The 57,671-nt window shown below is 55.3% G+C and carries 54 protein-coding genes and 2 tRNA genes (2 of these 56 only partly in view); 44 read left to right on the forward strand and 12 right to left on the reverse strand.

Going from position 1 to position 57,671, the window contains the following annotated elements; genetic code table 11:
- Window positions 1-991: the 5' portion of a selenocysteine-specific translation elongation factor gene (gene selB, locus C8P63_RS00815; RefSeq protein WP_108021426.1), read on the reverse strand. It extends 908 nt beyond the left edge of the window; the window shows 991 of its 1,899 coding nt (coding positions 1-991); it begins with the start codon at window positions 989-991; its stop codon lies off the left edge, out of view.
- Between the two features lie 200 nt (window positions 992-1,191).
- Here selB and C8P63_RS00820 point away from each other — a divergent pair.
- From C8P63_RS00820 to C8P63_RS00830, 3 genes are all read left to right on the forward strand, one after another.
- Window positions 1,192-1,265, forward strand: a tRNA-Gly gene (locus C8P63_RS00820).
- A 135-nt stretch (window positions 1,266-1,400) separates the two neighbouring features.
- The gene (locus C8P63_RS00825; RefSeq protein ID WP_170109416.1) at window positions 1,401-1,853 is read left to right on the forward strand and encodes a DinB family protein; all 453 of its coding nucleotides are present in this window, start codon (window positions 1,401-1,403) and stop codon (window positions 1,851-1,853) included.
- 18 nt (window positions 1,854-1,871) lie between these two features.
- Window positions 1,872-2,501 carry an O-methyltransferase gene (locus C8P63_RS00830; RefSeq protein WP_108021428.1) on the forward strand — a complete coding sequence of 210 codons (630 nt, stop codon included), beginning with the start codon at window positions 1,872-1,874 and terminating at the stop codon, window positions 2,499-2,501.
- A gap of 120 nt (window positions 2,502-2,621) precedes the next feature.
- On the opposite strand, the gene C8P63_RS00835 is transcribed toward C8P63_RS00830, so the two are convergent.
- Complete coding sequence (locus C8P63_RS00835) at window positions 2,622-2,873, reverse strand: PGPGW domain-containing protein (RefSeq protein ID WP_146172075.1); 252 nt, start codon at window positions 2,871-2,873, stop codon at window positions 2,622-2,624.
- Window positions 2,874-3,070: 197 nt separating this feature from the next.
- Between C8P63_RS00835 and C8P63_RS00840 the strand changes: the two genes are divergently transcribed.
- From C8P63_RS00840 to C8P63_RS00875, 8 genes are all read left to right on the forward strand, one after another.
- Complete coding sequence (locus tag C8P63_RS00840; protein WP_108021430.1) at window positions 3,071-3,856, forward strand: ParM/StbA family protein; 786 nt, start codon at window positions 3,071-3,073, stop codon at window positions 3,854-3,856.
- Entirely contained in the window at window positions 3,856-4,068 is a 213-nt protein-coding gene (locus tag C8P63_RS00845; RefSeq protein WP_108021431.1) for a hypothetical protein, read from the forward strand. Before C8P63_RS00840 ends, C8P63_RS00845 begins: the two co-directional genes overlap by 1 nt.
- A gap of 207 nt (window positions 4,069-4,275) precedes the next feature.
- The gene (locus C8P63_RS00850) at window positions 4,276-4,875 is read left to right on the forward strand and encodes a hypothetical protein (RefSeq protein ID WP_108021432.1); all 600 of its coding nucleotides are present in this window, start codon (window positions 4,276-4,278) and stop codon (window positions 4,873-4,875) included.
- Between the two features lie 213 nt (window positions 4,876-5,088).
- Window positions 5,089-5,916 carry a sugar phosphate isomerase/epimerase family protein gene (locus C8P63_RS00855; RefSeq protein WP_108021433.1) on the forward strand — a complete coding sequence of 276 codons (828 nt, stop codon included), beginning with the start codon at window positions 5,089-5,091 and terminating at the stop codon, window positions 5,914-5,916.
- Between the two features lie 22 nt (window positions 5,917-5,938).
- Window positions 5,939-7,006: a Gfo/Idh/MocA family protein gene (locus C8P63_RS00860; protein WP_211308216.1), complete on the forward strand. Its 1,068-nt coding sequence runs from the start codon at window positions 5,939-5,941 to the stop codon at window positions 7,004-7,006.
- A 13-nt stretch (window positions 7,007-7,019) separates the two neighbouring features.
- Window positions 7,020-7,958, forward strand: coding sequence for a helix-turn-helix transcriptional regulator (locus C8P63_RS00865; RefSeq protein ID WP_108021434.1), 939 nt, complete (start codon window positions 7,020-7,022; stop codon window positions 7,956-7,958).
- Entirely contained in the window at window positions 7,912-8,748 is an 837-nt protein-coding gene (locus tag C8P63_RS00870; RefSeq protein ID WP_108021435.1) for a sugar phosphate isomerase/epimerase family protein, read from the forward strand. The genes C8P63_RS00865 and C8P63_RS00870 overlap by 47 nt, the downstream gene beginning before the upstream one ends.
- Before the next feature lie 89 nt (window positions 8,749-8,837).
- Window positions 8,838-10,301 (forward strand): sulfatase family protein, encoded by a 1,464-nt coding sequence (locus C8P63_RS00875; RefSeq protein WP_108021436.1) that lies wholly within the window; start codon window positions 8,838-8,840, stop codon window positions 10,299-10,301.
- Window positions 10,302-10,546: 245 nt separating this feature from the next.
- On the opposite strand, the gene C8P63_RS00880 is transcribed toward C8P63_RS00875, so the two are convergent.
- Window positions 10,547-11,815, reverse strand: a complete 1,269-nt coding sequence (locus tag C8P63_RS00880; RefSeq protein ID WP_108021437.1) for an anaerobic sulfatase maturase — start codon at window positions 11,813-11,815, stop codon at window positions 10,547-10,549.
- 435 nt (window positions 11,816-12,250) lie between these two features.
- Here C8P63_RS00880 and bglX point away from each other — a divergent pair, with 435 nt between their 5' ends.
- The 16 genes from bglX to C8P63_RS00960 all read left to right on the forward strand — a co-directional run bounded on the left by bglX (window position 12,251) and on the right by C8P63_RS00960 (window position 34,087).
- Window positions 12,251-14,362, forward strand: a complete 2,112-nt coding sequence (gene bglX, locus C8P63_RS00885) for a beta-glucosidase BglX (RefSeq protein ID WP_211308217.1) — start codon at window positions 12,251-12,253, stop codon at window positions 14,360-14,362.
- A 412-nt stretch (window positions 14,363-14,774) separates the two neighbouring features.
- Window positions 14,775-15,761, forward strand: a complete 987-nt coding sequence (locus C8P63_RS00895; protein ID WP_108021440.1) for a LacI family DNA-binding transcriptional regulator — start codon at window positions 14,775-14,777, stop codon at window positions 15,759-15,761.
- A gap of 20 nt (window positions 15,762-15,781) precedes the next feature.
- On the forward strand, window positions 15,782-16,393 hold the full coding sequence (locus C8P63_RS00900) for a YesL family protein (RefSeq protein ID WP_108021441.1): 612 nt from the start codon (window positions 15,782-15,784) through the stop codon (window positions 16,391-16,393).
- 79 nt (window positions 16,394-16,472) lie between these two features.
- On the forward strand, window positions 16,473-17,765 hold the full coding sequence (locus tag C8P63_RS00905; RefSeq protein WP_108021442.1) for an ABC transporter substrate-binding protein: 1,293 nt from the start codon (window positions 16,473-16,475) through the stop codon (window positions 17,763-17,765).
- Between the two features lie 10 nt (window positions 17,766-17,775).
- The gene (locus C8P63_RS00910) at window positions 17,776-19,239 is read left to right on the forward strand and encodes a sulfatase family protein (protein ID WP_245920610.1); all 1,464 of its coding nucleotides are present in this window, start codon (window positions 17,776-17,778) and stop codon (window positions 19,237-19,239) included.
- Between the two features lie 45 nt (window positions 19,240-19,284).
- The gene (locus tag C8P63_RS00915) at window positions 19,285-20,217 is read left to right on the forward strand and encodes a carbohydrate ABC transporter permease (RefSeq protein ID WP_108021444.1); all 933 of its coding nucleotides are present in this window, start codon (window positions 19,285-19,287) and stop codon (window positions 20,215-20,217) included.
- Window positions 20,218-20,219: 2 nt separating this feature from the next.
- On the forward strand, window positions 20,220-21,077 hold the full coding sequence (locus C8P63_RS00920) for a carbohydrate ABC transporter permease (RefSeq protein WP_108021445.1): 858 nt from the start codon (window positions 20,220-20,222) through the stop codon (window positions 21,075-21,077).
- 28 nt (window positions 21,078-21,105) lie between these two features.
- A complete protein-coding gene (locus tag C8P63_RS00925; RefSeq protein WP_108021446.1) occupies window positions 21,106-23,463 on the forward strand; it encodes a beta-galactosidase in 2,358 nt (785 codons plus the stop codon).
- 109 nt (window positions 23,464-23,572) lie between these two features.
- On the forward strand, window positions 23,573-24,922 hold the full coding sequence (locus C8P63_RS00930) for a glucoamylase family protein (RefSeq protein ID WP_108021574.1): 1,350 nt from the start codon (window positions 23,573-23,575) through the stop codon (window positions 24,920-24,922).
- A 177-nt stretch (window positions 24,923-25,099) separates the two neighbouring features.
- The gene (locus tag C8P63_RS00935; RefSeq protein WP_211308218.1) at window positions 25,100-26,953 is read left to right on the forward strand and encodes a glucoamylase family protein; all 1,854 of its coding nucleotides are present in this window, start codon (window positions 25,100-25,102) and stop codon (window positions 26,951-26,953) included.
- 757 nt (window positions 26,954-27,710) lie between these two features.
- A complete protein-coding gene (locus C8P63_RS18700) occupies window positions 27,711-27,983 on the forward strand; it encodes a hypothetical protein (RefSeq protein WP_146172076.1) in 273 nt (90 codons plus the stop codon).
- A 63-nt stretch (window positions 27,984-28,046) separates the two neighbouring features.
- On the forward strand, window positions 28,047-28,475 hold the full coding sequence (locus C8P63_RS00940) for a GNAT family N-acetyltransferase (RefSeq protein WP_170109417.1): 429 nt from the start codon (window positions 28,047-28,049) through the stop codon (window positions 28,473-28,475).
- Window positions 28,476-28,878: 403 nt separating this feature from the next.
- Window positions 28,879-30,621: an acyl-CoA dehydrogenase family protein gene (locus C8P63_RS00945; protein ID WP_108021449.1), complete on the forward strand. Its 1,743-nt coding sequence runs from the start codon at window positions 28,879-28,881 to the stop codon at window positions 30,619-30,621.
- A gap of 61 nt (window positions 30,622-30,682) precedes the next feature.
- Complete coding sequence (fadH, locus tag C8P63_RS00950) at window positions 30,683-31,450, forward strand: 2,4-dienoyl-CoA reductase (RefSeq protein ID WP_108021450.1); 768 nt, start codon at window positions 30,683-30,685, stop codon at window positions 31,448-31,450.
- A gap of 361 nt (window positions 31,451-31,811) precedes the next feature.
- Window positions 31,812-32,705 (forward strand): AEC family transporter, encoded by an 894-nt coding sequence (locus tag C8P63_RS00955; protein ID WP_108021451.1) that lies wholly within the window; start codon window positions 31,812-31,814, stop codon window positions 32,703-32,705.
- Between the two features lie 128 nt (window positions 32,706-32,833).
- Complete coding sequence (locus C8P63_RS00960) at window positions 32,834-34,087, forward strand: L-lactate MFS transporter (RefSeq protein ID WP_108021452.1); 1,254 nt, start codon at window positions 32,834-32,836, stop codon at window positions 34,085-34,087.
- A gap of 128 nt (window positions 34,088-34,215) precedes the next feature.
- On the opposite strand, the gene C8P63_RS00965 is transcribed toward C8P63_RS00960, so the two are convergent.
- Together C8P63_RS00965 and helD are read right to left on the reverse strand one after the other, a co-directional pair.
- The gene (locus C8P63_RS00965; protein ID WP_108021453.1) at window positions 34,216-35,757 is read right to left on the reverse strand and encodes a BCCT family transporter; all 1,542 of its coding nucleotides are present in this window, start codon (window positions 35,755-35,757) and stop codon (window positions 34,216-34,218) included.
- A gap of 211 nt (window positions 35,758-35,968) precedes the next feature.
- A complete protein-coding gene (gene helD / locus C8P63_RS00970; protein WP_108021454.1) occupies window positions 35,969-38,308 on the reverse strand; it encodes an RNA polymerase recycling motor HelD in 2,340 nt (779 codons plus the stop codon).
- A 186-nt stretch (window positions 38,309-38,494) separates the two neighbouring features.
- On the opposite strand from helD, the gene C8P63_RS00975 reads away from it, so the two are divergent.
- Window positions 38,495-39,109, forward strand: a complete 615-nt coding sequence (locus tag C8P63_RS00975) for a CBO0543 family protein (RefSeq protein ID WP_146172077.1) — start codon at window positions 38,495-38,497, stop codon at window positions 39,107-39,109.
- A gap of 87 nt (window positions 39,110-39,196) precedes the next feature.
- Here the strand turns inward: C8P63_RS00975 and C8P63_RS00980 are convergent, their stop codons facing one another.
- Window positions 39,197-40,102, reverse strand: coding sequence for an alpha/beta fold hydrolase (locus tag C8P63_RS00980; protein WP_170109418.1), 906 nt, complete (start codon window positions 40,100-40,102; stop codon window positions 39,197-39,199).
- Window positions 40,103-40,281: 179 nt separating this feature from the next.
- Between C8P63_RS00980 and C8P63_RS19680 the strand changes: the two genes are divergently transcribed.
- The 5 genes from C8P63_RS19680 to C8P63_RS00995 all read left to right on the forward strand — a co-directional run bounded on the left by C8P63_RS19680 (window position 40,282) and on the right by C8P63_RS00995 (window position 41,867).
- On the forward strand, window positions 40,282-40,410 hold the full coding sequence (locus tag C8P63_RS19680; RefSeq protein WP_281258657.1) for a hypothetical protein: 129 nt from the start codon (window positions 40,282-40,284) through the stop codon (window positions 40,408-40,410).
- A 97-nt stretch (window positions 40,411-40,507) separates the two neighbouring features.
- Window positions 40,508-40,714 (forward strand): DUF1657 domain-containing protein, encoded by a 207-nt coding sequence (locus tag C8P63_RS00985; RefSeq protein WP_108021457.1) that lies wholly within the window; start codon window positions 40,508-40,510, stop codon window positions 40,712-40,714.
- 164 nt (window positions 40,715-40,878) lie between these two features.
- Window positions 40,879-41,037, forward strand: coding sequence for a capping complex subunit for YIEGIA (locus C8P63_RS19950; RefSeq protein WP_425437215.1), 159 nt, complete (start codon window positions 40,879-40,881; stop codon window positions 41,035-41,037).
- Between the two features lie 47 nt (window positions 41,038-41,084).
- A complete protein-coding gene (locus C8P63_RS00990; protein ID WP_108021458.1) occupies window positions 41,085-41,414 on the forward strand; it encodes a hypothetical protein in 330 nt (109 codons plus the stop codon).
- Window positions 41,415-41,417: 3 nt separating this feature from the next.
- Window positions 41,418-41,867, forward strand: coding sequence for a DUF3189 family protein (locus tag C8P63_RS00995; protein WP_108021459.1), 450 nt, complete (start codon window positions 41,418-41,420; stop codon window positions 41,865-41,867).
- A gap of 214 nt (window positions 41,868-42,081) precedes the next feature.
- On the opposite strand, the gene C8P63_RS01000 is transcribed toward C8P63_RS00995, so the two are convergent.
- Window positions 42,082-42,178: transfer RNA gene (locus C8P63_RS01000), tRNA-Sec, on the reverse strand.
- Window positions 42,179-42,344: 166 nt separating this feature from the next.
- On the opposite strand from C8P63_RS01000, the gene C8P63_RS01005 reads away from it, so the two are divergent.
- The 3 genes from C8P63_RS01005 to C8P63_RS01015 all read left to right on the forward strand — a co-directional run bounded on the left by C8P63_RS01005 (window position 42,345) and on the right by C8P63_RS01015 (window position 46,463).
- Window positions 42,345-43,919 (forward strand): hypothetical protein, encoded by a 1,575-nt coding sequence (locus C8P63_RS01005; protein ID WP_146172078.1) that lies wholly within the window; start codon window positions 42,345-42,347, stop codon window positions 43,917-43,919.
- Between the two features lie 190 nt (window positions 43,920-44,109).
- Complete coding sequence (locus tag C8P63_RS01010; RefSeq protein ID WP_146172079.1) at window positions 44,110-45,231, forward strand: MBL fold metallo-hydrolase; 1,122 nt, start codon at window positions 44,110-44,112, stop codon at window positions 45,229-45,231.
- Window positions 45,228-46,463: a zinc-dependent alcohol dehydrogenase gene (locus C8P63_RS01015; RefSeq protein WP_108021462.1), complete on the forward strand. Its 1,236-nt coding sequence runs from the start codon at window positions 45,228-45,230 to the stop codon at window positions 46,461-46,463. Before C8P63_RS01010 ends, C8P63_RS01015 begins: the two co-directional genes overlap by 4 nt.
- Before the next feature lie 390 nt (window positions 46,464-46,853).
- On the opposite strand, the gene C8P63_RS01020 is transcribed toward C8P63_RS01015, so the two are convergent.
- Entirely contained in the window at window positions 46,854-47,156 is a 303-nt protein-coding gene (locus C8P63_RS01020; protein ID WP_108021463.1) for a TIR domain-containing protein, read from the reverse strand.
- Between the two features lie 305 nt (window positions 47,157-47,461).
- Here C8P63_RS01020 and pruA point away from each other — a divergent pair, with 305 nt between their 5' ends.
- A complete protein-coding gene (gene pruA / locus C8P63_RS01030; protein ID WP_108021465.1) occupies window positions 47,462-49,006 on the forward strand; it encodes an L-glutamate gamma-semialdehyde dehydrogenase in 1,545 nt (514 codons plus the stop codon).
- Between the two features lie 54 nt (window positions 49,007-49,060).
- On the opposite strand, the gene C8P63_RS01035 is transcribed toward pruA, so the two are convergent.
- Window positions 49,061-49,522, reverse strand: coding sequence for a pyridoxamine 5'-phosphate oxidase family protein (locus tag C8P63_RS01035; protein WP_170109419.1), 462 nt, complete (start codon window positions 49,520-49,522; stop codon window positions 49,061-49,063).
- A gap of 317 nt (window positions 49,523-49,839) precedes the next feature.
- Between C8P63_RS01035 and C8P63_RS01040 the strand changes: the two genes are divergently transcribed.
- From C8P63_RS01040 to C8P63_RS01055, 4 genes are all read left to right on the forward strand, one after another.
- On the forward strand, window positions 49,840-50,517 hold the full coding sequence (locus C8P63_RS01040) for a queuosine precursor transporter (RefSeq protein ID WP_108021466.1): 678 nt from the start codon (window positions 49,840-49,842) through the stop codon (window positions 50,515-50,517).
- Window positions 50,505-50,936 (forward strand): preQ(1) synthase, encoded by a 432-nt coding sequence (queF, locus tag C8P63_RS01045; protein WP_108021467.1) that lies wholly within the window; start codon window positions 50,505-50,507, stop codon window positions 50,934-50,936. The genes C8P63_RS01040 and queF overlap by 13 nt, the downstream gene beginning before the upstream one ends.
- A 125-nt stretch (window positions 50,937-51,061) precedes the next feature.
- Window positions 51,062-52,309: a M15 family metallopeptidase gene (locus tag C8P63_RS19865; protein WP_342748037.1), complete on the forward strand. Its 1,248-nt coding sequence runs from the start codon at window positions 51,062-51,064 to the stop codon at window positions 52,307-52,309.
- 360 nt (window positions 52,310-52,669) lie between these two features.
- Window positions 52,670-53,851, forward strand: a complete 1,182-nt coding sequence (locus C8P63_RS01055) for an MFS transporter (protein ID WP_108021468.1) — start codon at window positions 52,670-52,672, stop codon at window positions 53,849-53,851.
- Window positions 53,852-53,976: 125 nt separating this feature from the next.
- On the opposite strand, the gene C8P63_RS01060 is transcribed toward C8P63_RS01055, so the two are convergent.
- From C8P63_RS01060 to C8P63_RS01070, 3 genes are all read right to left on the reverse strand, one after another.
- Complete coding sequence (locus C8P63_RS01060) at window positions 53,977-54,252, reverse strand: OsmC family protein (RefSeq protein ID WP_108021469.1); 276 nt, start codon at window positions 54,250-54,252, stop codon at window positions 53,977-53,979.
- On the reverse strand, window positions 54,253-54,447 hold the full coding sequence (locus tag C8P63_RS01065) for a hypothetical protein (protein ID WP_108021470.1): 195 nt from the start codon (window positions 54,445-54,447) through the stop codon (window positions 54,253-54,255).
- A 150-nt stretch (window positions 54,448-54,597) separates the two neighbouring features.
- On the reverse strand, window positions 54,598-54,792 hold the full coding sequence (locus C8P63_RS01070) for a hypothetical protein (protein ID WP_108021471.1): 195 nt from the start codon (window positions 54,790-54,792) through the stop codon (window positions 54,598-54,600).
- A 355-nt stretch (window positions 54,793-55,147) separates the two neighbouring features.
- Between C8P63_RS01070 and C8P63_RS01075 the strand changes: the two genes are divergently transcribed.
- The 3 genes in view from C8P63_RS01075 to C8P63_RS01085 are tightly spaced (at most 13 nt apart) and all read left to right on the forward strand, a layout consistent with a single transcriptional unit that may run on beyond the window.
- On the forward strand, window positions 55,148-56,446 hold the full coding sequence (locus C8P63_RS01075; RefSeq protein WP_108021472.1) for an ABC transporter permease: 1,299 nt from the start codon (window positions 55,148-55,150) through the stop codon (window positions 56,444-56,446).
- Between the two features lie 13 nt (window positions 56,447-56,459).
- Window positions 56,460-57,362 carry an ABC transporter ATP-binding protein gene (locus C8P63_RS01080; RefSeq protein WP_170109420.1) on the forward strand — a complete coding sequence of 301 codons (903 nt, stop codon included), beginning with the start codon at window positions 56,460-56,462 and terminating at the stop codon, window positions 57,360-57,362.
- Window positions 57,356-57,671, forward strand: the beginning of a protein-coding gene (locus C8P63_RS01085) for an ABC transporter ATP-binding protein (protein WP_108021474.1). Its footprint extends 446 nt past the window's final position; only the first 316 of its 762 coding nucleotides appear in the window; its start codon is at window positions 57,356-57,358; its stop codon lies off the right edge, out of view. Before C8P63_RS01080 ends, C8P63_RS01085 begins: the two co-directional genes overlap by 7 nt.

Here is a 57,671-nt window from a genome sequence, read left to right on the forward strand (position 1 = left end):
CGGGTTCTTCCAGAATCAGGCTGGCGTAGACTTCTTCCCCGGGTTTCCATTCCTTGCGGTCATAAAAAATCAGATCGGCGAAAACCTCGGCGGTTCCGATCAACACCTTTACCCGGCTCCGTTGCCGGACAGAGAAGGACAAGTCATGAAGCGAAATGGCCCGGATGTCCATCCGCCAGGTCGGATTCCAGGCTTCGGGTTTAATGATGGTCTGTCCCCTGGCCAGGTTCCGGTGATCGATTCCCGACAAGTTCAATGCGGCCCGCTGGCCGGCTTGTGCGATGGGAACCGTTTGACCGTGAACCTGGATTTGCCGGACTTTGACCGGGAATCCCTCCGGCTGGACCAGAAGATCCGTGCCGGGAGTGACGGAACCGGACTGAACCGTTCCCGTAACCACGGCTCCCGCTCCTTTCACGGTGAAAGCGCGGTCGACGGGAAGCCGGAAGGGGGCGTCGCTTTTTCGTTCTTCCAAGTGCGGGAGCTTCTGATCCAAGGTATCGAGGATCTCTTGGATTCCCTCACCGGTGACGGCCGAAGTCCGGATGAGGGGAGCGTTCTCCAAAAACGTGCCCTTGGCGGTGTCCCGCACATCTTCTTCAATGATCGGGAGGAGTTCCGGATCCGCCCGGTCGATCTTGCTGAGCACGATCAGGCCCTCCCGGATTCCCAAGAGATTCAGGATGGACAAGTGTTCCCGTGTCTGGGGCATCACCCCGTCATCTGCAGCAACCACCAGCAGGACGAAATCAATCCCCGTCACCCCCGAGACCATCTGACGGATAAACCGTTCATGGCCGGGGACGTCCACGATGGACAACCGACGGCCGGAAGGCAGCGTCAAAGGGGCAAACCCCGGTTCGATGGAGATGTTCCGCTCCTTCTCTTCCTGCAAACGGTCCGTGTCCACGCCGGTTAACGCCCGGGTCAACCGAGTTTTTCCATGGTCGATGTGGCCAGCGGTTCCGAGTACATAGTGTTTTTCATCCATTGCCGGTGCCACCTTTCCTGAGATTGCAATGATGAACCGAATGTGTTCTGAGGGAGGGCCGTTGTCCTAAGGCTTTGGTTCTCATTCTACCTTGTGCAGGGGGTCCGGACAACCAACCTTCGGCTTTGAAAAAGAGCTTGCCATCAGGGTCCGACCATGCTATAATATCAATTGTCACTGAAGGAAAGGACATGGAATGTGCGGATGTAGTTCAATGGTAGAACACCAGCTTCCCAAGCTGGTAACGCGGGTTCGATTCCCGTCATCCGCTCCACAGTGAACGGCCGCGGCAGCAAAAGTTGCCGCGGTCATTTTTTATGGATGGGCCTTCATTCGGGAGGAATCAAGGCGGCGGGGAACGAATGGTACTCTTGGGTATCCGGTGTACCCAAGAAAGGAAGTGACCCCTTTGACGAAAGAGGAATATCTGAACGACTGGAAGCGGTCCCGGGCCTACACCCGCAATGTCATGGAGGCGATGCCGGAGGACCGGGCGGATTTTCGGCCGGCGGATGGCATGATGAGCTTTCGGGAACAACTGTTGCACATTCTGTACGCAGAGGAGTGGTTTCTCCGGGGGATCCTGGAGAACGACTGGGAACAGCGGAGCGAATTTACCGCTGAAAACCATCCCGACCTTCCGTCGGTCAAAGCGGCGTATCCATCCGCCTCTGAACGCCACTGGAAATGGATCGAAGGGATGGAGGACCTGGAAGAGTTGGTAAAGACCCCGCTTTCGGATCAACCGATTCCGAAAAAGACTCTGCTTCGAAAGCTGGTGGGACACGAAATCCACCACCGGGGACAACTGATCGTCTATCTGCGGATGTGCGGCGCGGAACCGCCTGCCTACCAGGTCTGAAAAAGGAAGGAGGTTGCGATGAATCGGGAGGAATATGTAAGGGAGCGATTTGCACGGGAAGATGAAGTGCTCCGTTCCATCCCAAAGGGTTTGGAGGAACGGGGAATGCCCCGGATCGGCGTCCCCCCGGAAACGGGAAAAGCCCTTCAGATACTGGTCGGGATTTCCGGAGCCCGGCGCGTGCTGGAGATCGGCGGTCTGGGTGGTACCAGTGCCATCTGGATGGCCCGGGGCCTGCCCCCGGATGGAAGGGTTCTCTCTCTGGAGATTAACCCTGACCATGTGGCTTTTGCCGAAGAAAACGTCCGGAAAGCCGGTTTGTCGGACCGGGTGAGCTACCGGCTGGGAGATGCGCGAAAGAGCCTCGAAACGCTGGAGCGGGAAGGGCACCGCTTCGATTTCTTCTTTATTGACGCGGACAAAGAAGGATACCCCTTCTACCTGGAACAAGCGATCCGCCTGGGAGGTCCGGGTGCGGTCATCACGCTGGACAACCTGTTTTTCCATGACCGCATTTTCGAATCCGAAAACCGGGAGGCCCCGGTGGAAGCGATCCGGGAGACCCACCGCCTCCTGGAGGCGGACGACCGGCTGGATGTCACCATCCTGACCGTGGGTGACGGTCTGGCCGTCGCCCGGGTGAAGTGAAGGGAACCGTAAAGCCTCTTTCTTGCGGGAAGCCCCCGGGGAAGAGGCTTTTCTCATTGGAGGGCAGTCCTTTATTATCTGGGTGAAAAAAGGAAAACTCCCTTCCGGGAGCTTGGAGAGTCAGGGGATGATCCGTTTCAGTTTCGGATGTTCTCTCAATTTATCCATTTGCTTGGCCACTTTGGGAAAGCGCGATTCCAATTTTTGGAGGAGATTTTTTGCCCAGGGGGATGTCTTCGACAGAATCAAAAGGCCCGCCAGGAAGAAGATCACTCCGTGGAGGACGGGAAAGATCATACCGATGATCCCCAACAGGACGAGAAACCATCCGATCACACGGCCGACAAGCCGCTTCATTTGTTGCTTATTCACTGGGAAAAACCTCTCTCTCCTGGTCTGTCAGATGGGTACGGACGGTTCTTGGGCTGACACTCACCTTCGTATTATAACGTCATCCAAGGGAAGGATTCAAACGAAACTGGCGATTTTAAGTATGAGGTCCGGGATCCCCTCGTATGTCTTAATAAAGGATTAATCCTTTGCGTATATATGGTCTCGGAGGGATGCGGATGATCATCGCGGTGGATTGCGGACGGAGTTGCGTCAAAGTGATCACGGAAGGAAAGTCCTTTCTCTTTCCCAGCAAGGTGAGCAGTTGGCGAAAGCGGAATTACCGGCAGGAACTGGCAGGGGATATCGAGTTGGAATATCAGGGGCGGAAGTGGTTTGTGGGAAAACTGGCAGAGCGGGAAGGGGAATTTACCCGGCAGGCGATGCAGGATTCCAAAGCCGTGGAGGAGACGCTCGTTCTGACCATGACCGCCCTCCACTTGGCCGGGGCCCGGGGGAGCATCACCCTGATCACCGGTCTTCCCATCGACAACTTCACCGATGTGGAGCAGAAAGCGGTCAAGCGTCTGTTGGAAGGACCGCACCGGGTGAAGTTGAACGGGATGGAGCGTTCCTTTTACGTGGAAAAAGTGTTCACCACCATTGAAGGAGGCGGTGCCTTCTTTTCCGCGCCCCGGATGGGGCTGGTCCGCATTATCGATATCGGGGCCAAGACGACCAACTACGCCACCTTTCGGGACAAAGTGTTCATTGACCGGGAATCGGGGACGCTGCCCATCGGCTGGGAGACGGTGAAAGTATCCAACATCAAAGAAATGGCCGATCTGATCGCCGGTACTGTCTCCAAAACCTGGAGCAGCCGGGATGTGGTGATGCTGGTCGGAGGAATGGCCCGCAAGTTGGAACCCTTCCTCCAGGATCATTTCCACTATGCTTTCGCCGTGGAGGATCCCCAGATGGCCAATGTGAAGGGTTATTATGAAATTGGAAGGGCCATGACCTGATGGGGCTGAAAAAAATCCGGGGGGTCACCTTCGACATGGCCGACCCCGACGACCGGACCCTATTGGAACGAGTGGACCGGGAAGCCGACGACTTCAGTCAACTGGTCAAGAAACTTCTGTCCCGCTGGGCTTTTCCTGATACCCGGGCAAAAAAAGAAAATCCGGATGATCAACGGGAAGCGATCCGCAACAGCGGGCTTCCCTTCGGTTGAAACGGCCTGTGGGCCTCTTTTTTTTGGGATCGTCCTCTCAGTCATTCGTCACCCGCGGAGGTTCTCCTTTTTCCTTCCGGTGAGGTCACCTTCCCTTTTTCTCCCACATAAAGTAGAGGAGCTTTTTTTCACTGTCATACGGACCGGAAGACGACCCTGCAGCGCGGGACGGATCCCGGTCCGGACCATGAGGGAAGAGGGGAAGCGATGATGTTCAAAAAAACGGGGGTTTTTCTGTTTCTGTTGGCCGGGATTGCGGTCCTGAGCCTGACCGGTTGCAGCCTGTGGATCGAGGAAACGAAAGAAGTGCCCGCGGAAGCGGAAAAAGAACCGCCGCCCGCTCAGGAACCGGCGCCGAAATCGGAACCCCGGCCACGGGAAGAACCCTCCGATGCGATCACCTCCAGGTCGGAATACGGAAACCGGATTGCCGACTATTCCCTGGACATGTCGGATCACCTGTACCAATATTCCGATGGAATGTTGGCGGCGAGTGAAGGAAATTTTCAAAAAGGGGAACAATGGGTCCGGGACAGCGTCGAAGGAATGGAACAAACGGTGAAGGAGGTGAAAGCGCTCCAAGTGGGGGAGGGGGACCCGGAACTGAAGCGGCTTCATCGGGAACTGGCCGACATTTTTGAAGGTTATCTCCACGCTTCCGAAAAAGGGTTGGAAGGGCTGGAGAAAAAAGATCCCCGCCTTCTGAATGAAGGAAGCAGGGAGATGAATGAGCTCAATCTCCGCCTGGAAACATTGACCGAGGAAATGAGCCGATTGCTGGAAGGAAGTTTTACGGTCCGGAGATGAACAGATCCGGTCCGGTTTGAACAAGGATGTGGCTGCGGCCTCCAACCCGTGTTGGAGGCCGTTTTTCGGTACGGTGTCCGGTCAGGCCGGCTGAAGGGCAGGTGTTGAGCAACCAGAGTTAAATCTGCGAACCGATGGAGCAACCCGGGGCAAGATCCTTGCCCCGGGTTGGGGTATGATGTGGATAATTCACACAACGGGAGGGTTTACGCCATGGTTACTTTGTCTGCATTGGCAGACGAAATTTCCCCCGATCTGAAGACCCAGTTGGACGTGTTGGAGTCGGAAGGAATCCGACATATCGAGCTTCGCGGGGTTTGGAACAAAAATATACTGGATTTGGATGACGAAGAATTAACCTTCGTAAAGGAGACACTGATTCATCGCAAATTTCGGATATCTTCCATTGCCACTCCAATCGGCAAGTTGGGGATCAAAGACGACTTTGGGAGGCACCGGGCATTGTTCGAACGGGCGATCCATGTCGCCAAGGTGTTCGATACTCCCTGTATACGGATTTTTTCTTTTTTCATTCCGGCGGGAGAAAGTCCGGAGGATTACAGGGAGGAAGTCTTGGAAAGGATACGGATCCTGGTCGAGAAAGCCGGCCGGGCCGGAGTGGTTCTTCTTCATGAAAATGAGAAGGAGATCTACGGCGATACTGCCAAGCGGTGTCACGATCTTCTCCGTTCCTGTCGCTCTCCCCATCTGCGGGCCGTATTGGATCCGGCCAATTTCGTTCAGTGCGGTGTGCAACCCTTGAGTGAAGCTTACCCGCTGTTAAGGGATCATATTGAGTACGTCCATATCAAGGATGCCTTGTTCGATGAAGGAAGGGTGGTGCCCGCGGGACAGGGGGACGGTGAAGTGAAAGAACTGTTGAAATCGCTTATTTCCAACGGTTATCGGGGGTTTCTTTCCCTGGAACCCCACCTGTCATCGGGGGGGCCGTTTGACGGGTTCAGCGGTCCGGATCTTTTCCGGGTGGCCGCCCGTGAACTGAAAAGGCTCCTGGAAGAAACATCGACGGAATGGAAATGACGACCCTGAGGAGGAGGATCCGATGAAAGAAGAGATGGGAGTCGGGATCATCGGCGCCGGTATTATCTGTGACACACACGCCAGGGAAATTCGTGAAATAAAGGGTGTCCGTCTCGTGGCCGTAGCGGATATCGTGGAAGAAAAGGCCCGAACGTTCGGGGAAAAGTACGCTGTGGACTGGTATCGGGATTATCGTGATCTGCTGAAGAGAGAAGAGATCGATATCGTCAATATCTGCACCCCCAGCGGCTTACACGGGACGATGGCCATCGACGCGGCCCGTGCGGGGAAACACGTGATCGTGGAAAAACCGATGGATATCACCCTGAAGAAAGCGGATGCCATGCTCGAAGCTTTCAGGAAGTCCGGCAAGAAACTCTCGGTCATTTCACAACATCGATTCGATCTTGCCACACAACAGGTGAAACGGGAAATTGAGGCGGGTTCCTTGGGACGGTTGGTGTTGGCCGAAGCCGCGGTGAACTGGTACCGCCCCCAAGCCTATTACGACAAGGATGCCTGGAGGGGGACCTGGGAGTTGGACGGCGGAGGAGCCCTGATGAATCAATCGATCCACACGATTGATTTATTGCAGTATCTCATGGGGCCGGTGGAAAGCATTTATGCGAGAGGGTCCACTGTGGCCCACGAGAGGATCGAAGTGGAGGATGTTGCGGTTGCCACCGTGAAGTTTAAAAACGGCGGACTGGGAACGATGACGGGAACGACATCCGCTTATCCGGGGATGACCACGCGTCTGGAATTGTTCGGAACGGAAGGGAGCGCGGTTATTGAAAACGATCGACTGACTCACTTCTATCTTCGGGCGAAAGAGGAAGGGGGAAAACCCGTAAACCTGGCAGAGGCGGGTCAACCAGCGGATGAAACGGGGGTGTCAGATCCGGCAGCCATTCCGGGACGGTCTCACAGGGAACAATTCATCGACGTGGTACGGGCGATTCGGGAGGACAGGGAGCCGTCGGTCAACGGAGCAGAGGGGCGGAAACCCCTGGAAATCATCCTGGCCATCTACCAATCGGTAAAAACGGGCCGGGAGGTCCATTTGCCTTTGACCGAGGAAAGTGGATGAGGGGGGATGAGCAGTGATTGAACTGTTTTATATGAATCAATCCATGAAAGAGGAGGATTTCGATTTTCATTCCCATGATGCCTTTGAAATCTACTATTTTCACGAGGGACGCTGCACCTACTTGATCGCCGACCGAATTTACCATTTGTCGCCCGGGGATTTAATCATCATGCACGGAATGACGCTTCACCGTCCCAATCCGGATTCCTCCACCAAATACGTAAGGTCCATCATCCATTTCAACCCCCGCTATGTGGAAAGATTCATGAGCCAACCGGGCATGATTGATTTGTTGCTCCCCTTTCGCCATTTGAAAAATCACCGGTTCCGATTGAATGGAACGAAGAGGCGACAAAGGGTTGAAACCCTTTTCAAAGAGATGGCCCGATGCGATCCGGCATCGCACCATTTGGCCCGTCCGCGTTATTTTGTGTGGTTTCTTCAGCTTCTGATCGAAATCTTTGAAGAATACTCGATCCTGGAGGAAGGGGACAACCGTTTCACTGAAAAGGAATGCATCGCACAGCAGGTCATCTCTTTTATTGAAAAACATTATTCCGAGGATCTGAACCTTGACCGCATTGCCTGTGAACTCCATTTAAGCAAATTTTATCTCGCAAAGGTGTTCAAGGAAATGACGGGGGTGACCATTATGAATTATTTGATGAACAAGAGGGTCAACCATGCCAAGTTATCCTTTTTGCTGAACCCGGACCTTACGGTTACGGAAATCAGTTATCGTGCAGGATTCAAACATCCGGCCCACTTTAGCCGGGCATTCAAAGAGCAGGTGGGAATCCCCCCCGATCAGTATCGAAAGCGTCTCCGTAACCATGAAGATGGGGTGGCAGTTCAGGTGGGTGCGTCAGGGTACGAAGAAAAAAGCCATCACGGGGGGGAACCTGATGAAATTCTCCGTATTTACCGTCATGACACCGGATCTCACACCTGAGGAACTGGTGGCTGCCCTGGAGGAATACGGTTATGACGGGGTGGAATGGAGGATGAAAGATGTTCCGGAGAGCGCGACGAACGAGGCGCCTTCTTTTTGGGGAAACAATCGCTGTTCCATCGGGGAAAGCGCATCCGACGACGAGCTTGACCGGTTTCGTATATTGACCCATCACAGGGGTCTTTCGGTTGTGGGGGTCACCCCGTATCTGGCAACCGGCGATTTGGTAAAAACGGAGCGGGTGATGCAGGCGGCCAAAAAACTGGGAGCCGGACAGATCCGCATAGGTATTCCCCCGTACGGCCGCGGTGCGAAGTATGACGAACTGTTTTCACAAGCGGTGGATTATCTCCGCGGTGTGGAAGCCTTGTCCGGAAAATACAAGGTGAAAGGGTTGGTGGAAACCCATCACGGAACCATCGCTCCCAGTGTCGGTTTGGCTTTCCGGCTGGTCAACGGCTTGGATCCCGACCGTGTCGGGGTCTTGCTGGATCCCGGAAACATGGTGCATGAGGGGTATGAAGATTACCGGATGGGGATGGAATTACTCGGTCCCTATCTCGCCCATGTCCACGTCAAAAATGCGTGTTGGGTACGGGGGTGCGGCGGGAGCACTTGGCATGCGACTTGGTGTCCGCTCGACGGGGGGATTGTGGATTGGAAGCGGGTGGTGGCGGATTTGAAGTCCGTCGGATATGACGGCTATCTCGGTTTCGAAGATTTCAGCGGTGTTCAGCCGCCCCGAGTCTTGTTGAAGCAGAACATCGAATATCTCCGTTCTTTGTTGTGATTTTTCACGTGATTCTTGTAAGAAAATTGTTTTTTGAGTAGACTGTTATTTTGAAGTATTTATTATTTTGATTGAGAGGAAGTGTTCTTTTGAAAATACTTTATATTGATGTGGACTCTTTACGTCCCGATCATTTGGGATGCTATGGCTATCATCGCGAAACCTCGCCGCATATAGACAGTCTTGCGGAACGGGGGGTCCGTTTCACCAACTATTACGCTTCGGATGCACCATGTGCCCCTTCCCGAACCGCCCTGTTCAGTTCCCGGTTCGGCATCCATACGGGTGTTGTCAACCATGGCGGGTTGCAAGCGGATCCGCGTCCGGTCGGTGCCGATCGTCCGTTTAATTATCATCACACGGAGCATCAGGCATGGGTCGATACCTTGCGGTTTAAAGGTTTCCATACCGCGATGATCAGCCCGTTTGCGGGTCGTCATGCTGCCTGGCACATCCTGCAGGGGTTTCTTGAGGTTCATGATACCGGTAAACACGCCGGAGAAACGGCAGGCGACGTGTCAAAAGAAGCGTTACGCTGGATTAAAGAACGGGGAACCGAAAAAGAAAATTGGTTTTTATACTTGAATTTCTGGGATCCTCATACCCCTTACCGAACACCTGTTGAATACGGCAATCCGTTTGAAAATGACCCTGCGCCGGAGTGGCTGACAGAGGAGATCATCGCCCGACACCGGGACAGCTACGGGCCGATGAGCGCGCGGGATTTACCGAGGGGCGATCAATGGCCGGGACTTCCGGAAGAAATTGCGTGCCGTGAAGATTTCAAGAAGTGGATTGACGGCTACGACACCGCCATTCGTCATGTGGACGATCATATCGGAGAGATTCTCCATGCGCTGGAAGAACAGGGCATTCTGGATGATACGATCGTGATTGTATCGGCCGATCACGGTGAAAACCAGGGGGAGCTCAACGTTTACGGAGATCACCAAACGGCCGATCATATCACGAGTCGCATCCCATGCATCGTGGCCGGTCCCGGAATCAAGCAGGGACATGTCGATGACGACTTTCACTATCAAATCGATTTTGGGCCAACCTTTACAGAACTGGTTGGCGGTAAGCCAAGCAAAAAATGGGATGGAGAAAGCTTTTTACCTGCCTTGACCAACGGTGAATCATCCGGACGTCCGTATCTGGTCGTCAGCCAGTCGGCCTGGAGCTGTCAACGTGCCGTCCGTTTTGATAACTGGATTCTGATCCGCACGTACCATGACGGGTTGAAAGAGTTTCCGGACCTGATGTTGTTTGATGTGGAAAATGACCCGCACGAAACGAAGAACCTGGCGGACGAGCGGCCGGAAATCCTTGCAAAGGGTTTGCGTCTCCTGGACGAATGGGTAGCCGAGCAGTTGAAGACGTCAGATTCCCCGACGGATCCGATGTGGAGTGTCATCCATGAAGGCGGTCCATTCCATACAAGAGGAGATTTCGCTCTCGACAGTTATCTGGACAAACTGCGCAAACAGGATCGACATGCGGCGGCGGACAGACTGGAGCGCCGTTATCGTCCCGAAAAGTTTGACGAGTGACCCCTTAGCCAAGTCGGAATTGATGCGACAGAAAAGCTGGGGGATCGGCTTGGTTGAACGGTGCTCCGGCGTTGCAGGTGCAGCGGCTTTGATCACCGTAATGGTTGACTGGAAACATAAAAAAGCTGTACGGATTGAATCCGTTTCCGTACAGCTTGCCGGCCCGGAGTCAGGGTTTCTTTTGCAGAGCCGTCCTGAGGGTTGATTAAAGTACCCGTTCATATCAAGGGTGACCTGTCCCGAACTTATATCTGTTTTCCCGGTCGTTTCAGCGATTCGCAACATTTCTTGAACTTCTTTCCGCTGCCGCAGATACATGGATCATTCCGCTTTGGCAGCTTTAATCCGGTATCGATATACTCTTGCAACCAACGTTTTTTCACGTTTTGGGCAACAACTTCCATTCGTTCATGAGCATATGCGTAGATTTGTTGATAGCTTTGACAGAAATAATCCACATCGACCTGTGTTTCGTCTTCCCCAAAACTCCAAGTCCGGTTACGCGGGCATCCGCCGTGACAAAGATCAAGATAGCGGCAGTTTCGACACGGGTCGGGCAAAGTCGGTTTGAGACGAAGAAACTCCTTATAAACCGGGTTATTTAAAATATCCTCCAAAGGATCCGTTCCCACATTGCCAAGCTTATATTGGTCATGAATGAAAAAATCACAGGGATAAGCATCACCGTTTTGCTCAAGAATTAATGTTTTTGGACACGTTTTGCGGTGAATGCATAATTCCGCCTCCCGGTGTACGTAAACATTTAACATATTATCGAAAAAACGCACCGAAGTGATCGGGTCCCCATCGTTGTACCAAACATCGAATGCTTCACAGAGAAAATTTCCATATTCCTCCGGTGTGATCAGATAAGCTCCCTTCTTATCCGTCTCCTGTGCCAGAAAGTCCATACCGGGGATAAACTGAACAAACGCAAACCGCTCCTGTTGATAAAAATCCATCAACCGCTTGGCTTGGTTTACATTATTTTCATGGATGACCGTCAGGATGTTAAAATCCACATCATATTTTCGTAAATAGTGAATCCCGCGCATCACCCGATCAAAGCTTCCTGCACCTGAACCCGTTGTTCTTCTTGCATCATTGATCTCTTTCGGACCATCCAGGCTGACACCGACCAAGAAGTTGTATTTTTTGAAAAACCGCGCCCATTCGTCGTCAATTAACGTCCCGTTGGTTTGCAATGAATTGTTGATCATTGTATGGGGTGAAGCGTATTTTGCTTGGTATTGGACCACTTTTTCGAAAAAGTCCAATCCTGCAAGCAAGGGTTCGCCTCCCTGCCAGGCAAATTTCGCAACACCGTTTGTTAACGCCATATATTCCTTGATGAATTTTTCAAGGACTTCATCGTCGATTCGGTCGATTTTTCCCGGTTTTCCACCGCATCGGCTGTAATAACAGTAATCACACGCCAGATTGCACGCTTCTGAAACCGTCTTCCACATGACACCGATGTTTCCGTGATCCGATGTTAAGCAGGCTTCTCTCATCCGTTGTTCACTCCTTCTGAATCCATGTTTTAAGGATGTCGTATTAAGATAGGTTTTAAGAGAGTACACTCTTTCCCGTCCGACTTCTCGCTTTCATTCCGGTTTGATCGGGCTGGGTTTTCCGCTCGTATGATGGTATTATTGAAAAAATCAGATAAAGTGCAGTTTGTCGTTATACTATAACGAAGAGAACGAAACGTTTCAACACCTTCGTAAGCTGGAACCCGCCAAGGGGAACCGAAATCCTTTTTGAACCGGGATGTGCCAGGTCGGTCAGGATTGAGTTTCTTTTTAAATCGTTTGAATGGCAATATACAAAACCATCTTATTATTGAGTATCATAGATTAAATTTGTATCTGGCAGATGGGGCAATGACCCGGCGGTGAATCATTACGGAAGTAAATCCGAATGAAAAGGGGAGCGGAAGGACGATGATGAGACATACAAAAGATGACACCGAAAGAAAAATCGAGCAATATCTTTCGGAAATGACTCTGACGGAAAAAATCGGGCAGATGACGCAAAGGGGGAAAATCACGGAGAAAGAGAAGCAAATGCTGCGGGAGGGAAAGATCGGGTCATTCCTGAACCTGAGAGGTGCGGAAAACGTGTACGAGATTCAGAGGATCGCGGTGGAGGAATCCCGACTGGGAATCCCGCTGATCATCGGGGATGATGTGATCCACGGTTATAAGACCATCTTCCCGATCCCCCTGGCCGAGTCCTGCAGCTGGGATCCGGAACTGATCGAGGATACGGCTGCCATTGCTGCGAGAGAAGCGTCCGCGGCGGGAATCCACTGGATTTTCGCGCCCATGGTGGATATTGCCCGGGATCCCCGCTGGGGCAGAATCGCCGAAGGGGCAGGTGAAGATCCCTATCTCGGCGGGGTGATTGCCGGAGCCCGGGTGAGGGGTTTTCAGAGAAACCCTTCGAATCAGCCCCGAGTGGCGGCCTGTCCCAAACACTTCGCCGCATACGGGCTGTCCGAAGCCGGCAGGGATTACAATACGGTCGATGTATCCGACATCCGGTTGCGTCAGGTTTACTTTCCCCCTTTCCGGGCGGCGCTGGAGGCCGGAGCCGTCACATTGATGTCGGCATTCAACGACCTGAACGGCGTTCCCTGCACCGGAAACCGTCGGCTGCTGCGGGATGTGCTGCAGGAAGAATGGGGCTTTGCCGGGTTCGTAGTCAGCGATTGGTGCTCCGTCGACGAGCTGGTCCAACACGGCTATGCCGCCACCCGGGAAGAGGCGGCGATCCATGCGGTGAATGCGGGGACTCACATGGATATGCATTCCCGCGTTTACACGGAAAACCTTGAGCGACTCGTTCAGGAGGGAAAGGTCTCCGAAGCCACCGTCGACGATGCCGTCCGCCGGATTCTCCGCGTCAAATTCTGGTTGGGTCTCTTTGAAAACCCGTACCCGGAACGAAAGTCGAAACACCCAGTCTTCCTGTGTGGGGCACATCGGGAGAAGGCACGGGAAGCAGCCCGGAAATCCATCGTTCTGTTGAAGAACGAGGGGTCGCTGCTGCCCCTGGATAGACGCACTGGTTCCATCGCCGTCATCGGTCCGCTGGCGGAAGCCCGGCAGGACCTGATGGGATGCTGGGCTGGTCAGGGAGACGCGGAGGATGTGGTGTCGGTGTTGTCAGGAATCCGTCATAAGCTGGGAAGTCGGGCCACCCTTCTCCATGCCCGCGGATGCGGGACCGACGGCGATGACAGAAGCGGGATCGGGGAAGCGGTGAGAATCGCCCGGCGGTCGGACGTCGCGGTCCTGGTGGTGGGTGAAAGCGCCGGGATGAGCGGAGAAAACCGGAACCGCACCTCCCTGGAGTTACCGGGGGTTCAACGGGATCTGGTCCGGGCCGTCTTTGATACTGGGACGCCGGTGGTACTGATCCTGATCAACGGCCGTCCCCTGTCGATTTCCTGGGAAGACCGGCATATCCCGGCCATCCTGGAAGCCTGGCAGCCGGGTACCGAAGCCGGCCATGCGATCGCCGACATTTTGTTCGGTGATGCCAATCCGAGCGGGAAGCTGTCCGTCACTTTTCCCCGCACGGTGGGACAGGTGCCCATTTACTACAACCACAAACATACCGGGAGACCCCGGGAAAAAAGCTATGTCGACTGTCCGGAAACGCCGCTGTATCCCTTCGGTTACGGGTTGAGTTACACCCGGTTTGAATACCGGAACCTGAGGTTGAGCAAAAAGGCGACCACGCTTCAAACTCCGCTGTCGGTATCCGTGGAAGTCCTGAACGCAGGCAAGTTCGAAGGAGAAGAGACGGTCCAGCTGTACATCGGGGATATGGCGGCAAGTGTGACCCGACCGGTGAAAGAGTTGAAGGGTTTCCAAAAGATATCGCTCAAACCGGGTGAAAGAAGAGAAGTGACCTTCACCCTGACGCCGGATCATCTTGGATTTTACGATGAGGACGGGGAATTCAACCTGGAACCGGGCCGGTTCAAAATCTGGGTCGGGCCCCATTCCGCCGAAGGGTTGGAGGAAACCTTCGAATTGCTCCGATGAAACCTGCACCAAGGCAGGAGGTGTCCCGAAGCGTTTGAAGGGGAAGCGTTTACCCAAAATAGCGACTTTGCTGTCCTGCCCAGCGGAGAATCAGCCGGCAAGGGCGTTCAGGGGCAAAAGCTTCTCTGTGTTGCATCCGAAGGTGTTTTACCCCTGCCCACAGCAGGATTTGCGGTTGATCGTTTATCATAACGAGCAGCTTTTTGGCGGATCCGACCAAATACCAGTTACTGATTAAAATAACCAAAAACTCTTGCATTTCAGATTGGTCTTAAGTAATATAAACATAGAATTGAAACGTTTCGAATTGCTGTCTGGAAATGCGCTGAAGTCGATCGCTTAAAGCCTCGATATTTTTTACACAAAATGTTAAAAACGTTTCGATTTTATTTCTGTAAAGCGGTGATGAGGATTGGCCACGATCAAAGATGTCGCAAAATTGGCGGGGGTCTCGATATCGACGGTGTCCCTGACGCTGAACCAACATCCCAACGTGAGTCCCGAAACGAGAAAAAAAGTGTGGAAAGCGGCCAGGGAGTTGCAATATCAGCCCAACGGAATTGCCAAAGACCTGAAATCGGTCCGGACGAAAACGGTGGGGCTGGTTTTGTCGGATTTATCCGGCCCCTTCTATTCCGAACTGATCCGGGGAATCCAGGAGGTGACCACGGCCAACGGATATGATCTGGTGGCGATGAGCGCGATCGGCGGGAGCGGGTCCCCCGCCCGCTACATCCGGGAAAAAAGAACCGACGGGATGATTATTCTGGCCCATGATATCGATTCCCATCTCATATCACAGGCGGGGCGCGAGAAATTTCCCATCATGGTGCTGGACCGAAAACTGGAGTCCGATCATGTTTTCAGCGTGACGGTTGACAACCGGAAGGGGGCGTATGAGGCAGGCGAACACCTGATTCGCTCCGGATACAGAAAGATTGCCTACCTCGCGGGTCCAAACGATTCGACAGATAACGCAGAGCGGTTTGCCGGTTTCAAAGAGGCGATGGAATCCCACGGGTTGGAGGTTACACCTAAGTGGTACATCCAGGGAGGGTTTACCAAGCAGGGCGGTTATCGGGCGGTCAAACTGCTCGCCGCTCAGCACATCCTGCCGGAGGCATTTTTTGCAGGCAACGACGAAATGGCGATGGGTGCGATGGAAGCGCTTACGGAATTGGGTATCCGGGTTCCGGCCGATGTGGCCGTCGTCGGATTTGATGACATCGAGTTGGCCGCGTACATGAGACCGCCCCTTACCACGGTTCGGCAGCCGATGTTCGACATGGGTTATACCGCGGCCACCCTGCTGTTTCGGTTGCTCGACGGGGATCGGAGCGTCCGTTCCGTGGTTCTGGATACGGAGCTGATCGTACGCGAATCTTGCGGGAGTAAGTGAAGGCCAAAGGAGGTTCCGTGATGGAGTTTCAAGGTTTTCTCGGACCCGTCTACCGAATTTGCGAATGGATCATGCGCCTGGCCTGTGTCAATTTGCTTTGGATCTCATTTACTTTCCTCGGATTGGGGGCATTCGGCATTTTTCCGGCCACTCTGGCGATGTTCACCGTGGTACGGGGATGGTTGCAGGGGCGGGACGTCCCGGTCTTCCGCACGTTCTGGCGAACCTACCGAAAGCGCTGGAGCGATGCCAACGTGCTGGGGTACTTGCTCCTGGCGGCCGGTGTTCTCCTTTATGCGGACTTCCGGCTGATGCTGGGGATGAACCATCCGTTTTTCCATCTTCTTGCATTCGCCGTTCTCGGTGTGGGTCTCCTGTATACCGTGGTGCTGTTATATGCCTTTCCTCTGTTTGTCCATGTTCCCTTAACCAAATGGGAGACTTTCCGTCACGCTCTGTTCACCGGGGTGAGCCATCCGTTCCGGACCCTGGTGATGTTTGCGGGGGTAACGGTGATCACGCTGATCAACCTTTCCTTTCCGGGATTGCTTCCTTTTCTGAGCGGGAGTGTGGTTGGTTTGGTGTTGATGGCGTTGGTTCTCCCCACTTCGCCGGCTCCGGCCGAACATTAAAGGGGGTGTTGCCCATCGATCGGGGTGGTTCATCGGTGTTTTTGCTTGAATGACTCAAACCGAGAAGGGAGAGGGGAAAATGAAAAAAACCAAAATCCTGGTGAAGTTACCGGTACTGTGCTTGTTTGTGGTCACCGCCCTCGCCGGGTGCGCTGAACCCAACCAGGCGGAAGGGAAAAAAACGGTGAAGTTCTGGTACACTTGGCAGGGGCCGGAAACCAAAGAAATGGAGAAACTGATCGATGAGTTCAACGCGAGCCAGGACAAAATCAAGGTGGAGGGATTGAGTCAGGGAGATGTCCAGAAGCAGTTGACGGCAATCGTGGGAGGCAATCCGCCGGATCTGGCGGTGCATCCCGACGAAAACCGATTGGCTTCCTGGGCGCACAAGGGAGCGATGCAACCCTTGGATCCCTATATCAAAAAAAGCGGCTACGACCTGAACGATTTTGTCCCGGGCGCCCGGGAAGCGGTGCAATACAAGGGAAAGACTTACGGAATCCCGATGGGGATGAACACCTGGATGTTGTATTACAACAAAGATTTGCTGAAAGAAGCCGGCTTTGACGGGCCGCCGGAGACCATTCAGGAGCTTAAAAAGTACGCAAAGAAACTGGACCGGACGAAAGAGAACGGTCGCCTGGAAAGGCTGGGGCTGAACCCGGGAGCCAACTTCCAATACATCTGGATGTATTCCTTCGGAGGGAAGATGTGGGATCCCGAGTCCCAAGAAGTGACGCCGACCGATCCGGGATTCCGATCCGCCGTCGAGCTCATCGGGGAAAACTGGAAGCGCCACGGTGCCAAAAACATGGACCGGTTCCAATCCGGGCTGGGGAAATACAATTCGGCGCAGAACCCCTTCCTTGCGGGCAAACATGCCATGTCAATCGACGGGATCTGGTTGGCCTCGTTCATCGATAAATATGCTTCCGACATGAATTACGGTATCGCTCCCATCCCCTACGACGAAAACCATCCGGAAGCGAAAAAGACCGGCTATATGAACGTCAACCTGCTCTATATCCCCAAGGGAGCCGAAAACCCCGACGCCGCCTGGGAATTTCTCAAATGGGTGACCGCCAAGGAACAGATGGTCAAGTTTGATTCGGGCATCGGCAACCTGCCTCCCCGGAAGAGTGCGATCGGCGATCCGGCGTTTGACAAGGTTCCCGGTATTGATGCGTATACGAAATATGTCAAAGAACGCGATTTGCAACCGCTTCCGTCCCTTCCGTTCATGACTGAATATCTGGCCGAGATTCAGAAGCAGACGGACGCGATTTACCGCAAGAAAACCTCTCTCGACGATGGATTGAAGGAAATCGAAAAGAATGTACAGCCAAAGGCGGATAAAATCCTGAAAAAATAAGTTGAGGGGGATGTTTGTGCGGGTCCTTTACATCGATATCGACTCTCTCCGCCCCGATCACCTGGGATGCTACGGGTATCACCGTAAGACCTCGCCGGTGATGGACCAGCTGGCGGAAGAAGGAGCCCGTTTTACCGAAGTGTATGCGAGCGACGCACCTTGTCTTCCTTCCCGAACGGCTCTGTTCAGCGGCCGGTTCGGGATCAAGAACGGTGTCGTCGGTCACGGGGGAACCGCGGGGAACCCTTTCATCCAAGGAGTCGGGCGCGGCTTCCGCGACCGGTTCGGGGAGGAGAGCTGGCCGGCCCTCCTCCGCAGGGCCGGCATGCGGACCGTCACCGTGTCCACCTTTGCCGACCGTCACAGCGCCTGGCACTGGTACGCCGGATTCAACGAAGTGTACAACCACGGAACGTGCGGTGAAGAGGGAGCGCACGAAGTTGTTCCGTACGCTCTCCGGTGGATCGAGGACTACGGTACGGAAGAGAATTGGTTCCTTCACGTGAACCTGTGGGATCCCCATACTCCTTACCGGGTACCGGAAGATTACGGAAATCCGTTTCAACAGGAGCCGGCTCCGACGTGGTTGACGGAGGAGATCCTCGCAGAGCACCGCACCGGCTTTGGCCCGCACAGCGCGCGGGAACCGCACGGTTTCGGCGGCGAGCGGGTCGACCGCTGGCCGCGGGTTCCCCAAGAGATCGGGTCGTTGAACGATTACAAACAGTGGATGGACGGCTATGACACCGGCATCCGCTATGCGGACGAGCATATCGGGCAGTTGCTGGAGGCTCTCGAAAAACAGGGCGTTCTGGACGAAGTGTTGATCATCGTAAGTGCCGATCACGGTGAAAGCCAGGGGGAGATGAACGTTTACGGCGATCATCAGCTGGCCGACACGTTTACCTGCCGGGTCCCGCTGATCATCAAAGGACCGGGGGTCAAACGCGGGGTGGTGGACGAAGCGTTGCACTACCACCTCGACCTGGCCCCGACGGTCTGCGAATGGATGGGTGTGGAGATTCCGCAGGATTGGGACGGAAGAAGCTTCGCTTCCACCCTGCGGTCGGGGGAGCCGAAGGGTCGGGAGCATTTGGTCCTCAGCCAGGGGGCCTGGGCTTGCCAGCGGGGAGTGCGCTTTGGTGACTGGTTGTTTTTGCGAACCTACCATACCGGACTGAAAGATTTGAAACCGACGATGCTCTTCCACCTTCGGGAAGACCCGCACCAAACGAAGGACCGGGCCCCGGACCGCCCGGATATCGTCGGAGAAGGGAAGGCCCGTTTGGAATCCTGGTTAGCGGACACCATGGTGGATTCCGTGAAGAATATGGATCCGATGTGGACCGTCTTGCGCGAGGGAGGCCCGTTCCACACCCGAGGCATGCTTGAGTCGTATGGTCGTTGGTTAAGGGAGACAGGACGCGGGGAGCATGCTGAATATTTGGAAGCGCATCCAACGGGTCTCCCGTAAAAAAGTTTGGAATGTAGACAACAGTTATTGCATGGGGGGGTTGTGATGTTTACCCAATCGGCTGCTAACAGGAAAACATCGAACATCATGACGGTAAAAGAGCGTCGGGATCAGTGGTTGGGGTTGGCATTCGCCTCCCCATTTATACTCGGATTCCTGCTGTTGACGATGATTCCCTTCGGCCAATCTTTTTACTACAGCTTGACGGAATACGATCTGTTCGGTGAACCCCAGTGGGTGGGGTTGGGGAATTATCAGAAGATCCTGGAGGATCCCGCTTTTTACAAATCGTTGACCAATACCTTTTTTATGGCGTTCATCGCGGTGCCCATCCTTTTGACGGTCAGCTTGATGATCGCGTTGTTGCTCAATCTGAAAGTGAAAGGGATTGCCGTTTACCGTACTCTCTATTATCTGCCGGTGGCGATTCCGGTCGTCGCCAACTCCATCCTGTGGCTGTGGATTTTAAACCCGCAGTACGGCATCCTGAACACGATCCTCAGGGCTTTTAACTTACCGGATCCGGCCTGGCTCCTGGATCCGATGTTCACTAAACCGTCGCTGATCATTATGGGATTGTTGGGAACCGGCGGCGGGGCATTGATTTATCTGGCGGCGCTGCAGGGGATTCCGAAGGAAATGTATGAAGCCGCTGAGATCGATGGGGCCAATGCGTGGTCCCGGTTTCGACACATCACCCTTCCCGCCCTGTCTCCGGTTACCTTGTTCCAGTTGATCATGGGTCTGATCGGAGCATTTCAGATCTTTACGGAATCCTTCATTTTTGCAAACGGTGCGACGGGCGGGCCGGATCAGTCGCTCCTGTTCTATGCCGTCAACCTCTACCAGGAGGCATTTGTCAACCTGCATATGGGATATGCGTCGGCGTTGGCCTGGATCCTGTTCGTCATCGTGATGTTGATAACCCTCATCATTTTCAAATCGTCCCTTCGCTGGGTCTATTACGGGGGTGAATAAAGATGGAGAAACGGATCCACCCAAGACGCAGTTTTGCCTATCATCTCAAACATACCATCTTACCACATGCGGTCCTGTCTCTGGTGGGGTTGTTCTTTCTCTTTCCTTTTATCTGGCTTCTGTTGAACTCGGTGAAGACGCCTCAGGAAATTTTCACCATCCCGCCGAAGCTGTGGCCGGAGGAATTTCAATGGCAGAACTATGTAAAGGCTTTCCAGTCGATGCCCTTTTTCGGCTACGTGCTCAACACGCTGTTCCTTGTCTTTGCCAACATCGTCGGCCAGCTGTTTTCGGCCCCGTTGGTCGCCTATTCTCTGGCCAAGATCCGCTGGAAGGGAAGAGGGGTCGTTTTTGCTCTGGTTTTGGCGACTGTCATTCTCCCGCCGCAGGTAACGATGATTCCGATGTACATCATCTTTGCCAAGCTGGATTGGGTGAACACGTACCTTCCCCTGATCCTTCCCAGCTTTTTCGGAACGGCGTTCAATATTTTTCTCGTACGTCAGTTTTTGCTGGGGATTCCCAATGAACTGTCTGATGCGGCCCGGATCGACGGGGCTTCGGAATTCCGGATTTACTGGCAGATCATGCTTCCCCTTCTCATGCCTCCCTTGGCGACCATCGCCATCTTTACCTTTCAGGGGGTATGGCACGACTTCTTCGGTCCGTTGATTTATCTCAACGATGAACGGTTGTGGACCATCTCGGTGGGACTTCAAGGTTTCCTGCAGGAGCACGGGGCCCAGTGGGAACTCCTGATGGCGGCGGCGACCATGTTCACCCTCCCCTCTGTCATCGTCTACTTCATCGGACAACGATATTTCATCCAAGCAGGTACGCAACTGGTACAGTACAAGTGATATCTACCGTGAGTGAGGAGTGATCGGGTTGAAAACGGTCAAGGTGGAAAAGGGACGTTTCGTGATCGATGGGGAAGAAACTTTCCTCTACGGTGGGGAACTGCATTACTTCCGGGTCCCGCGGGCGGAGTGGGAACAACGGCTCGATCTCTTGAAGGAAGCGGGCTGCAACCTGGTGGGGACGTATGTACCGTGGTTGTGGCACGAAAAAGAAGAAGGAAGGGTGGACCTCACCGGTGACACCCGGGAAGAGCGGGACCTTCGGGCGTTTCTGGAACTGGTGGAAAAAAAGGGGCTCTATGCCTTTCTCCGTCCCGGGCCGTATGTGATGGCGGAGCTCCGGGAACAGGGGATCCCGGAGTGGCTCCTGGACCGCTATCCGGAGATCATCGCCCGGACGGCCGACGGGAAGGAGCACCCGACACGTGTGGTGGCGTATCAACATCCTGTTTTCCTTGAAAAAGTGCGCCGATGGTACCGGGAGGTGAACCGGATTGTTGCGCCGTTCCAATGGACGGAAGGCGGACCCGTGATCCTTTATCAGCTTTGCAACGAAGTCGGCATGTTGCATTGGGTGTCCAACACCTCCGACTTCAACAGTGCAACCCTTTCCCGGTTTGAAGCGTACCTGGAGGAAACCTTCGGCAGTGTCGATGCGCTGAATGAGCGGTTTGGGGTGGCGGCCTCTTCTTTTTCCAACGGGATCGAAACGTTTCAGAAAGGAGATCCGTCCCTCTCCATCGAGTGGAAACGGTTTTGGCGGATCTATATCCGGGATTACCTGGAAGAGCTGCGCCGGTTCGCCGAAGCGGACGGCATCCGGGTTCCCTTCGTGGTGAACGTTCACGGCTTCAAGGACTATTCCATTTACAGCCGGGGGACGGATTATCCCATCGGGTTGTCTCAGTTGTACGGGGCGGCCCGGATGGACCGGACCGTGTTGGCAGGGGATTTTTACCCCGGTCGGATCGGTTACGACAACTACCACGATCTCGTGCTGGCGTCGGCGTTTACCCGGGCGGTGTCTGACCAGGAGCAGCCGTTGTTCTCGGCGGAGTTTCAGTCGGGCCGGCTGGCGGACCGTCCCCGCCTCGTCCCTCAGGATCTGGATCTCAATACGCGAACCTGTGTCGCCCACGGGATGAATGCGTTGAACTACTACATGTTCATCGCCGGGGAAAATTACGAAGATATCGGCCTGTTCGGACGGCGTCATGAATGGCAGGCCCCCGTCGACTCAAAAGGCCGTCCCCGGGAACATTACGCCACCGCCCGGCATCTCGGCCGGGTGTTCCGGGCGCTGGGAAAACGGCTTCTGTCCGCGGAAAAAGTCGTCGATACCCACGTCGGTTTCCTCCCGGACGATTACATGACCGAGGTGATCAACGAGGGGGAGCGGGCACGTCTGGGGGAGCTGGCCGCCAAACGGGAACATTTCGCATTTGAGGGGATCCTGCGCCTCCTGGTGGCGGCCAATATTTCCTTTGATGCGGTGGATCTGTTGCGACCGGTCTCTCCCGATGAAGTTCCTTCTTTGTGGGTCTTTTCCACCGAATATATGGACCCAGCATTGCAGGAACGACTGGTACAGTATGTGCAGGATGGAGGAAAGCTCGTTCTGTACCCGGAGATCCCCACGAAGGATCTCAAGGGAAATCCCTGCCGTGTGTTGGCCGATCAGTTGGATCTCGGGGAGTGGGAGCGCGTTTCCGGGAACGATACGGTGGATGTGCCGGGGATGGATTCCGTGGCGGTCAAACAGCGGCTGCGGTTCACCCGGCACGACGGCGAGGAATTGGCTGTTCATACGCGTCACGGTAAGCGGGAGACGGCAGCCTACCACAAGAAGGCGGGTGCCGGTGAAGTGCTGGTCCTCGGCATCGCCATCGGCCAGGATTTTCAATACCAGCTGGACGTGATCCGGATCTTGGCCGAACGCATCGGCATCCGGAGCCGCCTGAAGGCGGAAGACCCGTATTTATCGCTGGTCGAACGGCGCAAGGAATCCGAATCCTTCCTCTTTGTCCACAATTACGACGAAGTCGAGCACGGTTCGGTGTTGTACGAGGGGGAGAAGGCTTTGTTCGACGGGGAGAAGATTGTGCTTCCCCCGCGGTCGGGGGCGATGTTCCTGCGGAACATCCCCGTCGCTCCGGGCCTCTCGATCCAATATTCCACGGCGGAAATCACCCGGCTGGAGGCCGTTCCGGATAAGGTGGAATTATCCCTTTGTCCCGTGGGGCCGAAGGGGGTATTGAAGCTGAAAATGGAGGCGGACTGGAAAACGGATGGGGATGCCCGGCCGACACCCGACGGTCTCCGGCTGGAGATCCGTGAACCGCTGACCATCACGCTTTCCCTGGACGGAGCCGTTCAGAGGACGTGATGAGGGATCTTCTGACAACGAAACAAGGTGCTTCCCGGCTTTCCGGGGTTCGAAGGAGCGCAGTTGCCGGGTGAGTTGGACCATCCTTAAATGAGGTGATCGGATGCGGATGCGAAAATGGGTTGTCTCCCTGTTGTCTCTCGTCCTCGTTGCCAGTCTCCACTTTGCATCGGCGTCGGCTGCGCCCGGTGTCGCCAACCCGGGTTCCGACGCCGAACTTCGAAGCGTCGCCCAGCGGACTTGGCAATACTTCGCCGACCACACGGATCCCCATACCCATTTGCCCCTGGACGAGGTCCGGATCCTGGACAGCGGGATCAAAAAAGCGGAGCACACGTCACCCACCAACATCGGGATGTACATGCTCAGCACCGTTTCCGCCCATGAGCTGGGGTTCATCAAAAGAGAAGAAGCCGTCCAGCGGATGCAGGGGACGCTGAACACCCTGGAAAAAATGGAGAAGTGGCGCGGGTTCCTCTACAACTGGTATTACACAAAGGATGCCACATTGAAGAAGGACTGGGGACAGTTTATCTCCTCGGTGGATAACGGATGGTACGCCTCCGGCCTGATCGTGATCCGGCAGGCTTACCCGGAATTGTCGGAGGAGGCCACCGCCCTGTTGGACGCGATGGACTTCGCCGACCTTTACAATCCGGAAGTGGGGCAGCTCTACGGGGGGTATGACGTCGCCAAAGGCTCGTATACCGGTCATACTTATGGCATGTTTAACACCGAACCCCGCGCCGCCAGCTATATCGGCATCGGCAAGGGCGATCTGCCGACAGAGCATTGGTGGAAGATGTACCGCACCTTCCCGCCGGAGTGGGAACAGCAGCAGACTCCGGAGGGCCACACGGAAAACTACGATGGGGTGGACGTCTATGAAGGTCATTACGAATACAAAGGGATCCAGTTTGTCCCCAGCTGGGGCGGCAGCATGTTTGAAACCCTGATGCCGACCATTGTCATCAAGGAAAAAGAGCTGGGCCAAAAAGGATTGGGCCTGAACGACAAACGACAGGCGCAGGTACAGATGGCCTTTGCCAAGGAGAAAGGGTATCCCGCCTGGGGCTTCTCCCCCTGTGCCATTCCCGACGGTTACACGGAGTACGGGGTGGCCGAAGCAGGAACCTGGAAGGACGGTTACAAAGATGACGGCACCGTCACTCCTCATGCCAGCATCCTTGCCTTGGACTTCCTGCCCGGCGAGGTGAAGAAGAATATGAAAGTCCTGAAAGAGCTGGGTGCCTATGGGAAGTATGGGTACTACGATTCCGTGAACGTCAAAACCGGCGAAATCACCCCGGCTTATCTGGCGCTGGACCAGGGGATGATCATGGTCTCCATCACCAATCACTTGAAGGGGAGCGTCATCCGGAATTATTTCCACCAAGACAAAGTGGGAAGAACGCCGGAACGCCTCCTGGAAATTGAGGAGTTTTCCATACAGGATTGATGGGTTTCCCGATGGTGCATGAATGGTGAAAAGTAAAGATTGGGATGGCGCATCGCGCCTTCCCTTTAAAAAGATTCGGAATAGTGTATCACCCTCAAAAAGGGGGTGGTTACATAAGGGAAAAAGAACTTTTGACCGGTTCGTAACTTGGGACGATTTTAAAAAGAGGTGAAAAGGATGCGAAAATGGTTGATTTTACTGTTAACGTTGGTCCTGGTTTTCAGTCTCAACGTTACGTCAGCTGCGCCCAGTGTCGTTGACACGGGTTCCGACGCCGAGCGTTCGATCACCTCGGAGTCTCCGATGGCTGAGGAGAGGCTGCTTCGGTACGCCGAGGACACCTGGGCCTCGTTTGTTGCGATGACCGACGAGGACAGCGGTTTGCCGGCCGATCGGTTGCATGTCGATGGCACCCGCAGTGTTCAAACCTCCGTTACCAATATCGGTGCATATATGTGGAGTGCGCTGGTGGCGGAGGAGCTCGGATTCATTTCCCACGACGAACTTGTCTACCGCCTATCCAAAACACTCAACACCCTCGAAGAGATCGAGCGCCACGAGGAGAGCGGGCAGTACTTCAACTGGTACGACCACCGCACGGGGGAGAAGCTGACCGAGTGGCCGTCGACGGGCGAACCCCTCACCCCCATCCTGTCGTCGGTGGACAACGGCTGGCTGGCCACCGGTTTGCACCTGGTGCGCCAGTCCGTCCCGGAGTTGTCGGACCAGGCCGGCGCGTTGTTCGACAGCATGGACTTCAGCCTCTTCTACAACTCCGACAACAACGGCCTCCTGCGGAGCTACGTTCCGAGCACCGGTGAGGAGCGGTGCTGCTACAACACGCTCGGCGAGGTTCGGATCGCCAGCTACATCGGCATCGCCAAGGGTGAGATGCCGCAGAAGCACTACTTCGGATCGTGGCGAACGTTCCCCGACAGCTGCGAGGATTGGGGCTGGCAGGAAATGCGCCCGGTCGGCTTCAACCGTCAGTACTTTGGTGTGGATGTGTTTGAGGGTGCTTACCGGTACAACGACACGCGCATCACACCGAACTGGGGGGGCAGTATGTTCGAAGCCTTTATGGCTCCGTTGTTCGTACCCGAGCAGAAATGGGCACCGGGCAGCTGGCGGGTGAATCACCCGCTGTACGTCCAGGCGCAGATTCATCATGGCATGGAGGAAGCCGGCTACGGATACTGGGGTTTCTCCCCCTCCGATGTTCCGGAAGGCGGCTATAAGGCCTATGGCGTGGACGCGATCGGCATGGGCGCCGACGGTTATCCGTCGAACAACGACAATACCTTCGTGGATTTCGGCTACGAGGGCTGCGAGGGAAGGGATCCCCAGCCTTCCCCGAAACCGGAGGAGTACACCAACGGCGTCGTGACGCCCCACGCCGCGTTCCTTGGCCTGCAGTGGGCGCCGGAGGAGACGGTGAAAAATTTAACGAACCTGGAGCGGGATTTCGACATCTATTCCAAGTGGGGGTTCCGCGACTCCGTTAACGTCGACACCGGTGCCGTGTCCGACTACTATCTGTCCCTGGACCAGGGCATGATCATGGCGGCACTCGGCAACTATCTGGCCGATGACATGCTGCAGCGCATCTTCGCTACACCGGAGTTCAAAGAGAGGTTACGGCCGCCGATGGCAGTGGAAGAGTTCAACGCCGACCCGCGTGCCTGTACGATCGAAGGCACCCCGGGCGACGATGTCCTTTACGGCACCCCGGGTGACGACGTGATCTGCGGACTGGACGGCGATGACGTCATTTATGGAGGCGGAGGAGACGATGTTATCTACGGCGATGCCGGCGACGATCGGATCCACGGGAAGGCCGGCGACGATGTCCTCTACGGCGGGGATGGCGATGATCGACTCTTCGGAGGCCCTGGTGAGGATGTCCTGTCGGCGGGCCCCGGCCGGGATGTGTTGACCGCCGGCGAGGGCAAGGACCACTTCGAGGGGGGAACCGGTTCCAATAAGTGCCGGGACGTCTCCGATGAGGATACCGCCAATGCCTGCGAATAGCACGCGGGTTGGTGTCACCGGCGAATCACCCGGGCTGATCCGTTGTGGGTCAGGGAACGTTCCCTATCCGTGATTACACTGTATGCATCCCTCTGTACATGATCTTCCCGACAAGATTTGGTATCAGTCTGACCGAAAGCGTACCGGACATGTGGGGGAAATAACTAAGAAAAACTACTCATCGAAACCCTGAACGGCCCCAGGGAACTTTGCTCTCTGGGGTTGTTTTTTGGGGCGGGGGTTGTAGTCCCCCTCTATATGGGGTCATACCAGCAAAGCTTTCGCCAAGGGCATAGTAGATTCCGCTTACGATCCCGATGGACCGATCCATCAGATTGATTGGGTAGGGGAGAAAAAACGGAATCAAAGAATACCTTTAAAAAGGTTGTAAGGGAGTATGACAAGCATAGACCGAATAAATTGTTTCCAGATATCCTTGAATAGAGTCTTATAAAGCCATCCGATTCCGGTATAGATCTTCGCTATTTTGGAAAAACCCAGCTTTCCCCGTTGGATTGACACATCGCATTTCAAACATATAGCCCTATGTCCGACGATTATCCACCTGTTTCAACCAGTAGCGAAACCCTTTTCATGCAAGGGGTTCGTCCCGGAAGTGTGGGATAACATGGAGGTGGATGAAGTAAGGACGTCGAATGCCCAACAGGAACATGTTGGAGAAGGAAAGATGGTACCTGTCCCCATGACAGAGGATTTTCCGGAACCAGCTGATCATGTTGGTATGAAGGACTGATTTATGACGATTGTTAAATTAACGAGCTCAAATCATAATGAGGTTATTAAACTCTTCAGCGAGGAAATAGAAAATTACCAATTTATCATCAATGATTTGTTAAGAAATAATTATCATGGTGACTCTTTTCATGTGTATGGAGAATATGAACATGGTGAGTTAGTCTCTATACTGCTTAATAATTTCAACAATGTTACATACTACTCTGAAATTGAAAGAGATGTAAAAGTGTATAAAGAGATATTAAAGGATTTATCTTTCACAAAATTATCATGACCGAGTAAATTAATGGGCAAATTTATTCCTTATGTGAAAGTTAAAAATGATGTCCTATCCCATATGGGTGTGGTGAAAAAAATAACGGCTAAAAGAAGATACCCTGATATGAAAGTAAAATGGATTCAAACTCAAGAAGAGATAGGAATGCACTATGATTTATTCTTATCAACCGATGAATTTGGCCATCTTCCCGAAAACAAAAATGAATATATTAAGAACGAAAGTAAAAGGTTGGAGAACACAAGTGACCGTATTGCTTTTTTAAGTATGGATAATGAAATGGTTGCATCGGCTTCTACTGTAAAGGAGGGCAAAAAAAGCGCTATTATTATCGGTGTTTGTACAAAGTCGAAATTTCGAAACAAAGGATACGGAACAGAAGTTTTGATCGGTTTATTTGATATGTTAAGAAGAGAAGGGAAATATCCTTATTTGTTTTATAACAATCCAGTGGCCCGGTTAAGCCTATTCTGTTACATTCAATCCTGAGATCTGTCTGATTTTGGCCTTTGTGGTCAGAGCGTTGCTAACCTCTAAAACCAAATAGAAGCGCACTTATTCAATATAGCGAGACCGGGAGCGGAAGCGACCCCAGGCGCGACTTGTGCTCGGTGAGTGCAGCCGGAGCGGCTTTGGGTAAATGCTGCCGCTCACTTTTTCACAACGCTTCTAGATTGCTGGCCTCAGGGTGAGGGTCAGCTTGTGCATCGGTAGCCTTTCGGAAACAGCGACCCATCTAAAAATTCCCTCCGACCTTATTGCCATTTTTCAAAATCCTCTGTTGACGGAAGGGGATCCGGTTCGTTAGCATTGAATTAGTATTCACTCACCGGCGGGGCCGGAACCGATCCGGGGCCGCCGGAATATCCCGGGTAAAAAGGAGCGGGAGTGGATGATCGATTACAGCCGCTATGAAGACGGGACCGGTTTGAACTGGTATGAGAGCGATTACACCATGCAGTATTACGCGCGTCGCTATCTTTCCCCCGCCATTCTGGAGTGGGGGGAAGAGAAACTGGTGCGGATGGGGGCGTACACGGCCGGTCCGATGGACGCCCGGGCCCGCCACACGGACCGGGAAGGGGCGCCCCGGCTGATCCGGTACAACCGGAAGGGGGAAGAGATCAACGAAATCCGGTACAACGAAGGATACCTCCAGACGGTCGGGGATGCTTTTGAGTCCGGCGTGGTGGGTTGGCGCTACCGGGATGACGTGCCGGAGAAAGTCCCCTTCTTCTTCACCCAGCTTCTCCACATGTTGATGTCCGGAGCGGAGACCGGGTTTACCTGTCCGGTCACCCTGACGATGTCCGTGGCTTTTGTACTGGAGAAATTCGGCACGGAGGAGCAGAAGGAAACCTACCTTCCGCTTTTGGCCAGTATGGATCGGGAGACGCTGGAGCAGGGTGCGACCTTTCTGACGGAAATCGCGGGCGGCTCCGATGTGGGGGCGACGGAAACCCGGGCCGTTCCGGAGGGGGATCACTACCTCCTGACCGGGGAAAAGTGGTTTGCCAGCAACTGTGACGCCGGAGTTGCCATTACCCTGGCACGGGTCAGCGACCAGCCGGGGACCAAAGGACTGGGACTGTTTCTTCTCCCCCGGAGGTTGCCCGACGGAACCCGAAACCGGATCACCATCCGGCGGCTCAAGGACAAGCTGGGGGTCCGGGCGGTGGCCAGCGGAGAACTGGAGCTGAAGGGAGCGGTGGGCTATTTGATCGGTGAACCCGAAGAAGGGTTCAAGTACATGGCCGAAGCTCTCAACATCTCCCGGATGTGCACCGCCACCGGGGCGCTGGCCATCTCCCGCCGGGCGTTCCTGGAGGCTGCGATCTACACCGCCAGGCGTTCCGCTTTCGGTCAGGTCCTCCACGAATATCCGATGGTTCGCGAAACGCTCCTGAATATGATGACGGACATCGAGGCCGGATGGGCTCTGACAGCCCGGATGATCGAGCTGATGGACCGCTGCCATACATACGGGGAGGCGTCGGAGGACCGCCTCACCCTGCTTCGTCTCCTGTTGGCGATGGCGAAGTACCGGCTCAGCGAAAAAGGGGTGGAACACGCCAAAAGCGCCCTGGAGCTTCACGGCGGCAACGGATACATCGAAGAATACGTCACCCCGCGCCTTCTCCGGGACGCCCAGGTGAACACCGTCTGGGAAGGCCCCTCCAACATCATGGCGCTGGAGATCCTGAAGACCCTGGGCCGGGAGGCGAAACGGACCGGAGGCCGGCACTCCGCCATCCTGGAAGAGATGAAAGAGACGCTGAACCGGGTGACGCTTCCGGAATTGAGCGATGCGGCCCAATGCGTCCGGGAACGGATCCCGGAACTGTACAAGGATGCCCGTTATCTTCTGTCGGCGGATCCGGTGGTGCAAAACGCCCACGCCCGACGGTTCGCCGACCGGCTGACCGACGTGTACAGCGCGGTCCGTCTGCTGGAAGAAGCCCGGCACGCACGCGTGACCGACGGCTCCTCCCGCCTGATGAAGGTGGCGGAGTATTTCGTGGACCGCACCTTCCGTCCCCGGGTTCACGATATCCGTTCCGGCTCCATTCCTTCGGTGGAACTGTTTGACGAAGTGGTTTGTTTCAAAGAGGAGACAGGGGTTCGGCCATCTTGATGCGATCGAAGGACACAACTGAAACAAGGATCGAACCATCAGGAAACGGAGTGTGGGAGAGATGAAAGGGAAAACCGTCATTATCACCGGGGGCACCAGCGGCATGGGGAAAGCGATGGCCACCCGGTTTTGCCGGGACGGGGCCAATGTGGTCGTCACGGGCCGCGATCCGGAGAAGTTGGAACAGACCCGGAAAGACCTCGCCGAACGGGAGGGAAACGTCCTTCCGGTTCGGATGGATGTGAGGAAGACGGAACAGGTGGCGGAGACGGTGGAGAAAGCCAGGGAAGCCTTCGGAGGGATCGACGCGCTGGTGAACAACGCCGCCGGAAACTTCGTGGTCCAGGCGGAAGACCTCTCCGAAAACGGCTGGAACGCCGTGATCGACATCGTGCTGAACGGCACCTGGCACTGCACCCAGGCTGTGGCCAAAGAGTGGATCCGGGAAGGGAGGAAAGGTTCCATCGTCAACATCGTGGCCGCTTACGCCTGGACGGGAGCCGCGGGGGTGGTCCATTCCGCTTCCGCCAAGGCCGGGGTGCTCGCCATGAGTAAATCCCTTGCCGTGGAATGGGGGAGCCGGTACGGGATCCGCATCAACTGCATCGCCCCCGGACCGGTGGAAAACACCGGCGGAGTCGACAAACTGATTCTGAGCGAAGAGATGCACAAGATGGTTCTGAAAGGCATTCCGCTCCACCGGTTCGGAACATGGGATGAGATCGCCGGAACGGCCGCCTTCCTCCTTTCTCCCGAGGCGGAATACATCAACGGGGACTGCATCACCATGGACGGGGGACAATGGATGAACGGGATGCGGTTTATTTAAAAAAGGGGGGTTACGGAGTGCGGTCATACACCGCAAACTTCTGGACGGACGCCCCCCAACTTCCCCCTCATGTTTGAAGACAGGGGTCTCCATCCGGAGGTATCGTGATGAACCTCCGCCTCAACCTCCCTCCCTATTCTGCGTTGAGCCGGTCTCAAAAGAGACCGGCTTTGTTTTGCGTGATTATGCTATCATTTAGATATGCGAAAGAAGGGGAGAGAGATCCATGCGGACCCGGTAGATACGGGGACGCGACGCGGAAGCTCTTTTAAAACGGAAGAAACCGTTGGACGAAGAGGGCATACACCGATAAAGCACACGGAACCACAATCTTTGAAATGAAACAGGTGAATGAGTATCCATGGTTTTCATCCAAGTCATCCTGCCGGTTTTCCTCATTTTGGGAGCCGGCTTCATCGGACAGAAACTGCTTCACTTGAATATCCGCTCCCTGTCCACTGCGGGGCTTTACCTGATGTCGCCCTGGCTGGCTTTTCGGACCTTCTACACCAACGAGGTGGGGTTTCAGCATCTGTCGATCCTGATTTACTCCGTCACCCTTTCCTTCCTCCTGATCGGCGTCGTCAAATTGGCGGCCAAGTTCGCCGGTTGGTCGGCTTCGGAGGAGAGCGGGCTGATCCTGGCTTCCGCCTTCATGAATAACGGCAATATGGGGGTTCCGGTGATTCTGTTCGCCTTCTCCCAAGAAGCCTTCGACTATGCAGTGATGATCATGGTGATCCACACCTTCCTGATGGGAACCGTCGGGATCTATGTGGCGGCCCGGGGCTCGATGCCGGCAAAAGAAGCGCTGAAACCGGCGGTTCGCATGCCGATTGCCTACGCCGCCGTCTTGGGTCTCCTCTGGCAACGCTTCGGCTGGCCGATGCCGGAAGAACTGTTCAAAGCAGTGGATCTCCTGGCTGACGCTGCGATCCCCACGATCATGCTGGCGTTGGGGATGCAGCTGTCCACCATCCGGCTTCACACCGCCGATCTGGGGAAAATCTCCTTTTCCCTGGCAGTCCGGTTGCTCCTTTCGCCTCTGATCGCTTGGGGGCTCGCTGTCCTCCTCGGAGCGGAGCCCCTGCTCCTGAAGGTGATGGTGGTCGCCGCTGCCATGCCCACCGCCGCCATCACCACCATGTACTCTCTCCAGTTTGACAGCCAACCCAAACTGGTCTCCAGCATCACCTTGACCAGCACCCTCCTCAGCGCCTTCACCGTGTCCGGGCTGCTGTGGGTGCTTTCCTGACCCCCCATCCGGGGTGTTTTTGTTTTCTCCCGGCTATTGTCGAAAAAGGGCCCCCGTGGTACTATCATTTTGACTTTTCATCCAACTTAAAATTCTGTCATGAAACATGACCTGAAGGAGGAGTTGACGTGCAAACCACCAAAAACCGCTGGCTCATCGCCGCCTGTGCTGTGGGGATTCACATTTCCATCGGCTCGGTTTACTCTTGGAGTGTTTTTACCAAACCCCTGAAGAACCAATTCGGCTGGGACGATGGCCAGGTGTCCCTCGCTTTCAGTCTTGCCATCCTTTTTTTGGGTTTGTCGGCGGCCTTTCTGGGTCCCTTCGTCGAAAGGAACGGACCCCGGAGAGCCGGTCTGCTGGCCGCTGTTTTCTTCGGGATTGGGATGATCGGGTCGGGCTTGGCGGTCCAGGCGGGATCCCTGACCCTTTTGTACCTGTTTTACGGGGGGCTGGGCGGCATCGGTCTCGGGGTGGGTTACATCGCTCCCGTTTCCAGCTTGGTGAAATGGTTCCCCGACCGGCGCGGCCTGGCGACGGGTTTGGCGATCATGGGCTTTGGTTTTGCCTCTTTGATCAGCGGACCGATTATGGCCCGGCTCATCGGTTCGACAGGCATCGCCCCCACCTTTTACATCCTGGGTACCGTTTACTTTCTTCTGATGGTGGGCTCTTCCCTCTACCTGGCTCCCCCTCCCCAGGGATGGATGCCGGAAGGGTTCCAAAAGCAAATCGAGGCAGGCACACGCCGACCGGTCCGGGACATGGCTCAACTGACGGCCAAGCAGGCTTTGAAAACCCGCCGCTTTTACTTTCTGTGGCTGATGCTGTTTATCAACGTGACCTGCGGGATCGCCATTATCTCCGTCGCCTCGCCGATGGCTCAGGAAATCGCGGGGTTGAGTGTGCTGGCTGCGGCCGCGATGGTGGGCCTGATGGGACTGTTCAACGGAATCGGGCGGATCGGTTGGGCTTCGCTCTCCGATTACATCGGCCGTCCCAATACCTATACCGCCTTTTTTACCATCCAGCTTGTCGCTTTCTTCCTCCTTCCGCATACGACCCAACCTCTGTTGTTCCAGGGACTCGTTTTCCTGATCCTGACCTGTTACGGGGGTGGTTTCGCCTCCATCCCCGCCTACATCGGTGACCTGTTCGGCACCCGGGAACTGGGGGCGATCCACGGAAACATCCTCACTGCGTGGGCCGCCGCCGGATTGGCCGGACCCGCCATCACCTCGTGGATCCGGGACACCACGGGCAGCTATGCCGGCAGCCTGTCCGTCTTCGCCGCTTTCTTCGCCGTGGCCCTGATCATTTCTCTCTGGATCCAGGTGGACATCCGACGGCTCCGCCAACACATCGCGGAACAAGGCACCTAGAAGTATTGTGAAGTGAGCGGCGGCATTCACCCAAAGCCGCTCCGTTGAGTTGATGATTTGATGGCCAGGGGTTTACATGGGAGTCGTCACAATAGAAAACCTCCCCCGCAGGGGAGGTGCCGCCTGGATCAGGCGGATTTTTTTTGGGGTTTGGGGGTTTCCATTTGGATTTTCTCGTCTCCCGCCAACCATTTCAAAAGGGAGAGGGTCATCAGGGTGAGGATGACCAACACCGGCACCGATGTGATGATCGTGAGGTTTTGCAAGGGCTCCAGTCCCCCTCCGGCCATCATGGCCACGGCGATGCCTCCCAGGATTAAAGCCCAGAAGATTCGCAGCCACCGGGCGGGTTCCTCGTCGGCTTCCATCTCCCGGCTCGTGACACGGGCCAGGGTGTAGGCAGAGGAATCCAAGGTGGTGGCGAGAAACACCATGGCCAAGGTCAGAAAGGCGATCAACAGGAGGCTTCCGCCCGGAAGAGCCTGCAAGATCGCGATGATGGCCGCCGGGGCTCCGGTTTCGTTCAGAATCCGGGTGACGGGAACCGTTTCCTTCAGTTCAAAGAACAGTCCTGTGTTGCCCAGCAGGGCGAAAGCGATCCAACAGCCGGAGCTCCCGGCGAGCACCATCGCCAGGATCAGTTCCCGGATGGTGCGCCCCCGGGAAATCCTCGCTGTGAACAAACCGATAAAGGGGGCGTAGGCCACCCACCAGGCCCAGTAAAAGACGGTCCAGGAACGGGTGAAATCGCCTCCCCCGACCGAATCCATGTAAAAACTCATCCGGAAAAAGTTCTGCACCAGAAGACCGAAGCTGTTGGTAAACGTATCGAGAATGAACAGGGTGGGCCCTGTCAGCAGGATAAAGATTCCCACCCCGATCCCCAGGTACAGGTTGAGATCGGAGAGCCGCTTGATCCCTTTTTTCAGCCCCAGATAAGCGCTGGCACCGAACAGAGCGGTCCACGCCAGGATAATCCCGGTGTTGAGGCCGAGGCCCGGGGAAATGCCGGTCAGGGTGGAAATCCCCTCGGCGATCATCGGAGTTCCCAGCCCCAACGTAGTTCCGACGCCGCCGACCATACCGAAGATGAAAAAGATATCGATCACTTTCCCCAGCCAACCGTCGGCCTGCTTACCGAGGACTCCCCGGCAGGCCCGGCTCAAATTCAGGATGCGATAGCCCTTTTGGTGGAAAGCGTAAGCGATGACGACAGCGGGCAGGCAGTAGATGGCCCAGGCGCTGAATCCCCAGTGAAACAGGCCGTAGGTGGCGGCCCACTGGCCGGCCTGCGGGCTTTCGGCCTTCAGTCCGAAGGGGGGAGAAGAATAATAATAGGCCCATTCGATCATCCCCCAGTACATCAGACTGGAACCGATTCCGGCCGTGAAAATCATGGCGATCCAACTCATCCTGGAAAACTCGGGTCGGGCGGATTCCCCGCCGAAGCGCACGTTTCCATACCGGCCCAGTGCCAGCCATGCCAACAACCCGAGCGCGGCGGCCGCAAACCAGAGGTAGAACCATCCGAGATCCCGGGTGATCCCTTCGCGGACCGTATTCAGAAGAGCGACGCCCCGGTCGGTTCCCAGAGTGAGGGGGGCGATCAAGAGACCCACCACCAGAAGGGAACCCCAAAACACTTTTCCGTCCAATTGGGTTGCATTCACAGTTCCACATCACACTCCTCTTGGTCGTTTTTCGTGTCTCGAATTTAAGGTTAACAATAAAGGGAGAGGGGTTCAAAAGGGATGGGGACCCATGACCGGCAGGATCCGGCCGCATACGGCAGAAGCCGGCAGACGGTTTCGGAGAGGGGGAAAGTACGGTGTCAGAAGAACGATGAGCCGCTATAATTCAAAAACCCGCCATCAGGGCGGGTCATTCTTCCAAAATATAGTGCTCGGGAGGGATATCCGACAGAAAGGGAGACTTTTCACCGGTGTAATAAACATGAAGTTCGTGCATCGCCCGGGTGCAGGCGGTGTAAAAAAGCTTTCGTTCCCTTTCTTTGCCGTACTGTTCCCTTGAGGCATTGTAGAGAATCACCGCGTCGAACTCGACCCCCTTGGCAAGATAAGAGGGAAGGACCAGGATTCCTTCTTCAAAGGAAGCCGTCTCTTTTCCGATGAGGCGGTGGGGCAGACGGTCTTTCAAGGCTTCATGGGCCTCCCGGCTTTCCCGGTCGGTTTTGCAGATCACCGCGATGGTTCGGTGTCCGTCGCCTTGGAGTGCTCGGGCACGGTCGGCCACCCTGAGGGCGAGATCCTTTGAATCAGCCGCTTTCGTCACCGTGGGCTTGGCTCCTTCCCGGTTGAAGGGCTCGATGGTTTCACCCCCACGGATCATCGGGCGGGTGAACTCCACGATCGGACGGGTGGAGCGGTAGCTGCGCGTCAGCCGGAATACCCGGGTTTCCGCTTCCCCGTACAGGACGGCGAGGGGGTTGAAACCGTCACCGGTCAAAGCATGGGCGAAGATCGACTGGTTCAGGTCCCCGAGGGCAGTCATTTTGGCGCGGGGAAACAACCGTTTGAGAAAGGCAAACTGGAACGGGGTGTAGTCCTGGGCCTCATCGATCAACACGTGGCGGACGGAGGTGTTCACCCGGGTGCCTTCGATGCGATCTTTCAGATAGAGATACGGAGTGGCATCTTCGTAGGCCAGCTCGGAACGGTCCAGTTTTTCCACGGTTCGGGCACTGATTTCCGCCCAGTGTGCCGGCAGGTCCCCGGAAGTAAGGAAGCCGGTCCGGTCGAACAACTGTCGGTATGTGCCGGGGAGATCCACGAAATGGAGTTGTTTGATCTTTTTGCGAAGGGGTTTGAACCGCCTTTGGACGACGATTTCGGCGAGCATCTGCTGTTCACGGTGGAAATCATCGAAAGTGTCCTCGGTGAACCGTTTTTGATGTTGCAATTTCCGGTGGACCCGCTCGTAATCCCCGTGGTCGAGCAGTTGAACTTCCTTTTCCACCCAGGGACGGGTTTGCTCCCGGCGCTTCCGCTTTTTCAACTCCTCCAGCAACCAATCACGGAGACGTTGCATCCGGTCGGGGATGGAGAGGGCGGGGTCGAAGGAATAAAATCGGTCGCGGATTTCTTTCGCCGAAAAGATCGTTTGTCCCCGGAAAGAGAGATCGCGAAAAAGAAGATCCTCCCGTCCCAGGAACTCGACGTACTGGTCCAACAGGTGCATGAAATCGAAGGACCCTTTATATTGGATGGCTTCCATGCGTGCCGGGCAGTCCGGTTTTTCGTCAGCCGTCAGCGTGTACTCCAGCTGGGTGAAGGGATCCTCCAGCCGGAAGTTTCGGGCGAGTCGGTGCTCGAGGTATTCCTGGAACGTGGTCTGTTGTATGTTCTCTTCCCCGAGCTCGGGGAGAACGGTGGCGACGTAGCGGTTGAACATCGGGTTGGGGGAGAAGAGCACGATCTGCTCAGCGTTCAAGGTCTCCCGGTACCGGTAGAGAAGGTAGGCGACCCGTTGAAGGGCGGCGGAGGTTTTTCCGCTGCCCGCGACCCCCTGAACGACCAAGAGCCGGTTGTCCACGTTCCGAATGATTTGGTTCTGTTCCCGCTGGATTGTGGCCACGATGCTTTTCATCCGGGTGTTCGCCTGTTTTCCCAATATTTCCTTGAGCAGGTCGTCCCCGATGGTGACACCTGTGTCGAACAGACTGAGGATGCGGCCCTCGCGGATGAGGTACTGCCTCTTTAATTCCATCTCTCCGGAAACGGTGCCGGCGGGGGTCCGGTACTCCGCCGGACCGGGAGAAAAATCGTAATACAGGCTGGAAACCGGTGCCCGCCAGTCGTATACGAGGAACTGTTCGCTCTCTTCATCGAAGTGGGAAGCGATCCCGAGATAGATCCGTTCGGCCTCCGGCTCCCCTTCCTCCCTGAAATCGATCCGTCCGAAGTAGGGGGAATTCCGGAGTTTCTTCAGTGTCTCCAGCCGGCTTTGCGTGTGCCGGTGGCTTCGCTCCCGCTCTGAAAGCACCTCTGCCTGCTGCCGGATGCTGGTTGCCGTTTCCACTGCCTCGTGCGGTTCATCCAGGTTGACGGTCACATCGTCCCAGAAATCCTTCCGGATGTCCAAGATCTCGGACCGCCTGTGACCGGCCTGTTTTTTCAGGGAGTCGATCGTGTCATTGATCTTATCCACCACCCGATCCACCCGTCGCTGTTCCTTCTGCCACTCCTCTTCTGACACGCTCATGGGCCTCGCTCCTTTCGCCGATCAGCCTCATAAAGCAGATTATAACAAAAACGTGTCCTGCTCGTCGGTGTTCCGTCATTCATATCCAAACGTTTAATCAACTGCAACTCCCGCCGAATAGCAGTTGCCCAGGCACGGGTAAGGCAGAGTGAGGGGGTCTTTTGTGTGGGATGTGGTATTACCCCAATGAATGATATCCAAAAAATTTTTGACCATTCATCCCCATCGTCGGTTTTTATGTATAAGTTCACAAGTTTGGAGAAACATAATCACATGTCCACGGTTTTAGAAACCCCCATGGACAAAGGCCCCTTTATGGGCCTTTGTCCATGTCAGCTAAAGGGAAGTGATACTTTGGCTTTTCTCATATGGTTTCTGATTTGGTGGTTTATAGGACTTTTGTTGATTGACTGGAAGCATTGGAGAAACGGCTATCCGACTGCTTTAATCGCCAGCCTGGGTTCGTTTCTGTTGGATACCATTTCGATCGGGGGAAGGAGGGGCTTTTGGAGCTATCAGGATCCCTTTCTTGATGGTTTGTGGCCCAATATCATTTTAAATCTCAGTCTTTATCCAGTGGGTGCCTGGATTTATGTTCAACGATTTCCCCGAAAGAAAACCCATCAATGGCTGTGGATTCTTCTGGGCGCGATGATTCTGCTGATCATTGAACTGCATTTAAAGTTATTTGGGTACATGTCTTATCATAATGGATGGAACATGCTGTATTCCGCTCTAACCAATGTTTTTCTCCTCTTGATGCTTCGATTGCACCACCTCAAAGTGGAACAAGAAACATAAATAAAGAATCTGGAAAAAACCCTGCCCATTTGAGCAGTTTCCAGATTCTTTTTTGTTCGCGGGGGAGTATATGCACCGACAAAAACATCATTCAGGGCGGATCGCCGGATCTTCCCGTATTATTCTTGAATTGTTTGGTTCCTGCCGGTTCATCCAATCCAATAAAGCGTTGATGGCTGAAGCCGGCTGTTCAAAGTGAAGCAAACGGTGGCCGAGGTCGGGAAACAAGAGCCATTCTTTTTCTTTCACGGTGAGGGAGTCAAAAAACGAGCGAACGATTTCCGCAGGAATCAACCGATCCTCTTTACCGCAGAGGCACAGGGTCGGAACCATCACCTTTGCCACGGATCGCATCGCTTCTCCGGTTTGGATCAGAAATTCCTGAATCCATCGGAACGAATACGTTAAAGGCGTCAGCGGATCCCTTAATTTGGATTGAATATTGTAGGTGATGATCGAATTCACTCTGGGTATTCGTTGGGCTTTTTTGATGAAAGAATAGGGGTTGACACTGAAGGAAGGGGCCATGTGGCTGAACAAGGAAATCAACCGTTTCACTGAAAGTGGCACATCGAAGTGCAGACCCAAGGCGGGGGCAGATAAAATGAGACCGTTCACTTGTTTCGGTCGTTGCTGGACGTATCGGATGACGATGAGACCCCCGAGGCTGTGTCCGATCAAGTAGAAGCGACGGTTTCCGATTTCCTGTCTGAAAACGTGAATCAGTTGATCCAGGTCGTTCAGGTATTCATAAAAGTGGGTAACATGACCGCATTTTCCTTCCGAACAGCCAAATCCACGCAGGTCATACGTAATCAAACCGAACCCGTCCCGAGCAAACCGATCTCCCAGATGCTTATACAATCCCAAGTGTTCACCCGCACCGTGAACCAGTACAGCAACAGACCGGGGGTTGTTGGGAAGCCATATCCGATACCGAAGGTGAATCCCGTCCCATGTGCATAGCCTGTCCTCATGAATCTTAACAGACACATCCCTTTCCTCCTGTTGGTTAAGGCTCCACTTCAGTATGTACAAATGGCGGAAAAACCCTTTTCACAGTTTTACCCAACCCAACAGTCAATCTCTTCAACATAAGGTAAAATTTAAAAGCCATGGAAGTGAAAATAAACGGAAAGAATGACCATGGAATGAGAAAGGAGGGATTAAAAATGACATTCCTGATGAATTGGTGGAAGAATGGACGGGTGCTTTTTAAAAATTGGCTGGTTCAGGAATATGCTCGCAGGAGTGGAGAGGCCCATACCTTGCCCAAAAAAATCAAACGACCGCAGGATTGATCTCTCGACATGGATGGATCCATGATTACCGGAATAGCCATATTGATAAATGTGTATAATACCCCTTGTCCATCTGAAAAAAATGGAGGGAATGAAGATGACCGTCGGATCGAAAATCCAGCAAACCGTTGCCAGCGCGGAAGGGGTCGCCGCTAATTTAAGGACCTTTGCACTGGATACGGACAATCAGCAGGCCAAACAAATGTACAATCAACTGGCGCAAAACATGGACTCCATTGTCCAACAGTTGAAAAACCGTGAGCAACAAGTGATGACAGAAGAACCTCAGTACAAGCAACAGTAACAATGAACCCATCCCCTTTCCTTGGAAGGAAGGGGGATGGGTTCATTTGGGGTCCCCGCCCCCGGAATGAACATCAATCATAAGTTTGGACGGGTGGTGACGAGTCGCGGTTGAACAAGCTGACCGACAGAAGCCGGGGGGAGGTCAGGATATGGGTATGACGATTGAAAAAAAGATATTGGCGTTGGTTACGGGGAGAAGTTCCCATTTTTTTCGCGGCCGGCCCGGACGATCGGGGAAAGATGGCTTTTCTCCTGGGAAAAACAGGGGATGGTATGACTCATCAGCTGAACGACCATCTCAGGATCATCGTTCACCCCTGATACATTCAAAACTGTACATGAGCGGTGATGAGGGGGCCGGGGCTCTGGTGGCGGCTGCTTTGGATATCCGTCATCCCACTGAAATTTCCGTGGAGGCCTTGGCCGAGTGGGGGAGGAAAAGGGGCGTGGATTGGTCCCGGCCGGGCCGTATCTGGGAAGCCGGCCCCAATCACGCCGGCGTGACCGTTTATTTCTGCGGCGTTGTCGGTGATCCGGCCATCGTGGAACGGGCTCTTTTGCACATCATTCAACTGGCCGGAGCGAGTCCTTACTCCTGGGAAATGATCCGTTTGATACAGCGGGCCCGGGGAGTCTGTTCCTGGGAAGATTTCATGGATGCCTGCCCCCTGCTGCTCCGTTCCTTCAGGGAGGTTTAACAGGTGCATATCATCTACCAGTGTTACGGCAGCGCCCACTCCTCGGTGATCGCTGCCGCGATTCATCTCGGAAAACTGCCGTCGGATCGTCTCCCTTCCGTGAAAGAAGTGTTGGAACTTCCGGATTTCGACTGGGCGGAAGATCGGACCATCGGCACCCTGTTTTACAAAGGCCGGGACGAAAACGGGCATGCGGTTTACACCCTCGGACTCGGGAGGGAGTGGAGGGCCGCACTCCGATGCATCCGATCGATGTTGGAGATCCTCGGAGAGGATCCCCTTCAATACCGTTTGGTCCACGCCTTGGATTGCATCACCTTGACGACGAAAGTGGGCGGCGCCCTGTCCCGGAGGTACGGGCTGTGCTTCCTGGGCCGGCCCCTTGCCGCCTGGGGCATCCGTAAGAGCTACCCCCGTCTCCTCGAACTGGTTTGCTCGATTAAAGGGAAATGAGTGGATCCTGGGCGTGTTTCAAAACAAAAAACCAAACCCATACAGCGTGCATAGGTTATGGGCGTGTCACCCAGGTACTTTCCCACGCCGCTTCCACGGCCTTGCTCGAAACAAACCTGTCGTAAGCTCTCGTTAAGGGAATGTCGGACTGATCGCGTGAACGAAAAAAGACGGCTGAACCGGGCACAACACCTGCGGTACAGCCGTCTTAAAGTGGCGGGAACGTGTGGGAATCGAACCCACCGGAGACGTCACGCGCCTCCCGCACGGTTTTGAAGACCGGGGGGGACACCAGTACCCCATCCGCTCCCATGTGGGGACGGAAAATATCATACCACAAACGGGGGCGGGGTGCCAAAGCCTTTCAGCGCAAAGGAAGGAATGATGTTTCCGCTTTTCCTGTTGGTCATTTCTTAATATAATGGGGATCAGTGTCATGCCAGTTCGGACTGGGCCAAGCGGGGGTGGATGGACGACGTGAGACGATTGGGAGTTTCATTGATCCTTTTATTATGGGTGTTCGGCGCTGTGCCGGCGGGGGCCGCCGACGGGGACCACGAACGGTACGGGGTGGCGCTTCAGGTCGACTACCCGGTGAAAGTCGGCAAAAAGACCGGGATGAAGGTAAAGGCGCGACTGAAGGGCGTGACGAAGAGAAACCGGATTCGGGGAGAGTGGACCGTTAAAGCCGATGGGGAAGAAATGACGGTGCCCCACGGGAAAAAGAAGGGCCCCGAAAAACCGGTCCGCTTCGGCGGTACGGTCGCCGACCGGCTGAAAGACGGGAAAAAGGTGTCCGTCACTGCCACCTTCCGGGGTACAATCGATGGGAAAAAGGTCCGCCTGTCCACGACCCGGGGCGTAACCCCACCGAAAGTCAAAGTCCGGGTGCGTTGCAGGGGGGACCGGGTGGAGGTCGGCGGAACATTGACCCGGACGAAGAAGGCTTCCGGCCGCTGGACGTTTGAAGTATTTCCTTCGGGGAAGGAGAAGCCCTTGGACCGTTATTCTTCCGATGAAATGACCGGGCCGTCTCACCATGTCTTCCTGAAACGGCCCGATGGCCCCTTCGAGGCCCGGGTGACCGTGGATGGTACGGTGGGGAGGGAAGTCCACGGCGACCTGTTCGGAAAAGAGGGCGGCCGGTTTGAAGAAGCCGCCGGTCAGGTTTCCCTCCGGAGCGGTTGCCCGGAGGGAACCGGGGGGAGTGTCGACGAGTCCTCCACCCGGGCCCTCCGGATCCGGGCGGATCATCAAGTGCTGCTCGGGAAAAAAATTCAGGACCTGTGGATCGAAGTGTCGGACAGCGAAGTTCGGGGCGTTCAGATGAAAGGGACCCTGGATACGGAAGAGAAGGCTGTCGGGATCTGGCGCTTTTATTACCGTTATCCCGACAAAGTGAGGCTTCCCGGCGGGAAAGAGAAAAACGTGATCCGAAAGGGGGTCCTGGCGTCCAACAAAGGCGTGGTGGAGCTCCCCATGCGAAGGAAAGACGAATACCATGTCATCGTGGACTTCCAGGGCACCGTCGGGGGCCAAAAGGTCCATGTGAAAGAACCCTATCATTTCAGCATCCCCCGGGTCATGCAAAAAGCGGACCCGGCGGCCGATCCTTCCTTCACCGTGATCGAAGCGGTGATCACCGGCCGCAAGGTGGAAGGGCGTTGGATGATGGCCATTGCCCGGCCCGACGGGAAAATCCTCTACCTCCATGAGGGAAAGCCCCGCTTCACCGTGAAATTGCCGGAAGGAAGATACCTCCTCAAAACCGTCTTTTACGGAAAAGTGGACGGGTTGACAATGGCGATGCAAGAGTCCAAATCGCTTGTCATAAAGGAAAAGGACCGGGATACATATCTCGTTCCGGGCAAGAACAATGAACTGCGGACCTATGAGGAAGGGGTCAGCGCTGTGAGGGGGATGCGCCGGAGCGGACGGCTGTCCGAGTCCGACCACACCTACTCTGCCCGCGCCGGCGCCTACAGCGGAGGGACCGCCGCGCTGCTGGTGATCATCGGGCTGGCGGTTTATCGAAAACGGAAACTGTCGTGATTTTACCCAGCCGCTTTCCATTGTGAAGGCGGCAGTTTTATTTAACAGAGTAATACTTACATTTAAATTTGTTGGATTATTGACAAAATAAGATCCATACGTTAGTATGCCAGTACGTATCGGTATCTTCCAAGGAATATAGACTCCTTGGACCTTTTTCATCTGGAAAAAAGGGAAAGGGGGGTTGATGGTGAAAGTCTTGGATTCTAACGCTCTTTTTCAAAAAATTACCTTTTTTGAGGAAGCGCATGCGGATCCCAATCCGGGAAGACAGCTGGAACGGATCCGTGAGGCCGTCCCCAGGTTCAAGGAATGGTTTAAGGCGACCGGAAAAGCGACCGCTTTCCACTCCTATGATCTGATCACGCTCCCATACCCCAAGAAATATGCCCTTTGGCGCGCTGCATGGTCCCCCGTCGCCTATATCTGGTTTACCAACCGGATGTTTATTGTCCAATGGGAAGCGGAAGGTCGGGTGTGGACGCTCTTAAATGAACCGACCGAGTATGAACTGGCTTCCAACACTCCCTATTTTGCGGACCAGATCCGCAAGTACGGTCAGTTTCTGAGTCACACTCTGCTTTCGTACCGGTATCAAACGGTGGAGCAGCACCTGGAATCCGTCGGGCTCCGCCCCGAGGACGTGGATTTCATCACCTTTGATCACCTCCACACCCAGGACGTTCGACGGTGGTTGGGAACGACCCGACCCCAGCCGGACATCAGTCCGGATGCTCCGGTCAAGGCCTATTTCCCCCATGCCAAACTGATTGTCCAACGCAAGGAGTGGGACATCCTTCCACATCTCCATCCCCTTCAGAAAATCTGGTATCAACCGGAAAAGTTTGAGGACATCTTGGAGGACCGCCTTCTGTTTATCGATGGAGACGTCCTTTTGGGTCCGGGGGTGGCTTTGATGTGGACGCCCGGCCATACCCAGGGCAACCATTCCCTGGTGGTGAACACGGATACGGGGATTTGGGTTTCCAGTGAGAACGGCGTGGCGGCGGAATGCTACGCTCCCCGGGAAAGCGGGATTCCCGGCCTTCGGCGGTATGCGGAGAAAACCGGGTTTGAAGTGGTGTTGAACGCCAATACCATTGAAAATACCTCCCGTCAATACAACTCGATGGTTCAGGAGAAGCTCGTGGCCGACCCCTGTGAGAACCATCCCCGGATACCGCAATTTTTCCCGAGTTCGGAGCTCAGGGGACATCTGTTCGCTCCGGGAACCAAGCCCTCCCATCAGCACAAGCGGGTGGCGTTCGGAACGATCGTCCGTCCGGGCGGGAAGGGAACCCTGGCGAAATGAAGGGGGTGGTGTTCGATTTTGCCCTCCCTCGCTCCGCTCTTCCATACCTTGCCACGAAGGCATTGGGCAACTATGTGCCTTCTCTGGGTTATGGACCGGGATCCGTGCTGAGACTGAGGGAGGTCTCCGAACCTTCTTTGCCGGGACCCCGGTGGATCAAGGTGAAGCCGGTTCTTTCCGGTGTCTGCGGTACCGACATGGGCGCCATCTTTTTTAAGACCTCTCCTGCTCTCACCCCCTTCAACACATTCCCCTCCGTTCTCGGACACGAGACCGTCGGGGTGGTGACGGAAGTGGGGGAAGGCGTGAGATCCCTGAAAAAAGGCCAGCGGGTGACCATCGATCCCTTTTTTTCCTGTGAAGCGCGTGGTGTGGCCTCTCACTGCCCCGCCTGCCGGGAGGGGTTGCACTGCCTTTGTCGGCATTCCGCCGACACCACCGTCATTCCCCCGGGGATGCTGCTGGGATTTTGCCGTGGGCTGCCGGGGGCGTGGAGTGAACGGATCACGGTGCATGAGACGATGGCGATTCCGCTTTCGGATGAGATATCCGATGAACTGGGCGTGATGATGGAGCCGTTGGCCGTCGGCCTTCACGCGGTGTTGCGGCGTCCACCTTCGGCGGGGGACCACGTGTTGGTGATCGGTGGCGGAATGATCGCCTATACGGTGATCGCGGCTCTCCGCCTGCTGGGGAACGACTGCCGGATTACCCATTACAGTTTGCTCCCCCACCAAAGGGAGATGGCCCTCCGGATGGGAGCGGACCAAGCATTTATCGACCGTGGGGAACTGGAAGCCCATGTGTTGAGTCTCCCTGTCACTTCCAAGTACAAGCCGATCATCGGCCCCCATGTGTATACGGGGGGGTTTGATGGGGTGTTCGACTGCATCGGCAGTCCGAAGAGTCTCGACGATGCTCTGCGGTTTACCCGCGAACGCGGTTTTGTCACGGTGGTGGGTCTCTCGGGTGAAATCCGCAAGCTGGACCTGAGTTTTATCTGGATGAAGGAATTGTCCATCATCGGGACGGTGGGTTACGGACGGGAAGATTGGAAGGGGAGATCTCTATCCACCTATCAGTTGCTGCTGGAGCTTCTCTCACAGGGCACGAATCTTCCCCTGGAGGAACTGATCACCCATGAGTTTTCCTTGGATCGTTACAGGGAAGCCATCGCGGCCAATGTCCACCGAGGTCGATACGAATCGATCAAGACGGTATTCCGGATTTGAAGACAGGGGGGACGAAGACGAAAGACGGACGGTCCTAGAAGCTTTGTGATTGAATGTTTGTTTTGAGAAAAGGGGAAGCGTTTACCCAAAATAGCGACTTTGCTGTCCTGCCCAGCGGAGAATCAGCCTGCAAGGGCGTTCAGGGGCAAAAGCTTCTCTGTGTTGCATCCGAAGGCATTTGCCCCTGCCCGCAGCAGGATGATTCGGAGCGGACAGTACCTGCATCTCTGCAGGACAGCAGCCGGAGCGGCTTTGGGTAAATGCTGCCGCTCACTTTTTCACAACGCTTCTAGCGGTGGGAATAGACCGGAGAAAGAAAACGCTCTCAAATACGCGGTCCTGAGGATGAGCGGGGCCGCTTTTTTCTGGGCGAAGTGGCTTCACTTTTTCTCAGTCTTGCTTTGAATAATACCTCACCGCTTTTCCCGTTTTCCTTGCATACTCAATCTCTTTCCGCGTACTCTCCCCGATGTACCCGTCCACGTCGATGACGAAGATTTCGTCGGCCAGATCGATTTTCCGGCGATGGATTTTCTCAAAGAGGGCCTCCTGTTCCGGCGTGACAGTGAATCCTTCACTTTTATCGAAAAAACCGAGGCTGATCACCGCGTGTCCCTGAAGGGTGAGGGTTTTGGAGGCTTCTTCGAATTCCTTCCGAAAGCGGGTCGAACCGCACAAGGTGATGACTTTCAAACAACATCCTCCTTTTAATCGACGGGCATCGGAGATTTTTTCATGCTCCTGCATAAACAGGGGATGCTATGAATATTTCCCGCATGATTTTCCATTCCCTTCTTGACGGCTTCCACAGGTTGCCGCAAAAAGGGGGGAAGCCGCATCGCTCCGGCGGTTTCCGGGGTTGCCGTTTCCATACAACCATGATATTCTTCTCACCGGAGAACGATTTGCGAAAGCGCATTCTTCTGATGCCGAAAGGGTTTTCGGCGTCCCTTTCGCGTCCCGTCCGATTTCTTCCACAATGAGGAGGCTTGGTGTGCATGATTCCTTATAAGCACGATCAAGAAACGGATTTCTCCAAAGAGGAGAACCGGAAAGCTTACCGGGAAGCCATCGAACAGGTGAGAAAGGAATTTGGCAAAGAGTATCCGCTCCTGATCGACGGAGAGGAGGTCCATACCGAGAGAAAGCTTTCCTCCCGCAACCCGGCCAATAAAGAAGAAGTGGTCGGCAAAGTTTCCATGGCGGACAAAGAATTGGCCGAGCGCGCCATCCAAAGCGCCTGGAAGCATTTCGACACCTGGCGGAAGTGGCCGGCCAAATCCCGTGCTGAGATCCTCTTCAAAGCCGCCGCCATCTTCCGTCGCCGCCGTCACGAATTTTCCGCGGCCATGACGGTGGAAGCCGGGAAGAACTACGTGGAGGCCGATGCCGATACCGCCGAAGCCATCGACTTCCTCGAGTATTACGGACGTCAGATGATCGAACTGGACAAGGGCAAGCCCGTCCTGTCCCGCCCGGATGAGCACAACGAGTACTTCTACCAGCCGATGGGCGTCGGGTTCATCATCCCGCCGTGGAACTTCCCCTTCGCCATTATGTGTGGAACCACGGTGGCGGCCCTGGTCACCGGCAACACCGTGCTGTTGAAGCCGTCGGAAAAAGCGCCTGTCATCTCCGCCAAGTTTGTGGAAGTGCTGCGGGAAGCCGGTCTGCCGGATGGGGTGCTCCAGTTCATCCCCGGGGATCCGAAAGAGATCGGTGACTACATCGTCGATCATCCGAAGATCCGGTTTATCAACTTCACCGGTTCCCGCGCCACCGGAATCCGCATCTTCGAACGGGCGGCCAAAGTGCAAAAAGGTCAGAAATGGCTGAAACGGGTTGTCGCCGAAATGGGAGGCAAGGACACCATCATCGTGGACAAAGACGCCGATGTGGAACTGGCGGCCCAATCCATTGTCTCCTCCGCGTTCGGTTTCTCCGGCCAGAAGTGTTCCGCCTGCTCCCGGGCCGTCATTCACCAGGACCTCTACGACCAGGTGCTTCAACGGTCCGTTGAGCTCACCAAGGAACTGAAAGTGGGCGATCCCGCCGAGTACGGCACCTTCGTGGGTCCGGTCATCGACGACATCCAGTTCAACCGGATCAAGGAATACCTCGAGATCGGCAAACAGGAAGGCAAGCTGATGACCGGCGGAGAAGCCGATGACAGCAAGGGTTACTTCATCCAGCCGACCATCGTCGCCGATGTGGATCCCGAAGCCCGTATCATGCAGGAAGAGATCTTCGGGCCCTTCGTCGCCTTCACCAAAGCGAAGGATTTCGAAGAACTCCTGGAGATCGCCAACAACACCGAATACGGCCTGACCGGCGCCATCATCAGCCGCAACCGTGAACACCTGGATCGCGCCCGCCGCGACTTCCATGTGGGGAACCTTTATCTCAACCGCGGTTGCACCGGCTCGATCGTCGGCTATCAGCCCTTCGGCGGCTTTAACATGTCCGGCACCGACGCCAAAGCCGGCGGTCCGGATTATCTCCTCAACTTCATGGAAGCCAAGACCGTCTCCGAATGGTTTTAACCATTGAGGTTGTAAGAACGAAACCCCTCTCCGCACGGGAGGGGGTTTTTGCATCTACCGGTTTTTCACAGGCGGTGCCGGCACATAGGATTGGTCCCGGACCACCACCGTTTCGGGTTGGACCCGGATCAGAACGTTGCTGTCATCCAGGTCCCGGAACCGGGGATCCCAATTCCCTTCATCGGGCCCCAGATAGCGGGATAACAAGCGGGTGGCGATCCCTTGGTCAAAGGGTTCGACCGTGGCCCGTCCCCTGAAGCCCGCATGGAGCACCCGGCCGCTCTCCCGGTGAAAATCGACGATTCCGACGGCACACCTCGGGTCTCTCCGGATCCTGTCCGGGAAGCTGTCTGTGGACGGAACGCCGATGATCCATAGAAACCCCTCTTCCCAATGAAACCAAACGGGGGAATCCCGGGGCCCCTCTTCACATACCGTGGAAAGGTGGGCAAACAGCGGCCGGGTGAGAAATTGGTCAAGGTCAAAGCTGCGCTTTCGGTCACGGATGATTTTCATGCAGATCCCCTCCAGGGAAAGGTTTCTTCGATATTCCACGAATCATGGAGATTTTCCTCCCCGTCGAAGGTGGGAGAAGGGTGACCCGGATTCCCTGTCGTGATTTCGCCAAACCTTCATACAATGGAACTGGCGCCTTTCGCCGTTTTTGGTACAATGAGATCGGTTCCTTGAAGAACCGGAGAGTTCGAAACTCCCGCCTCTCCTTAAAACAAAACTAGGGAACGTGCGCTCTGGATCCAACAAACTTCTCCCGCGGCGTTCCCGCGGGTTTTTTGTTGGGTTTGGGTCCGCACGGAAGAGAGGAGCAACGGAAGATGAATCGTGAAGACCGTTGGTTTCTGATGTTCGCCGGGACGTTTGTCGGTCTGTTGGTGATCGGCAACGTGCTGGCCGTCAAGATCGTCCAGGTCCCGCTTTTTGGCGGAACGTACTTCGTTCCCGCCGCGGTGCTGGTTTACGCATTGACCTTTGTCTGCACCGATGTGGTGGCGGAGATCTGGGGGAGGGAACGGACCAACTGGCTGGTCTTCGTCGGGTTCGTCACCTCCCTTCTGGTCGCGATCCTGGTTCAGTTGGCGGTGTGGTGGCCGGCCGCTCCGTTCTGGAAAGGTCAGGAGGCCTACGCCACCGTGCTGGGAGCCAACCTCCGCGTCACGGTCGCGGGGATGTTGGCCTATCTGGTCAGCCAGTACCACGACATCTGGGCTTTTCATTTCTGGAAGGAAAAGACCGGTTCCCGTCACCTGTGGCTCCGAAACAACCTGTCCACGGCGGTTTCCCAGCTGGTGGACACGATTTTGTTCATCACGATCGCCTTCTACGGGGTGATTCCGGATCTGGCGGGGGTGATCATGGGGCAGTACCTGGTGAAGTTGCTGATCGCCCTGATCGATACCCCCTTGGTATACGGGGGGGTCTGGCTGATCCGGAAACGCCTGTCTGAAGACAACCCGTTTCGATCCGAAGGAGGTAAGGCCTCATGGGCAAAGTGACCGTTGACCACAGCAAATACCAAAACATCCGGTTCGACACCCAAGAGGAGTCCGCCATCATGACGGACATCCTGGAGACCATCCCTTACCAATATCCGGGGAAAGACGTCGAGGTGGAGATCCCCACCACCGAATTCACCTCGGTCTGCCCCTGGTCAGGGTTGCCGGATTTCGCCGAGATCAAGATCCGCTTTGTGCCGGATCGATACCTGGTGGAGATGAAGTCCCTCAAATACTACCTGACGTCCTACCGGAACGTGGGCATCTACCAGGAACATGCCACCCGCCGTATCCTGGATGAATTGGTGGAGCTGTTGAAGCCGAAGTCCATGACCGTGGAAGCCCTCTGGAACCCCCGGGGCGGATTGGGAACCCGCGTGGTGGCGGAGTATCCGGATAAGAAGGATAAAAAAGGATGAAAAAAGGCCGCCTGAAGGCGGCCTTTTTCGTTAAAGGCCTGCCCCCGGAAACTTCGGAAAAACCCCTTCCGGAGAAGGATATGTTCATTTATAATCAAACAAGGATTCACATTCGGAGGGATATTATGAAAATTTATCAAAAGATGACTCCTCTGACTCTGTTATGCTTTACCGTTTTGTTGCTTGCTTCCTGTTCGGATGAGGAGAAGAAACAACCCACGGCGGAGGCGGACCGTCCGGAAAAACCGGCCATGGCTCCCGGAGTCAAACCGGAGGAATTTCTGGAAGCCTTCAATCGCTCCCAATCCGACAGCCGAAAAATAAAGGATGATATTCTGGAGGGTTTGGAATTCAAAGACGGAGTTGCCAAAACGCAAGGGGCATTCGGAGACAAAGGCCGTCTGTATCTGGCGGTGAATGAAGAGGATCACCGGTTGGTGGCTGTCAAGCTTTCCGGCACCATGGAGATGAAAAGGGAACTGGCGGCTTCTCTTCTCCGCGCTTTCCACCCGGAAGGGGAGGAGGAAGCGTTGAGCAAACACCTGGATGAATTGAAAGTGGATTCCGATGAAAAAGAGCTGAACACCCGTTCGGAGTGGGATTCCATCCAGTCTTCCCATCACCGGACGGAGCCAGGCTGGGCGCTGATTCTCAGCCGGGCGGACCGGAAGAAAGCGGTATATGACAACAAAGTGTATGTACCGCAGAAGAAAACCGTGGAAAAAAAGAAAGAAGAGAAAAAACCGGAAAAGGAGGAACCGGAAAACAAGCGTTCTTCTTCCGGCAACGGCGGTGTCACCGTCGTCTCCAATCCCTCCAGTGTGACCGTACTGGTCAACAAAACCCATAAGCTGCCTGACGGGTATATTCCGCCTGACTTGTATATCCCCGACGTCCGCTTTCCTTATGAAGAAAACCTTCCGAAGAAAAAGATGCGGGGAGTGGCGGCGGAGGCCCTGGAGCGCCTGTTTGCCGCCGCGGACAAACAGGGGATCACGCTGTATGCCCAGTCCGGTTACCGTTCTTACGAGCGTCAAGAGGCCATCTTCGCCTACAAATCCAGTCAGATGGGAGAGGAAAAAGCCAGTCAAATCAGTGCACGCCCGGGCCATAGCGAACATCAGACCGGTTTGGCGATGGATATCACCAGCCGATCCGTCGGTTTCAAACTGGAGCAGAGTTTCGGCCGGACCAAGGAAGGCCAATGGGTGGCACGGCACGCTCACGAGTTCGGATTTATCATTCGCTATCCGCAGGGGAAGGAGCATATCACGGGTTACAGCTATGAGCCGTGGCATCTTCGCTATGTCGGCCCCCGCGTCGCCGCCGAGATTCACCGCAACAACCTGACGCTGGAGGAATATCTTGACTGAAGGAATTCGGATCTGGATAAATGAAAATCCTTCATCACGGGCTCACGCAGGTTTTCGGCGTGGGTCCTTTGTTATCTTCACGGGACAGGATTCGAATGAGTGGATGATCGTGGCATCCTGGCCATTGTTCGTACAGCCTTCGGATTTTGGTCGGGATCTCTGATGCGTTTCCCGAGTTCCGTCGGTATGGTTGAGGTGTCCGTGGTTTTTGGATGAGGGGGAGCGATCTTCCCTGTCTGTCCGTGAGCGGAAGACTTCCTTTGAAAGTGGTGCCGCGTTGAAGTACAATTAATTCGACCATAGAAAGAGTATCGGCGGTGCCGGGAACGTGCCGACGGACAGACGGAGAGGGAGAAATCGATGACAAAGCAGAACCGTTTCACCCGGGTTAATTTCAGTCTCTTTTTTTATCTTGTCTTTTTTGGTTTCGGCGGCTTTTTTCCGCTGCTCAGCGTTTACTTCAAAAATGAGGTGGGTCTCACCGGCGGCCAGATCGGGACCCTTATGTCCCTCGGTCCCGTGGTGATGGTGCTCACCCAACCCCTATGGGGGATGCTCTGCGATTACACGCGGCGCTCCAACGAGGTGTTGATCCTGACGGTGGTGATGACCGGCACGCTGGGGCTGGGTTACCTTCTGTTGGAATCCTATGCCTGGATGCTGGTGTTGGCCGCTCTGCTGGCGGCTTTTCAGAGCGCCATCATCCCCACTTCCGACAGCATCGCCATGAAGTTCGTCCGCCGGGAGGGCGGGGATTACGGGAATCTCCGTTTATGGGGGGCGATCGGGTTTGCCGGAGCCACGTGGGTGATGGGGGAGCTGGCGGAACGGCTCGATCTGACGGTGATTTTCTTCGGTTTCGCCCTATCGCTGTGGCTCTGTGCGCTCACGGGGCTGAAGCTGCCGAAGGAAGAGGTGGCTTTCGACTTCGATCTGCGAAGGGGACTGGCCCGGCTGGCCCGCCTGCCGCGGTTCGGAATGTTCCTTGCGGCCACCTTTCTCGTGTTCGGACCCGTCCACGCCAACAACGTCTATTTCGGTCTCCTGTTTCAGGACCTGGGCGGGACCGTGGCGGGAGTGGGTCTGGGCTTCCTGCTGGCCGCCGGAAGTGAGGCGCCCTTTATGCGCTTTTCCGGACCCTGGATCCGCAAATGGGGACTGTTGTCGGTGACCCTGTTTGCTGCGCTGGTTTCGGGGTTCCGCTGGATCTTCTATTCCCTGGAGCCGTCCATCGCCTGGGTTTACCTGACCACGGTCAGCCAGGGGCTTTCCGTCGGGCTGTTCATTCCCGCCGCGCTTCAGTACGTGCGGGACCTTGCGCCATCGGAAGTCCAGACGACGGCCATCGCCTTGTATGCTGCCGTCGGAACCGGTCTGGGAAACTCCTTTTTTACCCTGCTGGGGGGATATATTCTCGACTGGGCGGGGATCAGCGCCACTTATCTCCTGTTCGGCCTGGCCACCTTCACCGGGGTCGGAATGCTGGTCTGGGTGAAACGGCTGGAGGAGCGTCGGGTTGAAAATGCGGAGTCCGTGGTGTAGTCCACGTGTGGAGATACCATCGAAACTGTCTCCATCCTTGACATAAAAATGCCGTGCCCCCCTTCCTCAAGAGATTAGGGAGGGGGGCACGGTTACTGCCGGATTTTTTGGTTTTTTGCGGGATCTCAGCTTTCTTGCTCTTGAATGGTCCATTCGTGGTGGAACTCAACGCACCCTTTCAGCGTCTGGGCAACGGGGCAATTCCGTTCGAAGGTGTTCAGGGCCCGCTCGGCAGCTTCTCTCTTTCCTTTGGGAATGGTGAGATGGTAGTGGCAATCGATGCGGGTGATCTTCAGCACTTTGTCGGGAGCTTCGATGGTTCCCTTGAACTCAGCGGTCAATTGGCCTCCCTTGGCGGGAATGTTGCGCGCTTCCAGCGCGCCGGACAGCGTCCCGGTCAGTCACCCGCCGGCGGCGGCCACGATGTGGTCCAGCGTGGATGGCCGCTCTTCGTCGGGTTTGATTCCGTAAAAATCCTGCACGCCGCCGTGGACGCCAAACAGCAGGGGTTTCTCAAAACCGGCGATGTAAGCGCGGCGATTGGGTCCTTCGTCCTGATGAATGCGGATGTTGGAAATCTCGATCGGTCGATTCATCCTGCCACCTCCTCAATGGTTTCCACTTTCCCTTGTTCGATTTCCCCTTCGCCGAATCCTTCAGAACTTCACCACAGCTTTTTCGTCTGAACAAAAGCTCCACCTCATGATGAGGAGGAGCTTTTTCGTTACGGTCCTGTCTTTCGGTATTCAATCCTGAGGATCTTCATATTTGGCGATGTAGTCTTCCACCAGCGTATACACGGCTTCGAATATGAGATCCGCTTTGGTCACCGGCGGGGCTCCGGCGGGCCGCCCCTCGTTCCTTTGGCTGACGATCCGTTCCAGTTTTTCGTCCAAGTCTTCCGGAATTTCGATGTTCAACCGCCGCATCTCACGACTCATGGGAATTCCTCCGTTCGAAGAATGGGGTTCCTTTTTACAGTCTCTCCACGGTTCCGAAGAGTTTTCGCCAAGGGGGGTTCTCATAAGCCCCTCGAGGGGTTGGCAAAGTCCATTGAAGAAAAGGTCGTCTAAACGACAGTTGTAGATCGTATTTCACATCCCGTTATCGTCAGCGGGAGTTTTTGTTTTAAAGTGAACTTGTTTCTTTATTGTATTTGTTTAGGGCAGGCTTTTAAAAAGTTGTTGTCATTGTAATAGTCAAAAAAGTAAACACTCACTTTTATGTTGACATCCGACGGGTTTAGGGAATACAGTGATAGGTGAGTAAGTGCTCACTTAACTGGGGGCGGAGAAGATGTGGAAGCGGATCGGAGCGATGGTGCAAAAGGAGTTTATCCAGTTGCGGCGGGATCGGCGGACGCTGGCGATAATGATCATCTTGCCGGTTCTTTGGCTGGTGGCCTTCGGGTATGCCGTCAATTTCGACATCGATACGATCGATGTGGTGGTGGCGGACGAGGCGGATCACGCCGACAGCCAGGACGTGATCCGGCAAATTGAGGAGAATGAAGACTTCCATCTCAAGGGGAAGGCGACCCCTGGGGAAGGGAGATCGGAGCTGACCCGGGGGGAAGCCGACGTGTTGGTGATTATCCCCGAAGGTTACAATGGATTCTCCAGGGAAGAGGATGAGAAGCTGAAGGTGCAGGTGGACGGGAGCCGCCTGTTTTCGGCTCAATCCGCCTTAAGGAAAGTGAACGAATTTCTCCTTGACGTCCAAAAGGAAAACATGACCCAACTGCAGGATGAGATCCGGGAAGAGCTGGAACAGTCGGATGTGCCGACGCCGGATCTCTCCGGAAGCCCTGCCTTCGCCAAACTGCAGCGGGTGTTGCCGCCGCAAGAGCTGAGGCAATTTCAGGAGACCCTGAAAGATCAGGTGGAGAACAACGCCCGGGAACAGATGGATGCGCGGTTGGAAAAGATGGAGGAACTCTTTCCTGATCCGGACCGGATGAAGCCGGAAGTGGATGTCCTCTTCAACCCGGACATCAAGAGCGTCAACTACATGATCCCCGGGCTGGTGGGACTCGTCCTGATCTTCGTTACCACCCTGATGACCGCCTTGGGGATTGTCCGGGAAAAAGAGCGGGGCACTCTGGAACAGCTGGTCGTCTCCCCGCTCCGCTCCTTCGAACTGATGCTGGGGAAACTCTTTCCCTACTTTCTGATCGCCGTGGTGGATTTTCTGCTGGTATTCTCGGTGGGCATCTTTCTCTTTGATGTTCCCTTCCGCGGGGAAGTCCTTCCGTTCCTGCTGGTGTCCCTTCTCTTCCTGACCGGATCGCTGGGAATGGGGCTGTTGGTGTCAATGGTTTCCCAGAACCAGCAGCAGGCGATGCAATTGGCCGTTCTCACCCTGGTTCCCCAGTTCATCCTGTCCGGATTCGTGTTTCCGCTGGAGGCGATGCCCTGGGGGATCCGATGGGTGTCCTGTCTGATGCCCCTCACCTACTTCCTGCCGGTCAGCCGGGACGTGTTCCTCAAAGGGACGCACCCCTTCGACTACACCACGGAAGTGGCGGTGCTGGCGGTCTACGCCGTGCTGTTCCTCGGGGTGGCCGCACTCCGGTTCCGCCGCAGCCTGGGTTAAGGGGAGGATGAACATGATTCGAATGAAACAGGTGACGAAACGGTACGGAAACCAAACGGCGCTGGACGGAATCGATCTCACCCTGGGAGAGAGCGGGATTCATGGATTGGTCGGCCCCGACGGTGCGGGCAAGACCACCCTGATGAAGTTGGCCGCCGGCCTCTTGAAACCCACCCGGGGAAAGGTGGTGAGGGAACAGGGGACTTCTCTCGGTTACGTTCCCCAGAGCTTCGGGATGTACGAGGAGATGTCCGTGGCGGAAAACCTCCATTTTTACGGGCGATTGAACGGGCTTCCTCGCCGGGAGAGACAGGAGCGGATGGAGGAGCTTCTCCGTTGGACGGACCTGGCCCCCTTTGCAGACCGGGCAGCCGGTTCTCTCTCCGGGGGGATGAAGCAAAAACTGGCGATCGCGGCGGCGGTGTTGCACCGGCCGCACCTTTTGCTCCTCGATGAGCCCACCAACGGGGTGGACCCCCTCTCCCGGCGCGAAGTGTGGGAGCTGATCTGCTCGGTGATGCGACAGGGGACGCGGGTGTTTGTCTCCACCCAGTACCTGGAAGAAGCCCGTCATTGCGACCGGGTGATACTGCTCTTCCGGGGGCGGCTGTTGGCGGACCGGGAACCGGGGGCCTACCGGGAGGACTTTCCTTATCCCGTCTGGGTCGTCCGGGATGCAAGCTCCGTCCGGATGAAGTGGCTCCCCCGGCTGCGGGAGGAACCGGCGGTGGCCCAGGCGTATTCCCGGGGCACGGACCTGGTGGTCTGGAGCCGGGATGCAGACAAAGTGCGACAGCTGCTGGAGGGGCTGAGCCGGGAGGAACAGGCGGGAAAAGTGGAAGCGGAAGCTCCCGGGTGGGAAGATGTCTTCTCCCGGTATATGATGGAAAACGGGAAGGAGGAAACGGCATGGTGATCCGGCTGGATTCGCTGACCAAACGCTTCGGCGCCTTCACCGCCGTCGACGGCGTCTCCTTGGAAGTGAAGGAGGGGGAAGTTTGCGGACTGATCGGGGCCAACGGAGCCGGAAAGACCACCCTGATCCGGATGATTTGCGGCATTTTACGCCCCACCCGGGGAGAGGGGAGCGTATTGGGGTATGATATCGTGAAGGAGCGGGATGCGATCCGCCACCGGATCGGGTACATGTCCCAGAAGTTCTCCCTTTATTCCGACATGACAGTGGAAGAAAACCTCCGTTTTTTTGCCGGGTTGTATCCGGTGA

Source organism: Melghirimyces profundicolus (assembly GCF_003054245.1).
GTDB classification, from domain to species: Bacteria; Bacillota; Bacilli; order Thermoactinomycetales; family DSM-45169; genus Melghirimyces; species Melghirimyces profundicolus.

Coding starts and splice junctions, on each gene's coding strand:
- C8P63_RS00830 (WP_108021428.1), top strand. CDS start 1,872: ATGAATCGGGAGGAATATGTAAGGGAGCGATTTGCACGGGAAGATGAA.
- C8P63_RS00840 (WP_108021430.1), top strand. CDS start 3,071: ATGATCATCGCGGTGGATTGCGGACGGAGTTGCGTCAAAGTGATCACG.
- C8P63_RS00845 (WP_108021431.1), top strand. CDS start 3,856: ATGGGGCTGAAAAAAATCCGGGGGGTCACCTTCGACATGGCCGACCCC.
- C8P63_RS00850 (WP_108021432.1), top strand. CDS start 4,276: ATGATGTTCAAAAAAACGGGGGTTTTTCTGTTTCTGTTGGCCGGGATT.
- C8P63_RS00855 (WP_108021433.1), top strand. CDS start 5,089: ATGGTTACTTTGTCTGCATTGGCAGACGAAATTTCCCCCGATCTGAAG.
- C8P63_RS00860 (WP_211308216.1), top strand. CDS start 5,939: ATGAAAGAAGAGATGGGAGTCGGGATCATCGGCGCCGGTATTATCTGT.
- C8P63_RS00870 (WP_108021435.1), top strand. CDS start 7,912: ATGAAATTCTCCGTATTTACCGTCATGACACCGGATCTCACACCTGAG.
- C8P63_RS00880 (WP_108021437.1), bottom strand. CDS start 11,815: ATGAGAGAAGCCTGCTTAACATCGGATCACGGAAACATCGGTGTCATG.
- bglX (WP_211308217.1), top strand. CDS start 12,251: ATGAGACATACAAAAGATGACACCGAAAGAAAAATCGAGCAATATCTT.
- C8P63_RS00900 (WP_108021441.1), top strand. CDS start 15,782: ATGGAGTTTCAAGGTTTTCTCGGACCCGTCTACCGAATTTGCGAATGG.
- C8P63_RS00905 (WP_108021442.1), top strand. CDS start 16,473: ATGAAAAAAACCAAAATCCTGGTGAAGTTACCGGTACTGTGCTTGTTT.
- C8P63_RS00910 (WP_245920610.1), top strand. CDS start 17,776: ATGTTTGTGCGGGTCCTTTACATCGATATCGACTCTCTCCGCCCCGAT.
- C8P63_RS00915 (WP_108021444.1), top strand. CDS start 19,285: ATGTTTACCCAATCGGCTGCTAACAGGAAAACATCGAACATCATGACG.
- C8P63_RS00920 (WP_108021445.1), top strand. CDS start 20,220: ATGGAGAAACGGATCCACCCAAGACGCAGTTTTGCCTATCATCTCAAA.
- C8P63_RS00930 (WP_108021574.1), top strand. CDS start 23,573: ATGCGAAAATGGGTTGTCTCCCTGTTGTCTCTCGTCCTCGTTGCCAGT.
- C8P63_RS00935 (WP_211308218.1), top strand. CDS start 25,100: ATGCGAAAATGGTTGATTTTACTGTTAACGTTGGTCCTGGTTTTCAGT.
- C8P63_RS18700 (WP_146172076.1), top strand. CDS start 27,711: ATGACGATTGTTAAATTAACGAGCTCAAATCATAATGAGGTTATTAAA.
- C8P63_RS00940 (WP_170109417.1), top strand. CDS start 28,047: ATGGGTGTGGTGAAAAAAATAACGGCTAAAAGAAGATACCCTGATATG.
- C8P63_RS00945 (WP_108021449.1), top strand. CDS start 28,879: ATGATCGATTACAGCCGCTATGAAGACGGGACCGGTTTGAACTGGTAT.
- fadH (WP_108021450.1), top strand. CDS start 30,683: ATGAAAGGGAAAACCGTCATTATCACCGGGGGCACCAGCGGCATGGGG.
- C8P63_RS00955 (WP_108021451.1), top strand. CDS start 31,812: ATGGTTTTCATCCAAGTCATCCTGCCGGTTTTCCTCATTTTGGGAGCC.
- helD (WP_108021454.1), bottom strand. CDS start 38,308: ATGAGCGTGTCAGAAGAGGAGTGGCAGAAGGAACAGCGACGGGTGGAT.
- C8P63_RS00975 (WP_146172077.1), top strand. CDS start 38,495: ATGAATGATATCCAAAAAATTTTTGACCATTCATCCCCATCGTCGGTT.
- C8P63_RS19680 (WP_281258657.1), top strand. CDS start 40,282: ATGACATTCCTGATGAATTGGTGGAAGAATGGACGGGTGCTTTTTAAA.
- C8P63_RS00985 (WP_108021457.1), top strand. CDS start 40,508: ATGACCGTCGGATCGAAAATCCAGCAAACCGTTGCCAGCGCGGAAGGG.
- C8P63_RS01015 (WP_108021462.1), top strand. CDS start 45,228: ATGAAGGGGGTGGTGTTCGATTTTGCCCTCCCTCGCTCCGCTCTTCCA.
- pruA (WP_108021465.1), top strand. CDS start 47,462: ATGATTCCTTATAAGCACGATCAAGAAACGGATTTCTCCAAAGAGGAG.
- C8P63_RS01035 (WP_170109419.1), bottom strand. CDS start 49,522: ATGAAAATCATCCGTGACCGAAAGCGCAGCTTTGACCTTGACCAATTT.
- C8P63_RS01040 (WP_108021466.1), top strand. CDS start 49,840: ATGAATCGTGAAGACCGTTGGTTTCTGATGTTCGCCGGGACGTTTGTC.
- queF (WP_108021467.1), top strand. CDS start 50,505: ATGGGCAAAGTGACCGTTGACCACAGCAAATACCAAAACATCCGGTTC.
- C8P63_RS19865 (WP_342748037.1), top strand. CDS start 51,062: ATGAAAATTTATCAAAAGATGACTCCTCTGACTCTGTTATGCTTTACC.
- C8P63_RS01055 (WP_108021468.1), top strand. CDS start 52,670: ATGACAAAGCAGAACCGTTTCACCCGGGTTAATTTCAGTCTCTTTTTT.
- C8P63_RS01065 (WP_108021470.1), bottom strand. CDS start 54,447: ATGAATCGACCGATCGAGATTTCCAACATCCGCATTCATCAGGACGAA.
- C8P63_RS01070 (WP_108021471.1), bottom strand. CDS start 54,792: ATGAGTCGTGAGATGCGGCGGTTGAACATCGAAATTCCGGAAGACTTG.
- C8P63_RS01075 (WP_108021472.1), top strand. CDS start 55,148: ATGTGGAAGCGGATCGGAGCGATGGTGCAAAAGGAGTTTATCCAGTTG.
- C8P63_RS01080 (WP_170109420.1), top strand. CDS start 56,460: ATGATTCGAATGAAACAGGTGACGAAACGGTACGGAAACCAAACGGCG.